Below are 57,671 nucleotides of genomic sequence, written 5' to 3'. Positions count from 1 at the left end.
TTCATTTGGGTTGGGAACCGGTTCCACTTAAGAGTAAAAAAATAAATCCCTCAATAAGTGGAACCGGTTCCGAAATAAACTAAAAAAATAATTGATAAAAGAGAAACCATATTCAAATGTTACCAAGTGAAAAGGTCCTCTTTAATGGAACCGGTTTCGTTATCTTCATTATAGAGGACGTTTCAAAAGATTGTCAACGCTTTCTCGCTCAATAATTTCAAATTTCGAAACGGTAATCTTTTCCACCGTGCGTTCATTGACTAACTCTACAATATGCCGTGCAGCCGTTTCCCCCGCTTCTTTGTAAAAAAACTTCGCTGTCGTTATTCCGGGATGAATAATTCCTGTCACATCATAGCCGCCAAAACCTGTAACGGCTAAATCCCGCGGTATTGTAATCCCCTCTGAATACGAAGCCTTCAAAACACCAAGAGCAATATTATCAGTTGCACATACGAAGATGGCAGGCTTAAATTCATGGATGATCTCCTTTGCACTAGCTTGTGCAGCTGGAATATTAAATAATGTCTCATAAAAACGAACATCACAATCCTCTACTTCTTGTATGGCTCTTTTAAAACCCTGCTTCCTTTTCACACCTACTGAAATATCCCGTTCCGTTACGCCTAGATAAGCAATTTTCCGATATCCTTTTTCTAATACATACTGCCCCATCGCATAACCCGCATCATAATCATCATGTATCAGACTATGAAAGTTCTTATGCTCTTGTCCTATTAGCAGTACAGGAATTTTAACACTTTCAAACGCCTGAATATGCTGATCGGTGATTTCAGTAGCCAGCAAAATAATCCCCGCCATCTTTTGATTGGCGAAGCTGTAAATGCTTTCGATCTCTCGCTCCAGATTTTGACTTGTATTGGAAATAAGCATTTGATAATTCAGCTTCTTTAATTGTTCATCAATACCAATTAACGTTTGTGAAGACGCATATGAATCAAGCCTTGGGACAATCGTGCCAATAATATTCGTTTTCTTCGCTTTCAAACTCTGCGCAAATGGATTCGGAGAATACCCGGTTTCCTGGATTGCCTGTTCAATTTTCTTCTTTGTTGCTTCCCCAACTGAGCCGCCATTTAAATACCGGGAAACCGTGCTTTTCGCCACTCCCGCAAGCTTGGCAATATCTAAAATTGTACTCATTATCTTCAACCTCATAACATAACAAATTCATATACCCTTATAGTAACATAAATAACTTCATACACAATGGAGCAACGATACATGGCTAATAGTTAGGAAAAGATCATCTCCTTTCTTCAAAAACAAAAGACTTCCCCAAAAAAGAGGAAGCCAATAATCATAAAAGTTAATTCTTTTACTTTTGTTGTTTAACCAGTGCTTGACGGTCGACTAATTTGGGAGGTTCTTCCAGCCACGCATGTTTAATCATTATTTTTGCTCCATCTTCTGCATATGAGGCAATTTCAGCCGCAAGGCGTACATATGTAGTATTTAAATCCATTCTTTGGCTAGTCCCAGCGGCAGCGCCGTAATTTCCTATCCCGAGAGCAATCAAACTAGTAGTATGAAACATCATCAACTTATCTGAAAAAGGTGCAACCGTACTTTCCATAACAAGGGCATCCCACCCCATAGGTGCAGGGATATCTTCGTTAATCAATAATGAACTAAATTTTGTTATATGCTTTTTAGCAATTCCTTTCCCTTCCAAAAAGAATTGTTTTACATCCTCATTTTTACACACTTGTGCAAAGGCCATCATCATGGCTTTTCCTAAAGCGTTTGATTGGATACCCATAAAAAGATGGGTGATTTCAATTGCCGTCAGGGGTCGTTTATGACCTAAAAAGTCATTTAAAAAACCTTGTTTTTCTACAAAATCAACCTTATCTGGCATTGGTATTTGTGGTGGTCTAATATATACTCCCTTTGACAGCATAACTTTTCTTGCCTTATCGTGTAATTCTGAAACAGATATGAGTAAATTTCTAAAAAAGTCACTTACATCGGAACGTGCTGAAACTCCAATCGCCATACTCATACTTGCCATTGCGATTACCTCTAATTTTTGTATATACATGAGGATAAACCCGTCAGAAAACAACTTCGGTGCATTCAGATTGACATCTTCTTCTGTAAAACCAACTGGTATAGGGTGATTTTCTTTTGAAAAGATCTCCTTAATGATATGGATGTCATTTTGCGCTATGCTTAAGGAATTTTCGATAAGTGGAAGGATTTCTTTATCTTCGCAAATATTTTTAAAATAACTCATAACACAAGTTGCTAATGTGTCGTTTAAGTATTGTACCCAAAGAAAACCGATTTCTGAAGCTGTTAGAGGGATATTATTATGTTCGGGTACTTTTTTATCTTCATTCATGTACTCCCTTCCTCCTATCATTATTTCGATAATAGACCGGCCAAATTTCTTCAGTTATTCAATCATGAAGTAATATTCCCTCAATTTAAAAAAACTATCTAATATGATGCTGACAAGCTGCAATAAATTTTTAATATACGTCTTGGTCGTGTTCTGAAATGTTTAAAGTGCCAGGCACCCTCCAAAAGCGAAGGATGCCCGGCACTTATTTTCAGCATATATTAACAAAATATTAACAACCGTAAGGGCTTTATTTTCCCTTTGAATTGGAATTATAATTTTCAAATCTTGAAGGCCATTTTTTCTTTTTTAAGTACTTTTCATTCAGTACAACAACTTTAGTGTTCTCTGTGGTGAGGTATTTTCGGTAAACTGAATTATATTTTTTGAACGCAAAATGCCCTAGAGTATAAATCGGTAAGATAATAAGCACGTGAATGACTAATTGTAATTTCAAATCCAATTCATTCCCACTGATATAAATAGTCATTACAGCATATGCCACAAGAGAAACCATTAAGGTAATAACCACATTACATATGTGAAAAGGTAACACATCTTTTTTTTCTCCAAAGATTCGCTCTAGTTCATTCTTGAAAAAAAGGGTAACAAATACGGATATCATAATAACAAAAAGGGTAACAAAATATGTAAGAACCGTGTACATTTTTTCCGCCCCTCGCTCTTATAGTTCATCACATAATCACTTCTTGCCGAAACTCTAATATCTATAAACATAACACATTTTTCCTCATAAATCATAAAAAGGGGTCAGTCCCCCGTTGAATTAAAGCATTAACTCATTGGGGGTCTGACCCTAAAATTATATAATTAAATTTGAGCTGTAACTGGTGCTTTTACCCATTCGTTTTCAATAGGAATTCCTGCGTCTTTTATGGTTCTAAAGACCGGGCAGCGTAAATCAACTGCTGCTTGCATTTCATTGATTCTTTCTTGTGATTCCGATGTTTCAACAACTGCTTTTACGACTACTTTTTCAAAATATGGTTTAACTTCTAAATTACCCATTAAACCGCTACTATCAAGTTCCCCTTCAACGTCAAATGAGATTCCTTGAAGGTCAAAGTCCATTTCCTTCGCAATGATTTGTGCCATTACGTTTTCACAACCGATAAGTGATGCTAAAAATGCTGAAAGCGGGTCAATGGCAGAATCCTTCCCGCCCATTGCAACCGGTTCATCAATGGCAATTTTATGCTTACCTGCCACTGAATCGGTTCTCATTTCACTTCCGATTCCTTCCACCCTCACCTTAATTTGTTGTCCCATACTCCTCATTCCTCCTAGGATTTAACGCTCACCATATCTCTTAATTTCTTTGCAGCTTCAACCATCGCTTTTAATTTCTCATAGGCAATTTCATCACTATTCATTGGACGCTGTGCAAAGGTTCCAAAACCACAATCCGGATTTAAAAAGATTTTATCATCAGGTACGATCGCTCTTATCTCTTCTACTCGTGCAACAATATCCTCAACTGATTCAATTTCAACGGTTCTAGGATTAATGACGCCAAACCCGATGGTTTTTCCCTTAATGCTGCGAATAGCGTCAATCTCTCCCGCTCTAGGTGTCGCGAATTCAAGTGCTAATTGATCAACATTTGCTTTTTCAAGATAAGGAATTAATGGAAAGTAAGGACCCTGCAGCAGAATTTCATCTTGTGTGCTCCAGTTCCCACGGCAAATATGAACGCCAATGGTTGTTCCTCTTCCAAGCATTCCATCTGTAACTTGATTGATCAAATCTAAGGCAAACACTAACTCCTCTTCTGCATCCGCTTTTGCTGTAAGTGCTCCGCACATGAATGTCCGATTCGCATTCTTTTTCGTAAACACAACCTCTGTTAAAACAGGCTCATCAAATTGAACAAATTCAACTCCAGCTGCTATCAGGTCCTCTAATTCTTCACGCAGTACACGAACAATATCAATCGATAAATCCTCTTTTGTTGGGTAAGCATCGCTTGATAGACCCTCTACCCACATCGATCTTGTTAGCAAATAAGGCCCGGGTAAGGTCACTTTAACACCTTTGTCCGTATGTTGTTTTAAAAAGAGAAAGTCATTTAATGCCATCGGTTTTTTACGGCTGATCTTGCCGGTAGCAGCAGGATTAGACATTGAAAAAGCCGGAACATCTAATGTTCCTAGAATCTCTTCAAAGCTTGATTTATCTTCTACATAATCTAGTAATTCAGAAACACTAAGCATGCGAACATTATTTAAATGTTCAGCGACAAAAGAAATATAATTATCCCGGCGCTGTTCACCATCCGAAACAATATCGATGCCTGCTTCCTCCTGCCATTTTAGGCATTGTAAAACCGCCTGATTTGCAACAACCTGGAATTCTTCCTCACTCATTCGCCCCGCCCGCTTTTCACGCAAAGCTCTCTGTACTTCTTTGGAGCGCGGCCAACTGCCGATGACAGTAGTTGGAAATTTCAATAACACCATGTAAACGACCTCCTCAATATACAATCGTAAATTGTATATTGATATTGATTGATGGTTTAAGAGTTTGATAGATTGGAGAACGCTCAAGCGTTTTGTTCCAAAGCTTTTCTAAATCTTCATCTGATTGAGGGGACGAGACATAAAAAGTCCCTGTAACTTCCTTCACTTTTGGACTGCCTGCATCCTCCATTTCCAGATGAAATAAAACATTATCCAATCCAGCCTTTAAGGAAACTTCTAATTGGTCGATTTCTAGATTTCTTCTTGAGGCAAGTGCCTTGAAACCTACCGTTAGATCTGAAGCAAGTGCCCCAAGTAAGTAATCTATTGCGCTAGGGGCAGCAACTTTAGAACTAAAATCAGCGGGTTTTCCGACAACAAAAGTATGGTTTCTGGAATGAACTTTTGCAGATAACGTTCTTTCACCTTGTACACGAACATTCCATTTATAACCTTTTGCAGCTTCAAAGTCTGCCTCTAATTCTTCTTGTCGGGCACCTTTTCTGATAAAGTATCTTGTTGTATGATCCCCTGGTTCCGAACCTAGAAACTCATTATTAACCATCCTGCACCAAGCTGGCAAATCATCAGCAACCGTCCGCTCACGACTGCGAACCTCTAGTAGTTCCCCATCTAATAGGGGATCCATTGCTTTTTTTATGATTAACAATAGACCCGAACCACAATCTAAGTCTCCACCATCACAAATTGCCTTTGGAATCTCCATAAAGTCACCTTTCCTTCAGCAAATACAGTTGCTGTAAAGATTAATAGGTTATAGAAGCAGCGCCTTGAGTTAAGAATTCAACCACTTTTGCTCCACCAACAATCGTAGCGCCTTCAATTAGGTCTTCTTCGTTAAAGTTACGTTTCTTGAAACATGGGCTACATACCCAAACACTTCCACCGGCTTCAATAAATTGATCCATAAGTTGCTTTAATGGAGCAAATCCTTCTTCATGAATATCATCAGCATATCCTTTTGACCCAAGGTAAGCGCCTTCAACGTTTAAAAAGACAACCGTTTCTTGACCTGATGCAACGGCAGCATTTGCAACCACAAAACCTACGGTCGCTTTATCCGGATCATTTTTTGCATTTGTTAAACTAACTAAGAATTTTCCTAACATCCTATTTCCTCCTAATAATTCATTGATATTTAAAAGACTAAATCAGCCTTTTTTAATAAAGTAATGACTAATTTTGCCATTATCATCCCGCTGTAATAGATGATGTTTTTGCAATCGACACCAAGCAGGTATATCCTCTCGTGCCCCAAGATCATATGAGATAACCTCAATAATTTCTCCACTATTCATCTTTTTCATTGTTATAAACAACTTCATAATTAATTCGCCACAGCCGGTTGGACCCGCATCATATGTCAATATTGGTATATATTGCTGTCCCATCTTTTTCGTTCCCTTCCAACTATATTAATCCTATAAACTACTTGCTTTTATAACCTTCTCCATTATTATAGGTAGGTTATTTTTCCAAAATAAACCTTTATTATCGATAAATCAAATCATATTCAATCTATTTTTTAGATACAAGCTACAAAAGGCTGTTACAACAGCAAAAAAGGACTGCTCCCTATTCAGGGGAAGTAGTCCTTAATTGTGAACAATGTTTAACAATTACTGGTTCTCAAAATAAATTTTACTTATCGGCAATATTCACCCTGCTAAGGAAGATAAAATGAAAAGTTGTTTCCAATGGTGGTATACAGGGTATGTATATTTTGTATGCTTTATCAGCAAACAAAAATGGAAATGGAGGCTATAACTATGAGTAAAACGGTTTTAGGAGTTTATAATTCCAGTGATGAAGTAATTCAGGCCATTGAGGTATTCCAAAACGAAGGATACTCCGTAAAAGACTTTTCTATTATTGCTAATACAGCAGATGTCTCTTCCTACATTGAAGATGAAACCAAAGTGGCTTCCCAAGAGGTTAGCGCAACTATTCAGCCTCAAACAGAAGAACGCCAAGGTTTCTTAGCAAGCCTGTTTACCCCGTTTGAGGATCGTATGTACCCAGAAAATGAAGGCAGATCTACCTATTATAGTTATTTGGTCGCTCAGGGTATTAGTGAAGCAGATGCATTAAAATACGAAGAGGATATCAACTCTGGACTTATTCTACTCCTAGCGGAAAAAGGACTAGAGAACGTTAGTGCTGCCGATGGTATCTCTACAGAAGACTTTGATCGTGATCGAATAGGTCTTGCGGATACTTTCGAGACGGATACGCAGCAATCACTAGAGTTGCGCGAAGAACAGTTAGATGTGAATAAACAGCGTGTTCAGACAGGTGAGGTAGAGGTAAAAAAGGATGTAGTGGAAGAACAAAAAACAGTAAATGTTCCAGTAACGCATGAAGAGGTTTATGTAGAGAGACGATCAGTCGACAAAACGGATGCAGACACAACCACACCAATGGGAATGGGCGATGCTGAAGCCATCCACGTTCCAATTGTCGAGGAGAAAGTAGAAGTGACGAAAAAACCCGTCGTTGCTGAAGAACTGGTAATTGGTAAGAAACAAGTTACGGAAACCCAACAGGTAACAGAAAATATTAAGCGTGAGGAAGCAAAAGTGACCAAAGAGGGCGATGCTTCGGTCAATGAAACGACTACTAACAGCAATCGTGTGGATACTGATAGATTCTAATAGACGGTGTCTAAAGGGTATTTCTATTAGAGACTAGTGGGTCAGTCCCCCGCTGCATTAGCATTTTAGCAGACTGGGGGACTGACCCTTATTTTTCAAACAAAAAGTCTTAATTCCTATAATTGGAGGAATTAAGACTTTTATTTCATTATATACATAAGCGATAGTTTCTTAGAAAACTTCTGATAGCTTTTCATTCCCCTGATTAATATGTAAATCTTTGACCTTAACATGTGACGGCAGCAGCGGATGATTGCGTATGATGTTGACAGTTTTTTGTACGCTATCCGTTAAAGTTTTGCCTCCCTGCAGCCATACACTTACCGTACCCTCAGGAAATTCCGGCATGCAATTTTTAAAAAGATAATCCAATGTTTGAATCTTGTCCTGTAATTCTTTGCTCTTATATATTTTATTTAGTACATCCCCAGTATTCTTTTGATAATCATTTGTGGAGACCACAACGATTTCCTCAACATTTTCCTTATACACAGCAATAATGATGTCCCTCATTAAATCGTCGAAGGCGTGTGAAACGACTGGCTGATATGTTTGTAAGATAATCATGTTTTCCAGATTGAAATTGGTTTCTTCTTTAATGTATTGTTCTAATTTCTGCTCCATACCAATCACAAATAGTACTTTTTTCTTTTCTTCTCTAGACATCAAATTCACCCCATAAATGTTTTGAATTTTGTTCCAAATAAGTTTGCTGACTCTTTCTTATATAAAAAATGCGCGAGTCCGAACATATCCTTTTGTTTTTAACATAATTTGCTTTGCAGATCACTGGAGAGCTTAAAGACCATTACTCGTTCTCCAGTTTGTGTACTAATATCGGTGTAAAAACTTACTACTTCTTCCCCTGTTATCGTTAAGATAATTTCTTTTAATTCATCCAGACCGGACTCCACTAAACTGTTGCGATGTACTTTTACTGATAACAATCCTTCTTTATCCTGACATACCGTATATTCAGCAGCAGTTAGTATACCGCGGAGTACTACAATCACCATATCCCGTAAGATGTCCGATTTAACAGATACGGAGCCTCGTCCAAGATAACTTTTCTCCCAATGTGTTAAAGCTTTGCTTATTTCCGCTTCAATTGTTCCTTTTGTTTTTTCCATTCCGATTCCTTTTCCTTTTATCAACGTTACATTCATAGATAGCCAAATATTTCCTATAATATTCAAAAAAGATCTTTTCCGTCCATGTGACGTAAGCTTTGTACCATTGCTGCAAAAGCGCCGGAAAAAAAGCAGCCTTCACACAAGGACATATATATAAACTGGGGAAGATGCTAAGACCAACTCTGCCAGTGTCCTTCCGGATCAATAGACGCAAGCCGAATCCATCCGTTTTTCACTTTTTGATGAAAGGCATGATCGTTCTCCAACACCCGTTTCACATAACCCTTCGGTGCTTGGATCACCACCAGCAAACGCAGTGGCTCGTGATAGGCATCTTCATCTGATTTCATAACAGACTGCCAGGGTAGTCCGGATAATAAGTCACTGGCGTTCCCCTGCATGACCCCGAGACCGGCTGTCACGGTTTGGGTTATTTTATTCCCGCTGCCATAATAATGAGGGGCAACAGTAGATGCATAATATTGCAGGTTAATCCATTGAGTGACCGTTGCCGGCCCTGAAATGATGTTGGCGAGAATAGCACCGTTTTTATCCTTCTTCCAGTTATAATTGTTAAGAAAAACTCTTCCTCCCAGATTGCAGTCTTGGGTCAGCCGGCGTTCCCCAATGATAAACGCAGCGTTACGTGCCAAGCCCCATTCCGGACGGACCTCACTCCAATCTTCTGAAAGGCGCTGCGCTTCTACCTTCGGATTCTTGAGATGGGTTCCGAGATTTGGCAATTGCGAAATTCGCTCGGCACTGGCTTTCTCACTCACCTTTGGCAACTCGGCTTGGATACGTTTAAATGCTTCCTTTGCTTCAACTGATAGTTCCGGAACATAAAGCCAGCGTAATTCATCAAGTGTGGTAATATGCTCGGCAGCTGCAAAAACGGTATCTTTTGGAATGATAATTCCATCTGTTTCGAGGCTCTTCCGTACATCGGGAAGATTACACAAAGCTGCCAGCACCCGTGCATTAAATCCGCTTGATGCTCCTCCGCATGCACCACAGTCAAGTGCGGAACGATATGGATTGTTCGTGCTGTGACTTCCATGTCCGCAAATAACCACTAGTGGTGCAAATTGATCGGTGAGTCCCATCATTTTTAGTGCTTGCCGTACAAAGTGTACTTTTTCTTTCACGGAAAATCCAATTGGCAGATCTGTTTCCGATTTTTGCGTATAGTCAAGTGAGAGTTCCGTGGATGGTTTATGCAGCCATGTTTCGAGCAATTTACTTAATGTCCGTCCTGCACTCCGAGGCATAAAGCTGCGAGCAAGCGTTTGCAGGCTGAGCCAGGGACCACTAATTTCCGGAAGTGCCATACTGGAAACCATATTATTTTTCATTGTTTTAAATGTATAACCGAGTGTATTGACTACCTGATGCCGTTGTTGAAAGGATTCAACATCTGGTGAAAACTCGTTTACTTTGTATTGCGGTTTAAACATTACTGGCAAAGAGTTATGCGTGTGATTACTGCCAAGCTCGCAGGTTTCAATTGGCAAACCGAAAAAGCCTGCTGTTCCAAAGGTCTCAAAATCTCCTGCTTTTTCAAGTTTGCGGCGAAAAGGCTCTGAACGCACATCAATACAAAATACAAATTGAGCGAGTGCCGGCTTTACATTTTCTTCAGCTGAAGCAGACTGTTGAGATGTAATCATCGTCTTTAATTGTTCTTCAAATGTTTTTTCCCATGCTTCGAGCAACAGCCGATTGCGTAGAATCTTATCAAAACGATACGCAAGGGCCAAACGTGCCTTTATTTCTGTTGAGGATAACTGTAACCAACCATTGATTGGCAGGTTCCCCCATTCCGCCCAAGCTGCAATTAATGGTTCTAGATTTACTTTATGATTTCTTTTTTCAGGAAAGGGAAGACAGGGTTGTACTAAAGCCCATTCCATCAAAATTCGTACAGCTAAATAGTCAAATAGGAGTGATGTTTCTTCGGCTGATTGCTGTGAGCGCCAAAGCATCATTCCCCCCCAGCCTGGCAAAGCAAGGAAATGTGCTTCAAAATAGTCCTGGAATTCTGAAAAAGGAATTTCCAGCCTAAGCAAAACTTCCATTAAGGCAGCGTCTGCTTCTGCCGGCAGCTCATTTAATTGTTTACGTACGTTACGGCTAAGTGCCGGGTCATGCTGGACTAGTTTCCGCCATGCATGATAGAAACCTTTCTCCCTATGAGGCATCGACCAGACAGCCTGGGATTTATCCAAAAACAATTTACACCACTTGATCATATGGCGGTTTAACTCGTGTGCTGCATTCACCCTTCCCAGTTGCTCCAAGCGCTGACTATAGGTTTTGACCGAATGTTTTTCTATCATTTGGGATGTAAAACGGTTAAGTTTTCTTGCGATGCTTTTTAACTCAGGTGCTTCCAGAGTATTTGAATATGGTTGATTCTGTAAAAGTGCAGCCCGGCAAAACCCCTCTGCGACCTCACTCGGCAACTCCAAAGACTGTGAGTTTAGCCAATGTTGAATTCCCTTTTCTAAAAAGACTTGATGAATCTCTCCTCGCTCCAGTGCAGACTGAAATAAGGAATCATTGGGATAGATATCTACATCACAAGTATCTTTGAGCCAGCGTACCATTTTTTCAAACGGTTGTCCCTCTAAGCCTGACCAGGGGTTACGTGCTGCAAATGTGTTAATAGGTCCGAGCGGTACAATGACCCTGCTGGCGGATTTCACCAAGTCATTAAGATCGAGGGTATCAGGAAGCTTTTCCCAATGTAATGTTTTTGCTAATGTTGTATTCATCGTAAATGACCTCCTCTAAAGAATGATTGTGTCAAATGCTTAGGATGACTTTCGACCAAATCATTTTGAGGCTCACCCAATCGTACAAGCCAAAGATAAATGCGAGCATAGACAGTTGATGAACGATGACGAGCCAGCCTTACACCTGCAGCACTTACAGCCAATAAGATAATCAGCAGCAAAGTGGCTGCTGGTGCCGGTGGTTGAATTCCTTTCGGGATTGTATCTTGTAACACTCCATAAAAAGCACCATGTACCAAACTGTATACAATTGCCGCTCCTGCAAACAAGGAAAATCCTGCTATGCGCCCGATACGTCCGTATCCAAAAGCCACGAGCTGGGTCCAGGAAAATGAAACGGACCATCCTAAGGTAAGAGCGCTTATCAATTGATAACCCTCTCCAGGAGAAGACATCCAAAGACCAATTGCCACCAGAAGACCTAAAATCCCGCCAGTAATTGTCCATAACAATGATGTTGGCTGGTTGGTTCTGGAGGTTGGCTCCTCTTGGTGGTGAAGCACAGAGCCAGCTTTTAAGAAAAGGGTTGATTTGAATAGACCATGTAGGACAGCATGGATAATGGCTGCCAAATAAGCACCTAATGCACATTGGATTAACATGAACCCCATCTGTGCAATCGTAGACCCGACCAGCTGCCGTTTATAATCAACGTGGACCAGCATAATTCCCGTCCCTATCATGACGGAAACACTGGCCAATAGAAGCAATACAATTTGGGCTATATCTCCGCTAAAAAGCGGAGAAAATCGAGTCAATATAATCCCGCCTGCATTCACTAATCCCGCATGCATTACCGCGGAGACCGGCGTTGGAGCCACCACTGAATCTAACAGCCATCGTTGGAAAGGCCATTGTGCTGCCGGAATCACGACAGCCAAGATTAGCAGCAGATTCATACAAGTCCTTTCCCATGAATCAAGTTGTGCAAGACTGCCTTTGGTAAGGATGAGCGACAGTTGCCAATGCCCCGTGGTTTGGGTAATCCAGATGACAGCTCCCAACAGGAAAAGCCAGCCTAGTGCAAACAGACGGCCGGATTGCGAAGCCGCTTTTCTAGCAACACTCCACTCCTTTTTTAATCTTATAAGCAAAGTGAGTCCTAGGAGTGTAATCCCCCAGCAAACTAGCAACAGGCGAAGATCATTACTTAGCCAGGCACCTGAATCTGCAGTAGTAGTTATCGTCAGCAGAGCAAAATATTTTCGATAGGAACGATCGCCGAGTAAGTAACGAACAGAATAGCGCTGCACGATAAAACCGATGGTAAGGACAAACAAAGCCAGCAGCCATGATAAAGAATCAAGCCGCCAAGGGCCATAAATCATGGTTTCATTGTTCGTAACAAGTGCCAGCAGGGCAGCGATCGGGGGCAGCAATGTGATACCGACGTGGAACCGAACAAAAGACAACGGGATCCTTGGGAATAACAGGAATAGCCCGCTAAGTACCGATAGGGCAAGCAATCCAAAAAATATTTCCGGCAGAGAGATTAACATTTTACCTCCCCCCACCAATGTATGGAAGAAAACATCATTCTGAAAATATGACTTTGACCGATTTCCTTCATTACGCTACATTCCTTTCTGTTTTATTTTTTAAAAACAAAAAAACCGACAATTTTTTAAAGCATAATGGTTAAATCCATTAAACTTTGAAAATTGCCGGTTTACTTTTAACGGGCCCAGTCAGGCCTTTTAATAGTCTACCTAATTATGTAATTACAGTTATCCTCTTTGTTATAGATTTACTTTTTCATATAGTCAATAGAAAGCTATTAACCACATGCTAAAGTAATCTATTTATTAAGAGATCAATTAAACAATTAATTTATGGTGGTAATGATACTATTTATCAAACATTCTGTCAAGTTAAAACTTGGTCCTACCTTACTTATTTATTAAGCAATTTGTTCAGTTGGTTGCTCCGATACAAGCTTGTTATATATTATTAAATCTTTTTCAAATAAATTCAAATAAGTTGCCATTCCCTTATTTTTTGCTTTTTCAAAGCTTTCCCAGTCAACAATACCGTATTTCATATTTAACTTTTCAGCATTCACCCAAGCGGTTTCTTCAAACGCGATATTCATCTCATGCTCTTCGATTATCATTTTGAGAAGATTTTCATCACTGTATTGTTCGAATTTTGTATGGTTTTTTTTCATCTCATAAAATTCAAGCGTTTTTGACAGTGATTCCAGTAAAGCCTGCCGGTCCAACGCATGCCCTAACTCATGTAGAGTGAAAGCTTTAATATACGATTTGAGTGAAACTTGAGCCTGCATTTCCTTTATTGCTTCTTCTATACGTTTAACATCATATCCTATATGATCAAGGATAAAATTATAGCTCATATTCACCCCAGTATGCTCTTGCTTCAGTTCAATTTCTATTCCAACTGCTCTTATAGTAGACTGTATTAATTGCTCAATCCAGTTTATTTCACTCTTATTGTTCAATTTTTCCCCTTGCTTTCTTATTTAATTTATCTATTAAGATTTTACGCTAATTGAATAGTGTGGAAACCTTCTATACACTAATTTTATCAAATGAAGTTCCCTACAACTATATGATTATATATCAAAATAAATTCCTTAGCTAAAAAGTAATACTAACTATTAACCTCTTTATTGTTTGAAAAAAGGGTTCCTAATCTATGATTATAAGAGTACGCACTTATAGGGTGGGGGAAAGGCTTTGATTAAGCAGCCGGGAAAACAAATAGACGGAATAACTCCGCCTATTTGGAATTTATTGATAAAAAAGACTTATTTAGACGGAGAGATTCCGCCTATTGGCTTGAAAAACTCAAAAATGGGGGGTTTTTCTTTGCATAAGTGGAAAACCTCCTCTTATTTCCCCGATACGAGCCCCATGTTGAATTTAACCGGAAAATCTCCGGTTATTCAACATGCCAATACGACTGTCAATTGGGCACATACGTTAAGAATAGCACTCAACGCCAAAAAGGGCGCCCCATAATGTATGGGGCCCCCTTTTTGGATAATATGTCGGATTAGCTATGATGAGAGGTGCTCACGTATTTAATTATTGTCACGTTGTTTGGCACGGGCTTCGCCGCCTTTGCGCCCAATCTCCTCATAAAACTCTCTGTCATGGTTTGCAGCGGTAGCTTCTCCACCTTTGCGCCCGATTCTTTCATAAAATTCCCTATCATGGTTTGAGGAGGTGGCTTCTCCACCTTTCCGTCCCGCTTCTTCGACAGTCATGTTACCATTATTGTCTTCACTGCGATTGTTCTTGGTATTCTTAGCCATAGAAAAATTCCTCCTTAATTTTACTAGAATTCAGTTGCACTCCTTATATTCCCGCCCCCTATTAAATTAAACATCATTTTTTTCATTTGCTATTAGAGCAACCTGATTTTGAAGTAGATTATCCACGTTAGAAAGCCTCCTTAAAAGATGATATATTACTATATCCGCTATAGAGATTTTGAAAATTCGTCCACTGTTCTTTTATTATTCTTCAACCATAGCCTCCTCATCTAAAGAAGATCCTCAATTAAGAGTTCTACCAAAAAGTAATTTTTATTGCCAAAGCCATTTGGGTTATGTAGATTCGCAAACTTTAACAACACAAAAAACCACTCCCTAAATTTTTATAGGAAATGGTTATTGCTATAGATATAAATTATTTACATGACTACTTCTCAGATAGTGGAAAATGCACTTAACCATTTCTCCAAAAAAGTGGGCTAGATTACACTACTTATAAGTCAGCGTTTTATTACCTTAACGTTGTAGACTGTCAATTCCTGACACTATCCCTTTAGGAAAGATCCTATCCTTTTTCATGAATCTCCGTTTCAATCGCTTCTACATGCTCTTCATTAAGCTTTTGTTTTGGATGAGGATGAAACCACTGGATTTCTCCTTCATGAACAAACCCTTTGAACTCGTGTCCTTGCACTTTAAGAGTGACTTGGCGGCGCTCGTGCATTCGGTCTTCAAACGCTTGTGTCATTTCAATGTCATTAATCCTACTAGAAACCCCATGTTCTCCCAACAAATCACGGATTTTGTTTTCAATTTTCGCTTCTTTTTCCTCACCTAGTATTTGTTTTGGATGTGGATGCATCCATGTAATTTCACCCTCTTGAAAATGACCTTTAAACTCATTGTCATCAACCTTAAAAGAGAATTCGTGTCTTTGGTGTACTGGGTGGCCACTAAGTATTTGTTCAACTTCAAAATTCCTAACTTCCGTCATTCGCTTTCCTCCTTAGTAATCTACATGTTAAGAGGATGTCCAAAATCTCAGAAAAAATGACTAACCAACCATTTTGTACCTACCACTAAAATTTGTTCTTTTTACATAAGGTCATATCATCAAATCGAAGAAAAATCATTAGACTGAAATATTTATTTCTACTTTTGTGAAAGTTTAGTTATAGTCATCTACCTTTTCAACCTTAACTGGTTGATTATTAAAATATAGTGTTTTGTCCCAGCCTCACTTGTTTTTGGCAGGATTCGTTTGGTATCAAACCGGGTAAGTATTGATATACCCTTTTGACTAATAAACGAGGAGGATTGGAACATGGAACGAAACAACACAATTATGCAATTTTTTGAGTGGCATCTAGAGCCGGATGGAAGGCACTGGAGACGTCTAAAGGAGATGGCGACAGAATTAAAAGAAAAAGGAATTACCTCTGTCTGGATACCACCAGTAACAAAAGCAACCTCACGTGATGATAATGGGTATGCCCCATATGATTTATACGATCTGGGTCAATTTAATCAAAAAGGTTCCATTCGGACAAAATATGGGACGAAACAAGAACTGATAGAAGCCATAATGGAATGTCAAAAAGCCGGCATAAAAGTGTATGTAGATGTAGTAATGAACCATAAAGCGGGTGCTGATGAGACGGAATTAATTAAAGTGATTGAAGTGGACCAGGAGGACCGGACCAAAGAAATATCAGAACCATTTGAAATTGAAGCTTGGACAAAATTTACATTTCAAGAACGTGAAGGGAAGTATTCTCCATTCGAGTGGAGATATGAACATTTTACCGGAACAGATTATGATGAAAAGACAGGGAAATCAGGAATATTTAAAATCCTTGCTGATGACAAGGATTGGAGTAAACATGTAGATGATGAAAACGGAAATTATGACTACCTAATGCTTGCCGATATTGACTATGAACATCCAGAGGTAAAAAAAGAAATGATAGAATGGGGAAAATGGCTTGCGGATACCCTTGACTGTGATGGTTACAGGCTTGATGCAATCAAGCACATTAACCACTATTTCGTTCGCGAGTTTGTAGAGGAGATGCGTAAACACCGAGGCGATGATTTTTATTTTGTCGGAGAAGTCTGGAAAACTGAGCTTCATGCATGTCAAAAATACCTTGATCATGTCGATTATCAAATAGATTTGTTTGATGTACCCTTGCATTATAAGCTACATAAAGCCTCCAATGAAGGCAGTGATTTTGATTTAACCAGTATTTTTGAGGATACCCTTGTAAATTCCCATCCTCAAAATGCTGTTACCTTCGTTGATAATCATGATACTCAGCCCCAAGAATCCCTTGAATCGTGGGTTCAGGACTGGTTTAAGCCTAGTGCATATGCCCTGATTCTCCTTAGAAGAGATGGTAATCCGTGTCTGTTCTATGGAGATTATTATGGAATCGGAGGACCGGAGCCAGAAGAAGGACACGAAGAAATTCTTGATCGCCTTCTCTTTGCCAGATACGAAAAAGCATACGGGGAACAGCATGATTACTTCGACCATCCAAATACCATTGGCTGGGTCCGGCTGGGTGTGAAAGAACTTAAGTACTCTGGTTGTGCAGTCGTTATTTCTAATGGAGAGGATGGCGAGAAAAGAATGTACGTAGGCGAAAGGAAGGCTGGAGAAACATGGGTGGACCTAACAAACTCAAGGGATGACCAGATAACTATCGAAGATGATGGATATGCCACTTTCCCGGTTAACGGTGGCAGCGTTTCTATTTGGGCTTACCATCCTAGTGAGTAATGCAAACTATATATGGGAAATTCAAGCAATCTTAAATATAGACTCTGTTATAGCTGAATGTTGATATGGAAAATAAGCAGAGAAATTCCGACTAACTTGAGAAATACCCATATTTTCTTAAAAATAAGAGGAGTTTTTCCTTTTATATGATTCAAATCTTTGGATTTTGTCTAATTTTGAGCGGTTAAGCGGAAAATCTCCGCTTATATCAGCCTCTTGAGCTTCCTCTATATACATTACCAGGAAAATCTCCGCCTAAGATTTTTCATGCCTCCACGAAAATCAACAATAAATAATAATAGAGTCTAAATACAAAAACAAATGTCCACTGTACGTGGACATTTTGTTTATTTTGTCTTTTTGTGGTGACAGGCACCTATAAAAGTGATTCCGCTCCATCAATGTAGATCTCACTTCCGGTTATGTGGTTTGATTGTTTGGAGGCAAGGAATAGTACTAGATCGGCGACTTGCTCGGGTTTTCCTGGTTTGTGTTCTAATGGTTGGTTCCCTTCCGGGTATTCAATCAGAATTTCCACCTTTTTTAGGTTTTCGGTTTCCTTCCATGTGTTTTCATTGATATTTGTTTCAATCGCTCCTGGGCAGATCATGTTGACTCTAATACCATAATTGGCAAGCTCAAGCGCCGCCATTTTTCCAAAGCCCATTTGACCAATTTTTGATGTACTATAGGCGGACATGCCAATATTTTTATAGATCCTGTTCCCGTTAATGGAACTAGTAATAATGATACTTCCCCCATTTGTCTTTAAATGCGGGATTGCATATTTTACCGTTAAAAAGGTACTCGTTAAATTATTGGAAATGGTTAAGTCCCATTCTTCCGGCTCCAAGTCTTCTATAGGCGCCACTTCCCCATTAATCCCCGCGTTAGCAAAGACCACATCGATTCTTCCCCACTGATCAATGGTTTTTTTATAGACGTTCTCTACTTCCTTCGGGTGAGACACATTGGCTTCCAAGACAAGCGCTTCACTTCCCATATCTTCGATTTGTTTTTTGACCTCTTCCACATTTTCTTTATGCAAATCTACTAAAGCAATTTTTCCTCCGTTTTGAGCAAGCTTCAAAGCAGAAGCCCTTCCTATCCCTGAGCCAGCCCCTGTAACAACAGCAACCTGATTTTGAAGTAGATTTTCCACGTTAAAAACCCTCCTTAATGGTGATGTATATTACTATATCCACCATAGAGATTTTGAAACATAAAGATTATATTACTAGGTTTCACTTTCCTATAAAAAGGGTACCGAATGGAGAGTGTAGTCTTTCCCTGCTCTTTCTTAATTTTGTGGTTACATATTTTCGTAAGGAGGATTCTATGAATAATAAGAAGGCTGTTCAATTAAGTAGCTTTACCATTAACAATGAAAAAACTGCTCCTTTAACGACTAACCAAGGGCTAAAAGTATCAGAAGATGAGTTTTCATTAAAGGCTGGGTTAAGAGGGCCTACATTGATGGAGGATTTTCATTTTCGAGAAAAAATGACTCATTTTGACCATGAACGGATCCCCGAACGGGTTGTTCATGCCCGTGGTGTAGGGGCACATGGAAACTTTCAACTCTATGAATCTCTAGTCGAATATACAAAAGCTGATTTTCTTACCGACACATCCAAAACCACACCTGTTTTTGTCCGCTTCTCAACGGTACAAGGCTCAAGAGGGTCAAGCGATACGGTTCGTGACGTCCGAGGGTTTGCGACCAAATTTTATACAGATGAAGGTAACTTTGATTTAGTTGGTAATAATATGCCTGTTTTCTTTATTCAAGATGCGATTAAGTTCCCTGACTTTGTACATGCTCTTAAACCCGAACCACATACGGAAATACCACAAGGGGCAAGCGCTCACGATACGTTTTGGGATTTTATAGGCCAAAATCATGAATCCGCCCATATGGTGATGTGGGCCATGAGTGACCGTGCCATTCCGCGCAGCCTGCGGATGATGGAGGGATTTGGTGTGCACACCTTCAGACTGATTAATGCAGATGGAGAAGCACATTTTGTCAAATTCCACTGGAAGCCTCTTCTTGGTGTACATTCACTAGTCTGGGATGAAGCACAGAGGATTGCAGGTAAAAACCCTGACTTCCATCGCCAAGACTTGTATGAAGCGATTGAGAAAGGGGATTTTCCGGAATGGGAGTTAGGCCTGCAAATCATTCCAGAAAAAGATGAATTCAATTTTGACTTTGACATTCTAGATCCTACAAAAATATGGCCAGAAGAAGAAGTACCTGTAAAGATCGTAGGTAAAATGACCTTAAATCGAAATGTTAGCAACTTTTTCGCCGAAACAGAACAAGTCGCTTTTCATCCTGGTCACGTCGTCCCAGGGATTGATTTTTCAAACGATCCTCTCTTACAAGGACGTTTATTTTCCTATACAGATACACAGCTTTCCCGCCTAGGAGGTCCAAATTTCCACCAGATTCCAATTAATCAACCTGTCTGTCCATTTCATAATAATCAGCGGGATGGTATGCATCAGATGGCGATTCATCAAGGACAAACAAGCTATCATCGGAATGGTTTAAATGCCAATCAGCCTGAGCCGGCACCGGTTGAACTAGGGGGCTATGAATCTTATCAGGAAAAAATCGATGGTCGTAAAATTAGAGGCCGTAGTGAGAGTTTTCTAGATTTCTACTCTCAAGCGAAGCTATTCTTCAACAGTTTAGCTCCATTTGAACAAAAGCACTTAAAGGATGCATTCAGCTTTGAGCTTGGGAAATGTAAGTCGGAAATGGTTAAAAATAACGCGGTTGCGCTATTAAATCATATTGACCGTCAAGTGGCGGAAGAAGTCGCAGGCAATATTGGAGCAGAACTTCCTGAGGAAAATCTGGAGGTACAATCTGATAAAAAGTCTCCTGCCCTTAGTATGGCAAACACTGTGAAGCAACCGGCTACTAAATGTACCGCTATTTTGTTAGATGGTGTGCCTGATGATGAAAAATTAACAGATTGGATTCGAACGCTGGCGCAATATAATATCAATTATAGTATTGTGGCAAAAAGGATGTATACGATTAGCCCTGTTTTAAAAGTAACAGATACGTTTGATACAGCAGATTCAAGTCTTTTTGACGCAGCAATATTGATTAGTTCGGGTTCCGAAGCCGATCCGTCTGTATTAGAATTTATTGAAACAACCTATAAACACTTCAAACCTTTGGCAATGGCCGTTGATGATTACACAGCCCTAGATAGATGTCGTGTGGTGTTAAATGCACCTGGTGTTTATGATTTAACCAAGGCTGGTATTACTCCATTCATTGAAGGAATGGCACAGGGACGTTTCTGGGAACGTACATTATGAGCAAAAAAGCCCTGAACAATTTTAATGTTCAGGGCTTTGTGCTAATTTCAACCATATGAAAAGACTACCTCCTTGTTTTTAGGAAATAGTCTATTCTTTAGAAACAAGTTATTTAAGTGGCCAGTTCTTAGTTTGGTTGGAGAATGTACTGAACTACTTCTCAATAGAGAAAGGCTCAGTTACATCATGAAGCCCATTCATTTTAAAAGTTTCACTTATACTTTCGTTCACTTTGTGAATCATCCTTAGTCTTAAATTTTTCCCTTTCATCTTCCATCTCTATTTTCAAATCCTCTAACGGTATTTGATCAACAAATTCCTGACCTTCTAACTTTTCATAGGCTTTTTGTTTATTCTCTTTTGGTGATTTACTACCTCTACTCATATTTTTTCACCTCAGATATATCGTTTTGTATTATATAACCTTTAATAATAAGGATTAAACATTTAATCGTGAAGAATTATTACTAGAAAGCAGGGTTAAATCTTAACATGGCGGGTAAATATTAATATCTTGTTTTCTAGCAAACTAAATTAAATAGCGAGGAGTCGACTAAAATTGAATATCTTATTGACATCAACAGCAAGAAGAATAGACTTTGTAGGATTTTTTCAGGAAGCTTTAAAAGATGCTGGTATCGACGGAAAAGTAATTACTGCTGATCCTGAATATAATGCCCCATCGCTCCAAGCAGGAGACGAAAACTATGTAATTCCACAGCAAACGGATTCAAATTATATTGAAACTATAGTGGAGATATGTAAGAAACATCAGGTGAACTGTCTTGTTCCATTGAATGATTGGGAAGTACCGCAAATAGCTGCACACAAAAATGAATTGGAGAAATTAGGTGTATCCGTATTTGCCCCGGATTTAAATATTGTCAAAAAGGTGCGGGACAAAGCAAAGTACTGGGAGCTGCTCGAACCGTTTGGTGTTAAGACTCCTCTTACCTACCTCAATGTTGAAGATGCGAAGAAGGCATTGGAAAAACAAGAAGTATCCTTTCCATTAATCATCAAGCCCCGAAATGGTTCGGCCTCAATTGGGGTAGAAATTATCGATAATGTAGAGGATATGGAATTTGCCTATCAGCTTGTCGTTCGAAAGATTAAAGAAAGTCCATTGGATGGTGACACATCAAGAGAACCGGAGGACAATGTCATTATTCAGGAAGTGATTGAAGGTGATAAATTTAGTTTGGATATGTTTAACGATTTAAATGGCCGCTTTCTTACTTCATTCGCTCGAAAGCAATTAGGTATGAGGGGCGGAGATATCGATCGGTGCATTACGGTCAATATCCCAGAATTAACAGAAATCGCACAGCGATTAGCTAAAGGCTTTGGCCATGCAGGCTATATGAACACGGATGTCTATTTCAATGGTACCGATTATTACATTATTGACATCAACCCCCGCTTTGGCGGAGGTTATGCTTTTACCCATTCAGCAGGAGCGGATATACCTGCGGCAATCATTGCGCTAACCGCCGGTAAACAGGTAAAAGAGGAATGGCTGCGTCAAAAACCTGATATCGAGCTAGCACGACATGACACGGTTGTTTCGATAAATAAACAAAAAGTGATGGAAGTACTATAAGGGTAACATTGAAAGTAAACAAATTTAAAAAATGGAGGATGGATAAAATGGGCGATCCAATCCCCTTATTACAAGAACTAATAAAAATAAACAGCTCTACAAAAGCAGGTGCGAACGAAGCAATTGCTTATTGTGAACAATGGTTAACAGACCATGGCCTCCCCGTTAAAAAAATAGAGAATAATGGGTTTCACATGCTTGTATGTGAAATTGGCCAAGGTGATCATACGGTTGTATTAAACGGACATATCGATGTCATTGAAGCAGAGGAAAGACAATTCCAACCCTATATCAAAGATGGGAAAATGTATGGCCGCGGTACAGTGGATATGAAAGCAGGAGTGGCTGCTTTCATGCTGGCAGCAGCACAATTGAAAAACTGGCCCTTAACTTCCAGGGTCATGCTTCAAATCGTTCCAGATGAGGAGACCGGCGGCCTTAACGGGACCAAATTTTTAACAAAAAATGGTTATTTAGGAGATTTTATTATTTGCGGTGAACCAACAAATATGGGGATTGCCATCCAATCGAAAGGCGTGCTTCAGCTCGATATTACCGTCCAGGGGAAATCAGCCCATGGGAGTCGTCCATGGGAAGGCACGAATGCAATAACCAAAGCGATTAATCTTTTTGAAGATATTTTAGAGCTTCCTTTTGCACAAGAAAGCTCCCCTATGTTTACTAAGCCATCTATCAATCTGGCAAAGATCCAAGGAGGAACCGTCTATAATAAGGTACCGGATCTATGCGAAATGTCCCTGGATATTAGATATCTGCCAGACCAGTCTCCGGATGATATAGTTCATCAGATCCAGGCAATAACAGACGCTAAAGTAACAACCCATATGTGCAATAATCCGGTCAAAACAACAGCAGACAATCCTTATGTAAAAGCATTAGGCGAATCAATTAAACGGATTACCCAGCTCGAAAAAGTAACCATATTCGGTCAGCATGGTTCCAACGATGGACAGTTTTTCAACGAGTATGGAGGTTCAGCTGTAGAATTTGGCCCCGTTGGCAGCGACTGGCATGGAGAGAACGAAATGGTTTTTATCGAATCGGTGAGAGAATATCAGGATGTGCTGGTGAATTTTATTTTGACCTTGGATGATTATCTAAATAATCACCGATGATTAGGTGATTAGGAACTACCTGGATACCCGATTTATATAAAAAATTAGAGAATCGTATGAGACGCTCATTGTAAACAGCAGAGTTAAATCCTGAACTAACAAAAGAGATAAATAAAGAGGCTTTCCAAAAGTTCAAATAACTCATGGGAAGCCTCTTATTCATACCCCTGATACAAAAAAATGTTAGCCTTTTGTTACCCTAGGTTACTTTCATTGTATCAAAAGAACAAAAATCCCGTTTTTTATAGGATTCTAGGGACATGATTACATCATGCCGCTTATAAGATGAGAGTGTGTAATATCTTTATCGCTGTGTGTAAAAAGCACGGAGTATTTATAAAACCTAACAAAAACAAGTAACACTTGTAATTTATCACCTACTACTAACTCTTCGCCTCGTATCCACCCTTTCCTTCAACCCAGAATGGATGACTATCAGTTTTTTCTATTACTTTATTACCAGTGGAAACCTTGTAGACGGTATCTCTCTTATTTTGGAACAGTTGAGTTACCTCTTTATAAGCTGTTTCACCATTATGTAATTGTGACATTATTATCTTACTCTTGAGTAAACTCTCATCAAAAGATAGTATATAGTTTGGGATATATTTAGGAAGGAGACAACATGGATAAGCGTATTTATTTTTTAATGATCATATCCTTTATTATAGGTCTGGTTGAACTGATCATTAGCGGAATCTTAGATTTGATTGCAGAGGATTTACATGTAAGCATCGGCCAAGCCGGTTTGCTGATCACTGTTTTTGCTGTCATTTTTGCAGTTGCAGCGCCAATTTTACTTGTCATGACAGCTAAAATTGAAAGAAAACGGCTAACATTAGTTTGCTTGTACATCTTTTTAATTGGTTGTATCGTAACAGTATTTGCACCTACATTTACTATTTTGTTTATAGGAAGAATTATTTTAGCGTTAAGTGGAGCGCTATTAATCATATTGTGTTTAGTTATGGCTCCTAGCTTAGTAGGAGAACAGTATAAAGGCAGGGCCATTGGGATCGTCTCTGTGGGAGTAAGTGCTTCGTTAGTTTTAGGGGTACCGCTCGGACTTATCATCGGAGATAGTTTTGGCTGGAGAGCACCATTCGTACTTATAACTATTTTAACAGCATTATCAATTATTGGCGTTCATGTATTAATGGGGAGTATACAACCAAAACCTCAAATTCCATTGAGGCAGCAGCTTGCAGCATTTAAAAATCACAAAATCACATTAGGGCTGACAACGACATTCCTCTATATGACAGGTCATACGATGATGTATGCCTATTTTAAGCCTTATTTAGAAGCGACCACTGGTTTTAATGCTACTTGGATTAGTGTCATCTATTTCATTTTTGGTTTTTCTGCTGTAGTCGGTGGAGGTCTTGGCGGTGTAATGGCAGATTTATTGGGATCAAGAAAAACAATGGTTATTGCCCTAGTCGTTTTTAGTGCTATATTCTTTATATTGCCATATTCAACAGATTTCTCTCCAGTATTTCTCATCATCATTATTATTTGGGGGATTCTCAGTTGGGCGATTTCACCGGCCATGCAATCTTATTTGATTGAAATAGCTCCTGAATCATCGGAAATTCAGCAAAGCTTAAATAATTCAGCTCTTCATTTAGGTGTCGCTGTTGGTTCAGTGATTGGAGCTGGAATTGTAGATACATTTTCAGTCGAAGTAAATCCATTTGCAGGTGGAATATTCATCATCTTATCATTCATAACTGTCGTCATTTCTATTAGCAGTAAGAAAAAGGCTTCTTATAAAACAAAAAGCGCAATTTGAGTAATTTCAAGTTGCGCTCTTTTAATGTATATTTCTTTTCCTACAAGGTAATTTAAAAAATTTATGACTATGAAGATTTAACACCGCATAGTCTTAGGCACACTCATACATCACTTCTTGCCGAGACCAGTGTATCACTCGAACAAATCATGGTTCGTCTCGTTCATACCGATGACTAGATAACTGGGTCGATTGGCCAATCCCATTCTGAAAGCTCAAAGTGTTCATTTTTGATTGGGCTATCAAAGGAACCTGCTAACTCAGCTGCATCTTCCCTAGAGAGCACTAGCTAAAAACTGATGATGAGAAGCCTGGTAGGCAGCCTCTAGCACGGGATATTATTAGGATTAATGATGATCGTAGCCTGTTTAACAACGAGCAAAGGACTTGTTACAGCTTGTTCTTCATACTTCCATAAACTATTTCCAAAGGTATCTTACAAAACATTTGCTATTAGTTTGTCTATTTTTAGTGCAATAGTTGCTAATATTGGTCTAACACAGTTAATTGCTATTTCTGTACCTGTATTAAAAGCTATTTACCCATTAGCTATTGTTTTAATTTTCCTAACATTTTTTCATTCTTTATTTAAAGGTAAACCTGAAGTTTATCAAGGAAGCTTACTATTAACATTTATTGTTAGTTTCTTTGATGGATTAAATGGAGCTGGTATACACTTTTCATCTATTAATCATTTCTTTAATGCAATTCTTCCTATGTACGAGGTCGGACTAGGTGGATGATTCCAGCTATTGTTGGAGGATTCATAGGGTACGGCAGCAGCCGATTACGAGTGAAATTCATTCCTAATCATCCAAAACTAGATTGATTAATAAATAAATATTTTAAAAAGAGATCTAGGAATAATGCCTAGATCTCTTTTTTATGAATATGGAGATAGTTGTTCTAGCGTATTAAACGATTTTTATTAAACAAAAAAGACCCCAGCCAAAATTGGTTGAAGGCCTGTCGAATTTTCTTAAGAGATGCCTTTGAAATTAGGAGCATGACTAGAGTCTATAATTAAGAACCTTATTTACGGAATATGGAGAAAATCCACCCCCATTTATCTTTAGGTCTTTGAATGGCTTTTTCTAAGCGTTTATTAAAGTCATTTTGTGAAAGCCATTCTTTTTTCATTTCTTCTCGGAGATTTTGTAATTCACTTTGTAAATATTCGTTCTTTAGTTTTTCCTGTTCCAGCAATGTTTCATAATGAATGTTTTCCTGTTCAGATAATTTCTCAATCCTAGCTTGGGTTTTTTGAGCTGAATTTGAAATGTTCGAACTTAAGTGATGATGATCCTGCTTTAGCCCGGTAACCGTAGATTTAAGTTCGGTTATATCGTTTATTACTTGGACATTCATTTCACGTGTAGCAGCGAGCTCACTGGCTAAATACGCTAACATCTCTTTTAAATGACTGGGATCTTGTGGGAAATTGGCATATGAATCAGATATTGCAATCTCTGTTTGATTTGATCCTTCTAATTTTTCTTTTTGTTGATATGCAAGATCTTTAGCCGTACTGTCTAGAGGCTTGTCCGTATCGCGTAACGCTATAAGTGCTTCAATATCGGTTTGAACAAAGATACGCCGATCGCCCTCTTTTAAAAACTCATAGCCATTTCGCTCTAAAATTTGGCCATATTTCCGAACAGTAGGTGTTGCAATCCCAGCTTCTTCAGCTACTTCCTTGGAGGTGAAAGAGCGCTCAAACGGTTGAATATCATTTCGCATAACTGACCACCTTTTTTATAAATAAATATGAAGGGTTATTGATGAATTTTCAAGAGCCATATCACCTAGCGATATAAATAAAAAGAAACGATTATACCCGTTCCCTGCGAAGTAATGTCTTGAAGCTTGGCCGTATCGGGGATCGATATGTCTCTTTAATTGTCCGATTCAAAAATCATATCGCCCAGTGATACGATAGAAAAAAGACTATTGAACACTGATGTAAAAGACGAATTGGCAATTAAAATAGAAAATATTACTTCAAGCCTTGAAAACAGTAATAAAGAAATTGCTGAATTGAGAGCATCTAATGAAGAAAAATCAATCAGTGATTGAGGCGTTAAGAAGTCTAGTAGCTGAGCAAGAAATGCAGCTAAAAGAATAGGGGTAGACAGGTCATTTATAACTAAGATTCGAAAAAAATTAGATATTTGATGATTGATTAAAGAGGCTTTTAAAGCCCTTTTTATATTTTTTCTTAAACTAAAAATGAGGGATGATGGATGGAGTCATATCACCTAGCGATATAAATAAAAAAAGAGAAGATTATCCCCTTTCCTTACCAATTAATAACCTGAGGTTTGGCCGTATCGGGTGGCGATATAACTCTTTAATATCATATTTATAAGACGTATCGCCCAGCGATACGATAAACAAAAAGAACTATTTAGCTTCTTCCGAAGAAGTTCCGATTAAAACGGTTCTTCTTTTTTGTTTAAATTCTCAACCGCAGAAAAACGACATGGTCTTTTAACAGTTTCATCCTGAGGATTAGTTATATAACGTGACGCTATAGTATCATTCATCTTGAACCAATATATTTTTTCGGTGAATAATTCAGCAAAAACTACATATTATTTCCCCGAAAATACAAAATTCGACTAGTTTTCTGATTTTTCCACTAAAAAATGGCCTCCTAAAATGAAGGCCCCCTAACACCTAGTTGTATAACAAATACTTCTCACGAAAAATATTAGCTTGGATAAGATTGTATTCACAAAACCTCCATAAAAGTTCTCACTATTTACATTGTGCAAAACTTCACAATGAAGTAATATATGAGTTTACATTGTGAACGCATTCACAAAAATAAGATTCTATTTTGAAAGAGGTTGTGATTTATATGACAAAATTCTGTAAGATTTGTAACGCTCCTCTAGGAGATGAAAATACAGTCGTGATTGATCATTCTTATACTTTTTCTCATAGACATTGTTTCCAGTTTACAATGGAAAACTATTGCACAATCTTAGAAATTGGTACTTTTAAAAATATAAAAAAAAGTACTTGTCTAACTCATTAAAAAGAACGGTAAACAAACCAAAAAGTTTTGTGAAAAATTCAATTCATAAATTTACTTTTAAAATATCTTCCTAATGTGCAAAAAAGGTCTGATGAAAAATTTCACCAGACCTCCACTTACTATATTAATAAATAAAAATTGCAGTGTTTAATACCACCGATTAATGGCTCCTTGGCACCTTAAAAAAATTCCATTGCTCTAGTTTCCAACTGGTCTCTGGATGTTTATTCTCCTCCAGTAACACCTAGTGCTTCGCCAGTGATTGCTGCTGCACCGTCTGAAGCTAAGAATAAAGCTGTTGCTGCAATTTCTGAAGGTTCAAGTAAACGTCCTAACCATTGGCCACCAAGGATATGTGTTTTCAATGCTTCTTCTACTGTAGTTCCATCTTTTTCAGCAAGTACTGGTAATTGTTTTTCAATTAGGCTTGTACGAGTTGGTCCAGGTAAAATTGAATTCGCTGTAATACCGTATTCAGCATTTTCCATTGCAACTACATTTGTAAACCCAATTTGTCCGTATTTTGCTGCAACATATGCAGATTTATATTTATCAGGTCTTCTACCGTGTCCTGAAGAAATTGTTATGATACGACCATATTTTTGCTTCTTCATTGCAGGAAGTACATGTTTCGTTGCTAAGAATGTCCCTTTTAGAATAACATCCACCACTAGATCCCATTTTTCTTCTGGAAATTCATCAGTAGGTGAAATAAACTGAAGACCAGCATTGTTTACTAGTACGTCTACTGTTCCACGGTCTGCAATAACCTGTTCAACTGCTGATTTCACACTTTCTTCATTTGCTACGTTTGCTTTGTATCCTTTTGCCTTTCCTAATTTTTCTGCCGCCGCATTTGCTGCCTCTTCATTTAAATCAAAGATTGCAACAAAGTCCCCATTTTTCACAAATTCCTCTGCGATCGCATAGCCGATTCCTTGAGCTGCACCGGTTACGATTACTGTACGTTCTTTTTGAGTTGTCATTGTTAGTTCCTCCTGCATTTCGAATTTATTATTATCAAACATATGATTAACTACTTACTTGTGTGGAACCTTCTCGATTGATCCACCTCCTCAATGGAAGCTTTTCAGAAATCAATAAATAATAATGGCTGTAATTAATACTGCAATTAGTGCAAGTAAATTAGCACCCGTTACGGCGATAAATTGATACTTAAAGCCATTTTTGTGAGTAAGTCCTGTTAACGCTAAGAAAGTTAATACTGCACCATTATGCGGCATAAGTGTAAACACTGATGATGCAACCGCTGATACTCTATGGATTACTTCAGGGTTAAGCCCCATATCTAAGTAGCTTTGACCGAATGCTTGCATAACAATTCCTAATGCTCCTGATGCAGAACCTGTTATCCCGCCAAAAAGAGCAGAAGCAACAGATAAACTGATAAGCGGATTACCCGGAATGTTTAAAATAAAGTCAGAAATATACTTAAATCCAGGAGAAAAGGTGATAATCACACCAAAAGCTACGGCTGATGAAGTGAAGAAAACCGGCATAATCGAACCGCTTGCGCCTTCATTAATCACTGCTTTTTGACTTGGGATATATTTTTTAAATAAAATTGCTGAAACAATAACAGCAGCAGCTAATCCGATCACAATAATATTTGGTACTTTTAAAACACTGCCAACGATGATAATAGCAATCAAAAGTAAAATTGGAACGATACTTAAGAAAAAGGAGGGGATTTCCTTTTTTAATGCTTCATCCGATTCTTTCACATTAAAATAAGCAAATGTCTCTCCGTTTGCTATACTTTTATTTAACGTAAATTTCATATACCATAAACCAAAGGCCGCTGCTACAACCGCTCCAATAATTCCTAAAAGTGGTGCTGCCGTAAGGGTTGTACCAAGATAGGCCGTAGGGACCACATTTTGAATAGATGGTGTAGCAGGTAACATGGTCATGGTGAACGTACCTAAACCGACCTGAATAGGTATTACTACTAAGTTCCATGCAATATTCAATTGTTTAAATAATGGTTTTGCCAGTGGAATAAGTACAAATATAACAACGAATAAACTAACTCCACCATACGTTAAAATAGCCGTAATGATGAGTAGTGCTACTAATACAGAAAAGGGATTTTTTGTTCCTGTTTTTTCAAGAATTTTTTGTGCAATCGATTGAGCAGCTCCACTTTTATCGATATATTTAGCTAAAATTGCTCCTAAAAGAAAGACTGCAAAGAAATTTATTACAAAGTCAGTTAAACCCGTCATATAGGAATTTTCTTTCCCAATTAAGGAAGCGAAAAAGTCCAGCTGGTTTGTTATGATCACGATAATTGCTGCAATAGGAGCAACAATCAAAATACTAAAGCCTTTCATTGCTCCATAAATAACTACTATGATTCCAAGTAATATACCAATAACTTGAATGATATCCATGATGTTCTTCCCCTCATATTTTTATGTTAGTATTTCCTAAAATCTTTTCCTTCTTTTATCTTTAATTCACATATCTCGAAGTCAAGATATGTATCTAAAAAAATTAATTAAAATTCCCTATTACTGTGTTTCCTGTACTATATTAAATCCCTTAAATATTCGGTGAAATGTTATTTCCTATCAGTTCTACTACAGTATGTCACAAATTGTTCACATTTAGAAATACTAATACGGTTATGGTATGTATACCTAATAAGTTATAAATTGATAAAAACATTGCCTTCATGTTTATTTGTTATAATAATATTTTGAAGCTAAATAACATATCACTATCTTATTAAAAATAGTAAATATGACAAATAGTAAAAGGGGGCTATAGAAAGATGAAAGATCTTTCCGGAAAATATTTAAAGTCAATTGCTGAATACGGGAATTTCTCACATGCTGCCAAGGCTTTATATATATCACAGCCATACCTTAGCAAATTTATTAAGAATCTGGAGGATGAACTAGGAATTGAACTAGTTAACCGGAGAGTAAATCCTTTAACGTTAACATATGCAGGCGAGCGATATTTATATTATATGAATGAAATAGAACAGACATATATAAAATTGCATCATGAAATTGAGTCAATCTCTAATATGGAAAAAGGGCAATTAAAACTTGGTATAAACCCAATATTAGGTTCTCACACCCTCTATAATATTCTTCCTGAATTCATACTCAATTACCCTGGAATTGAAATTGAACTGATTGAGGAATCTGCGGTTGATATGGAATCTCTACTATTAGAAGGGAAAATTGATATATGTTTAAACATGCTTCCTATATTTAATCAGGAGATTGTCTATGACATCCTTTATGAAGAAAAACTATATCTTGTTATTCCCCCTACCCATAAGCATTATAATCCTGATAAGAAACCAATTGCTCATATTCCATTTAACCCCCATCTTCTAGACGGAGAAAAATTCATTTTACTTAAAAAAGGGCTTGGTTTAAGAAGACTCACAGATGAAATATTCAAAGAATACTCCATTAATCCTAATATCGTCATTGAAACGCAGAATATCGAAAGTGCATTCCGGTTAGCAAATAGAGGTGTGGGTTTAACCATTATTCCTGAGAGTGTGGTTACCCGGGATAATATCATTACTGATTCTATTTTCTACACTTTAGGAAACCCCGTTTTTAAGAATCATGTAGTGGTCAGTTATAAAAAAGGGGAATCCTTGTCTACCCCAGCCCTTACATTCCTGAATATTGCAAAAGAAAAGTATAAGCAATTTTAATTTATGGCCCTTTGGTTCTTAAGGGCCTTCCATAAAAGACAGAAAAAGCCTCCAAACAGTTCAGCAAACTGATGAAAGGCCTTTTCTAGTTATTGATTATTTCTTTTATTGATTTACGGAAAAAGCATTTAAGTTAACGAATCGACACCTTGATATAACAGGGTTTTAATCCCTAATTACATCATGCCGCCCCTAAGGTGAGAGTGTGTAATATCTTTTACGGTGTGTGCAGAAAGTGCGGTTTATCAGTGTTTTTCCAAATTTCACCTGTAACATCTTTCACCTGATATTACCGTTTTTCACTGGATTGCGTTAGCAGGATGTTAGCATTTTATATTAGTCTTATTTATTTACTAAGGTAATTGAATTCTAGGTTTTATTTTTGTTAGAAAACTTTTCACGAGTTAATTTGGGAACAAATAACGATAAAAAGAAGGAACGAGATAAACTAAATAAGACAAACGCTATCCATAATCCATGATTTTGATATTGGGGTACAAGCACCCAAATCGAAATTAAAAAGACAATCAATGCTAAAGCAATTGAATCCCGGATAGATTTTGCCTCAGTAGCACCAGAAAAAATTCCTTCTAGCTGCAAACCCCAGAATCCAAAGATTGGAAACAAAATCATCCACACTAGGTAATCCTTTGACATAGCTTTTACGTCTGTAATTGTCGTGAATAAGGAGACGATATTTTCACCAAAAGTAAATATACTTAAACTTAAAAGAATTGCCGAGGCTAACCCCCACTGAGCTGAAAGAATAAACGCACGCTTATAAAGGAACTGATTTGCTCCACCTATAGCTCTGCCAACCATGATACTAGAAGCATTCGCGAAACCACCAAATAAATAAGCAATTATATAGTGAATTTGTAGCAGGATGACATTGGCCGCTAACGTCACTTCACCCATACTTGCACCTTTAGAAGTAAAAATCACGGTCATCGTAAGCAAACAGACAGTCCTCAGGAATAAATCCCGGTTCACTATCATCATCTTTTTAATGGGTTTTGTTTCTATTAACATCGATAACTTTATACCGCCTAGTCTCTCTTTATTCGTCAAATATAGAAGCCATGCCCCTAATACAACAGCACTAACCTCAGCTATAAGAGTGGCGTAAGCAACACCCTTAACTCCCATTCCTAATCCTAAAACAAACACAAGGTCTAATATAATGTTTAAGACATTCATCCATATTTGAGTAGTCAAAGCTAAGCGAACCTTTCCCATTCCAATAAGCCAACCAATCGTGACATAGCTTAGTAGAATAAACGGTGCTCCCCAGATTCGAATAGAAAAATAAGTAGAAGCAAAGGATAATACAGCTTCACTTCCGCCAATGAATGTTAAGGCAATTGCTAGAATGGGATCTTGCAAAAGGATAAAAATTATTCCAAACAATAAAGCTAATATCATTGGCCTAAGAAAATATAGAATAATTTCACTTTGATTATTTGCTCCTTGCGCCTGAGAAGTAAATCCACTTGTACTCACTCGAAGAAATCCTAGCAGCCAGTACATCGTATTAAAAATAACGGCACCAACAGCTACTCCACCAATTAAAGCCGGATTAGAAATTCTCCCAACGACTGCTGTATCAACAGCCCCTAAAATTGGAGTTGAAATGCCTGATACAATGAGTGGAATGGCCAACACTAAATACTCTTTATGGCTATAAAATGTAGTGTTATTTGAGACCATTGAATCTGTTGCCAATTTCATAAATTCCTCCTATGTAGAAAAAGACAGGTTCCCCTGTCCTTGCGTATACATCATATTATTTAAATATCCATTTTTGCTAACCCAGTTTCACCTTCGTTGTAAGTGTACGAAAACGTGGGTGTTCAGCAAGGATGGAGTCTCTTAATCGTTTAACTATAGGGTGTTTGGAGGAAAAAAATTGGTCTTTTGAATCGTAAAGCTCTATCAATTCTCCTTTTTCAAGGACACCAATTTGATCAGATATCGAAAAAGCTGCTTTAATATCATGTGTGATGAAAAGATAGGATAAACCGAAATCATCCTTTAATTCACTTAATAATTTTAAGATTAAGCTTTGTGTAACCATATCTAAACTACTTACTGATTCGTCAAGAACGATTAACTTCGGTTTAAGAGCAATTGCTCTAGCAATATTTATCCTTTGCAATTGTCCACCACTAAATTGATGAGGGTATTTTTTTAAATCCCTTTCACTTAAGCCTACTCTTTCTAATAGCTCTATAACCCTTCTTCTTTTTTCTCCTACAGATAGCCTTTCAAAGTTCTCTAATGGCTCGCTAATAATTCGTTCGGCTGTCATTCGGGGATTAACAGCGGAATATGAGTCCTGAAATACCACCTGGAGATCACGGCGTATTTTTTGTTGGGTAGCTTTATTTAAATTGTAAATGTCATGTCCTTGAAACAAAACCTGACCTTGCTGTGGGCGTTGAATCCCGAGAATTACTTTTCCTAAGGTACTTTTACCAGCTCCGCTGGTACCAATTAACCCCAAACATGTTCCTTCTTCAATAGAAAAGGAAATCTCATTAAGAATATTCGTTGTTTGATCATTCCCTTTAAAAAGCCTTTTAGAATTATAGCTAAAGTTTACTTGTTTTACCTGTAATAAGCTCAATGGCTTCACCCCTTGGGAATTTCGTTTTGCCCGTTACAACATATAGCTATAGGGTTGTTTTTGAGAATATAAGGTCGGTCTTGTCCTTAACAGCTTCTTCGTGTACTCATGTTGTGGATTATCAAATAATTCTAAAACGTTTGCTGTTTCTACTATTCTCCCATGTCGCATTACGATTACATCATCAGCCAATTCAGAAATAACCCCAAGGTCATGAGAAATGAGTAGAATAGATGTTCCATACTCTGAACGAATCTTATCTAATAGACGCAGTACCAATGATTGACTATGAAGATCAAGGGCTGTAGTGGGCTCATCGGCAATAATAACAGCTGGCTTCAGGCAGGCAGCTATGGCAATCATCACCCGTTGCAGCATACCACCACTTAATTGGAAAGGATAGTTTTTCAGCAATTTAGCTGGATCCGGCAGGTTAACACTTTCCATCACACCAATCGCAAGCTCCTTTGCTTGCTTTTTGTTTAGTCCTGTATGAGATTGAATGGTTTCAATAAATTGATGACCGATCGTAAACACGGGAGTAAAAGCATTCATTGGATTCTGCATGATAAAAGCAATATCCTTACCGCGAATTTTCCGCATTTCTTTGTTTGCCAGACCATTCAATTCCCTGCCTTGCAGTGTAATACTCCCTCTAATATCCACATTTTTCTTATCATGGAGCTGGAGGATCGACATACTTGTAACCGTTTTCCCACAGCCGCTTTCCCCGACGAGACCTAAGATCTTGCCCTTTTTTATTCCAAATGAAATAGCCTGAACGAGTGAGGCAGAACCATCATTGGTTCTAACTTGCACATGTAAATCTTTTACCTTTAAAATGTCTTCCATTTTCAACAGTCCTTTTTTATTAGCGGCGTTTAACCCCAAAACGTTCTGATAGTGATTCACCTAATAAATTAAAGGTAACAACAACTAGCATAATCATGAAACCCGGATAGATCATTAAGGCTGGGTGTGTTCGGATATAGGACTTTCCCTCATGAATCATCGCTCCCCACTCTGGTGTAGGAGGCTGTACACCCAAGCCTAAAAAGGACATGGAGGATAAGTTCATAATCGCCCAACCCATTTCTAACGTTCCCATTACAGCAAGTGATGGAAGAACGTTAGGAATAATATGTTTTTTCATGATGGTCCATGTAGATGAGCCACTGATTTTAGCAGCCGTAATATAGTTCTGTTCTTTCAAGCTTAGAACCATTCCTCGAATGACCCTGGCGTAATAAACCCATTGTACGAGTATTAATCCTAATATCACCTGCTTCAGGCCGGCTCCCCAAATGCCCACAAAACCAAGAACAAACAAAAGACTTGGGATTGCCATTAGTCCATCACCCAGTCTCATTAACAATTGATCAACCCAGCCGCCCGTATACCCAGCAACGATCCCGATAATCAAACCAATACTTAGCGCCGAAACAAAGATGAGCATAGCAAACCCTAGCGAAATTCGTGCCCCAAAAAGGATACGCGAAAACGTACAGCGACCTAGATGATCTGTTCCTAACGGATAGTCCCATGAAGGCTGCTGCAGCTTATGCGCTAAATTGACAGCAATCGGATCATTCGGTGCAATCCACGGGGCAAAAAGGGTAATTAGGAATAAAACCCCCAATATGCTTGAACAAATGACAATCACTTTTTGACTTTTTAATCGATCACGAAGCTTTGCTTTCATCGGTATTGCCTTCCTCTTCTAGAAATACGTGGGTCAATATACATTTGAATCAGGTCGACTAGTAAATTGCTAGTAAGAAATATTCCTGCAGCCAATAGCACGTAGCCTTGAATAACGGGAACATCACGGTTAAAAACAGCCTCAATAAAAAAACGCCCAAACCCTGGCCATGAAAAGACTGCCTCTACAATGATCGCTCCTGTCATTAAGTTCCCAAGATTCATTCCAAGCCCGGTAATCATCGGGGAAATGGCAATTCTTAATACATGCTTCCCCATGATGATTTTTTCATGAACACCTCTCGTCCGCGCAAAAAGCACATAAGACTCTTGTAAATTCTCAAGAACACTTGCCCGTAATAGTCGGGTATAGAGTGCGATTAACGGGAAAGCCAGTGTAACGGAAGGTAAAACCAAATGCTTCCACGTTCCAATCCCTTCTACTGGGAGAAGGTCTAGTTTTACAGAAAAGAAAAATATCAATAAGTACCCAAGCCAAAAGGATGGGATGGATGCCCCTATAAAAGAGAGGAATCGACTTAAATGGTCCATTCCACTGTTCTTCTTTATACCTGCTAAAAAACCAATCGGAACACTTACTAGGATAGCAATCAAGAGACTGCCGATCGTCAACTGAATAGTAGCTGGTAAACGAGCGGAAATCTCCTGCCATACGGGTTTATTGGTAACATACGATATGCCAAAATCAAATTGCCCTACTTTTATTAGGGAATTTACATATTGAATAAAGAGAGGCTGATCTAAGCCAAACTCATGTCTTTTTTGTTCCAACATTTCATCTGTCGCTTGGATATGTGCAGCAGCAAAATATGCCTCAGCTGGGTCCACTGGCGATAGGTTGATCATGCCAAATGTTAGTAAAGTGGCCAAAAGAAAGATTGGAACAATGGTGATGATTCGTTTCAAGACATAAGTACCCATGTAAAACTCCCCTGTCGCTTACTTCTTCTTACTTATTCCTGTAAATGGATGTTCATCCCGGTTAGCAGGGAATGTAAAATTAGAAACATCCTTTTGATAGATAGCTATTTTCTTAATATACGAAATTGGTACAATTGCACCTTGTTCTTGTAGTGAACCTAAAATCTCCGTATAAAGTTGTTGACGCTCGTTTTCATCCGTTGTTTGTTGAACCTCAGCTATTTGGTTCTGTAACTCTTCTTTGTTAGGATAAGATGAAATTGCTTCTCTAAATCCAAATCCTTCTGTGACCATCATGTTTACGAAAGTATGCGGATCATACGGAGCACCAAAGTTACTATAGAAATTCATATCGAACTCATTCGCTTTGAATCTTTCGACTTGAGTGGTAAGCTCAACTCCGGTAATATTTAATTTTACACCTAAGCCCGCCCATTCAGACTGTAATGTTTCAGCCATTGTTTTTTGGATTACTTCAGCAGAGTTATACATTAACTCAATTTCTAGTGGTTTTCCATTTTTTTCGCGAATATCTTTCCCCTTTGGCAGCTTCCAGCCAGCTTCGTCCAATAATTGTTTCCCTTTTTCAACATTATACTCGATTGTATCTGCTTTCACATTGGAAGTATAAGGGAGGTTGGTTGGTAAGATATAGTCAGCCTTCTCTTCTAAACCAGATGTCACACCCTCAACCATCGCTGATTTATTAAAGCCGTAATGTAGGGCTTGACGAACACGTACATCTGAAAGCTGTTCTTTGTTCGTATTCATTACCAGCTGTCTAGTAGCGACTGGTTCAGAAATGCTAGTCACAAATGAACCTGTTGATTCTAGTTGTTTAAAAGAATCGATACTAATTACACCCTCCCCATAAATAAGGTCTAATTCCCCCTTTTCGAAAGCAAGGATGCGCGTTTCAGCATCAGGAATGATTTTCACTTTAATTTTCTCTATATTTGGAACTTCTCCCCAATAATCATCGTTTCTTTTAAAAACCGCATATTCATCTACTTTATATTCATCTAATACCCATGGACCTGTCCCAACTGGCTTTACTACACCTTTAGAGGTGTCACCATCTTCAGGGAAACCTGCCTCCCCAAGGAATCGTACTGGACGGACGACTGCTAATTCCTGAATAGTAGGGTAATAAGGTTCTTTTAAGGTTAATTTAAAGGTATACTCATCGACAGCCTCAGTTTGGTCGATCTTTGAAATAAAACCTAACCAACTGTGTGTTGCTGCATTTTTTAAAATCGCATCAAAATTCTTTTTCACAATCTCTGCATTAAAAACTGTACCATCTGTAAATTTGACACCTTGACGTATGTTGAACAAATATTCCTTCCCATCTTCGGAAATCTCCCATGACTCTGCCAAATGTGGTTTTAACTCTCCACCCTCTTGGTAGCTGACTAAAGGTTCATACACCATAGATTGGGCAAATAATTGAGATGGGTTATAGATATGAGGATTCATTTCGCCTATATCTCTTGGCCAAGCAAAGGTAACCATACTTTCTGTTTCTTTATTGCTAGATTTAGAGTTTTCTTTTTCTACTGAACCGCTTGAACAGCCAAGTAAAGCCATCGATACTATCAGAACCCATACAGCCATAAGCAAAAGTCGTTTCTTGTTTTTAGGGTTAAACATCGTAAGTTGATCCTCCTGAGTGATAATGATAACTATTATCAATAGTAGATTCCCAAACGCTAATTGTCAATGAAGATTCTGATATTTCACAAAGTATTCAAGTTATTAATGGTATTTTAAGATGTGATATAAGCTCTACTCCTGCAAAGTTATACACCATAAGAAAGACTCCTATTTTCAATAGTTGCATTAACTACTGTGAATAATTAAAGGACCACACATATTAGACATAACTAAAATGTATGGTCCTTTATATTCCAAAAAATATTGACTTGAATTTATTTTTCACGCCTCAAGAAAGAGGTATATTAAAGCGTTGTGTAAGGACTACCCTCTAGAGAAACAATACTTAAAGACTGACTCGACCGTTCAGATGAATAGATAGCCAAAAATGTCTATCTGGGCACGTACGCAAGAAATGAAAAAAGAAGCCTCTCAAAAGTTCGCTGAACTCATGAGAAGTCTCTTTTATTTTTCAATGTATTAGCATTTTGTTATCAAATCACTCAAAACCCTATATATATCAAGGGCTGGAGGGCTTGATTACATTATACCGCCCTTTAATGCGCCTTCGTCCGAATCCATGTGAGAAAAGCCTATCAATACCTTCTTTGAAGCTTGCTACTAGTTTTACTTGATTCCAATTCCGACAATGTTCTTCCTACTAGCAAGGTTTAATCACTGTTTTGACAGTATTTAAAGGCCTTCTAATCAATCGTTTAGTTAGAACCAATTCAACTAATTAAACGTTTAATTAAATACCGCCTAAGCCCTTTTAACAAACGAATTTTTGGCTGTTTTAAGTAAAATAATTGTCTAATAAAGAGTTTCAAATTTATTAGTGGAAATACAGGCGGTAACACATCTAAATCCAATAAGGTCATTCCTTCCCCCCTCGAGAACAAAAAAAGCGCAAACTCTACAAACACATTTGTAAAGTATTGCACTTTTAATAAAAAAATATCTGCGGTACCAGGATCTATGACAAAAACTCCAGCAATTCTTTTGTAAATTTTTCCACAGCTTCGATATTGGACAAGTGAGCCCCCTCGAGCTCAACGTAGTGCGCACCTTGAATCTGTTCTGCCAGGTATTGTCCATCGCGTGGAGGCGTTGCTAAATCACCGCTTCCGGAAATCACTAATGTTGGCACCTTGATATGCTTGACTGTATCCCTCTGATCCATATCACGAACAGCCATACAGGCTGCGGTATATCCTTCCGGTGACATCTCCAATAGTACTTTTTTCACCTTATCCAACTCTGCTGAACCTTGCTCAATAAAAGGTTCCTGGAACCAGCGTACCAATACCCCTTCCGCGATGGCTTCCATTCCTCCATTACGTACATTGGCAATTCTTGTATCCCAGATTTCACGAGGCCCAATGTAAGCCGCTGTATTGCAAAGCGCCAAATTCGCAAGACGCTCAGGAGTATTTAATGCCAGCCACATACCTGTCATGCCGCCCATCGAAACACCAGCAAAGTGGGCACGTTCAATCCCCAAACCGTCCAACAAGCCGACTACATCTTTGCCAAGCTGCTCAATTGTGTAGGGACCTTGGGGCACATCGGAAGCACCATGTCCTCGAGTGTCATATCGTAACACGCAAAAATCTTGTGTCAGTGCCTCTATCTGAGGATCCCACATCGAAAGGTCGGTCCCAAGAGAATTAGAGAGTACTAGTACAGGAAGCCCCTCCTTGCCGTCGAAACGGTAATGTAGCCGGGTACCATTAACTTCTATAAAATTCATCCCAAACACCTCTTTTTATTTTTCAATTGATAAATAATCACTGCCTTCAAACCATGCAGGAATGCCAGCTGTCAGCAGAGCAACAAGCGATACATCAGCAATTTCCGCCTCTGTTGCTCCACACTTTTTCGCACCTTGAATATGGAGTTCAATCCCTCTTTGGTACATTTCCGCAACATTGATTCCAACTAAGACAAGTTCCTTTAATTTACGTGAAACCACATTGTCTCTAAGAACAGACCTTCTTAAATCTGTATACCTTTCTGTAACAGAAGGGTTGAATTGGTTCAAGACTTTAACCCAATTTGGAATTTCCCCGCCGGCTTCTTTTTCATAATAACGGTTATAATCAGCAAGGGAAGCGAAGAAGGCCTCTTCATCTAAAGCAGGAGAAGCATTCACCTCTTCTTTTCCTACATATGAAACAGCATATTCGATGGCTTTTACACCCGTAAACCAAGCTGGAATCCCTCTAGAAATGATACAAGTAGCCAATACATCGGCAATCTCCTCGATTGTTGCACCTGAATCGATGGCTCCCTTTGTATGATAGATCATGCTTCGTTCATATCGGCGCGCCGCATTGATTCCAACAAGGATTAATTCTTTCTCCTTTTTAGAAAGAGCCCCATCAACTAAAATCTCGCCTCTTAATTTTGTGTAATACTCAAGTGCCTTTGGTGCAAAATGATGCATTTTAGCTACCCAATCCGGAACCTGACCGTAAACACGTTCGAAAAATTCTAACCCATTAAAAGTTGTTGTCATTTTATCATCCCCTAAAAGTTTTTCGTTGACTTTAATTCCGAGTATTTTGAAGATAAATCCGCTGAGTCCACCATTTATTCCACGAAGTTCACAATGTAGTTTCCAAAGCCTTTCAAACTATAAAAAGGAAGCTTCTATTCCTCAACCGACCGGAATAATGTGGCAATCCCTTGTCCGCCAGCGATACATAAGGTACCGAGTCCCCATTTTGCATTCCGCTTCTTCATTTCATGGATCAGTGTAACGCTGATCCTCGCACCGCTGTTTCCGATTGGATGACCAAGCGCTATGGCTCCACCGTTGACATTAATTTTCTCCAATGGTAAATTCAGCTCTTTAATACAAGCTAACGCTTGTGCCGCAAAGGCCTCATTTAATTCTACCAAATCGAGATCCTCTAGGCTGATATTAGCCATTTCCACTGCTCTTTTGCTTGCCTCAACGGGACCAATGCCCATCCGGTCCGGCTGTACGCCGGAAACACCAAGTGCAACAATCTCAACCAAAGGCTGAAGCTGATATTTCTCTATTACTTCACCGGAAACCACCAATAGCATTGAAGCGCCATCATTTAATCCAGATGCATTTCCTGCGGTAACCGTCCCACCTTTTTTAAAAGCAGGCTGCAATGTTGCTAGCTTATCCAAGCTCGTTTTTCTTGGATGTTCATCAACAGAGAATAGAATAGGCTCTCCTTTTTTTTGTGGAATTGAAACAGGAACAATTTCATTCTCAAATCGGCCATTTGCGATTGCGTTAAATGCTTTTACCTGGCTTTCAAAGGCAAATAAATCCTGCTCTTCACGAGAAATGGCATAGTCATCAGCTAAATTCTCAGCTGTCATTCCCATCACAAGCCGGCCGTATTTTTCCTCAGGCTGTGAGCCAGGCTGGCTTTCCTTGTTCGGATCCAAGATTTCGCCGTTCCCTGAAAGCAATCCATATCGTCCATTTCGGATATAATAAGGAGCGCAGCTCATGCTTTCCACCCCACCGACAATATAAGCATGCCCTACTCCAGAACGAATCGCCATAAAGGCATTATGAATTGCCTGCATACCGGAACCACATTGACGATGAACCGTATATCCTGGAAGAGATTCCGGTAAATCAGTTTTCAACAAAGCCTTGCGGGCGATATTCGACTGGTCCTGACTTTGTTTTGCCTGACCAATAATAACTTCATCAATCACACCATCAGGAACTAGATTGCTAGATTTCAAATCTTCAAATAACGGAACCAAGAGATCATCCGGCTGAACATTTTTCAATGATCCGCCAATTTTCCCCACTGCAGTCCTCTTTGCACTCACAACAAATACGCGATTATCCAAGTTACCAACTCCTTAGCATAAGATTGTAATTGAATCACTAATTTCAAAGTTTGCCTCTGTTTTATCCTTGACTTCAGCCAAACTTACACCAGGCATTAACTCTTTTAAAACCATGTGTCCGCCACTAAACTCAAATACAGCCAGTTCGGTGATGATTAAATCGACCTTTCGGAGTGAAGTAATTGGATAGGTACACTTTTTAACAATTTTGGACTCACCCTTTTTAGACGTATGATTCGTCGTGACAATGACTTTTTGTGCTCCGCTTAAAAGGTCCATCGCTCCACCGACGCCCATAATATTTTGCCCCGGTATTGCCCAGTTGGCAATTAACCCCTGTTCATCGACCTGCAGCGCACCAAGAATGGCTACATTCACATGACCACCGCGAATCATCGCAAAGGACTCTCCACTGTTAAAATAAGAGGCACCGATACCTTCCGAAATTGGCAGCTTCCCGGCATTAACCAAGCTAGGATCAAAGTCATCCTCACTTGTTAGCTCTGATACCCCAATCATTCCATTTTCCGTATGGAAATAAACGGAACTGGAATCTACATATTTAGCCACAAGGGTTGGAATTCCGATTCCCAGGTTTACAATCGAGTTTGGCTGTAATTCTGCTGCAGCACGTTTGGAAATTAGCTCTTGACTTTCCTTACTCATTTGGAAACCACTCCTTCCTTTTTCAATATCAATTTGCTCTCCACGATCGCATCAACGAATAAGTGAGGCGTTACAATCTCTTCTGGAGATAATTCTCCGACTTCGACAATTTCGTCTACTTCTGCAATCACATAATCTGCGGCTGTCACCATTAATGGATTAAAATTGCGCGCTGTTTTGTAATACACTAAATTTCCAAGCTTATCTGCCTTAGCCGCTTTTACCAAGGCAACGTTTGCTTTTAACGGCTTCTCTAAAACATAAAGCTCCCCATCAATCTCGCGCACTTCTTTCCCTTTTGCGAGTTCCGTACCTGCACTGGTTTTTGTATAATAGCCGCCTATTCCTGCACCACCTGCACGAATCGACTCGGACATCGTACCTTGGGGCATTAATTGAATGTCCAATTTCCCTTGGTTATAAAAATCTCCAACTTCACGATTGCTAGTAAAATAAGAACCTATTGCTTTTTTAATTTTTCCCTGGCGCAATAAAATTCCAAGCCCTTTACCGGCTTCCCCCAGATTATTACTAATGATCGTTAACTGATTGACATCGAGTCTGGTTAGTTCATCTATCAACGTTAAAGGCGCCCCTACAAGCCCAAATCCTCCCACCATAAGGATGTCGCCTGATTGGATTGTATTTATGACCTCTTCTACTAGCTTAACCTTTTGCATCCTAATCACCTCTCAATTTTTGCCAAACAAAAAGCCCAGTCCTCCAAAAGAAAACGCGTAGGCGCTCATCTTTTGGAAAGGCTGGGCTATCTCAATTAAATGAAAACGGGTTGAGCGTTCTCACCATGAAGATTTCAACTTTCCATCATCATAATCAGGAACCTGATTAGATTTTTCATATTTCTTCTATTATATCATATTTATTTTTCAAAGTTGACTTAAATAATCAGAATTTTAGCCCAAAAATCCCCAAAGAAGAACCGCAGCAGAGTAAACAATTCCAATCCAGAACATCATGACAACGGTATAACCCATGACATCTTTTAACTTCAAACCGGATAAAGCTAAAGCCGGTAAGATCCAGAATGGCTGAACCAAATCATTCCATGCATTCCCGAGCATAACAGACATTGATGTCTGGCTGATAGATGCACCCAATTCTTTGGCAGCATCAATCATAAATGGCCCCTGAACGACCCAGTGTCCCCCAGCAGATGGTGCAAAGAAGTTAATAAAGAATGAGCTAATTAACCCCCAGAAAGGCAGGGTTTCTGCTGTTGAAAATTGGACAAACCAGTGAGCAATCGTATCAACTAATCCAGAACCAGCCATTATCGCCATAATACCAGCATAGAAAGGATATTGAAGTATAATACCAGAAATCGTTTTAATTCCCTCATTTAAATTTGCAACATACTTTGCCGGAGTACCTAAAAGAATTATCCCTAGGAAAAGAATGATGAAGTTGATCATATTCAGATCAAGCTTTCCACCTTGATTAAAAAAGGAAATAACATAAACAATACCGATTAAGCCAATGGCAAGAGAAAGCAGGCGGCTATTGTTTAGTTTGTTTGCAAGAGTTGGTTCTTCAAATGTTGCTGCCGCTGATGCCGCTATTTGTTCCTGCGCCTCAACAGCGGGATTTATTTCGATAATGCTGTCTTTATTTTTCGGATGAAGCCATGCATTTAATAGTGGAAGTGTAATGATTACGACAAGGCTAGTAAGCAGCATTGGCAATGAAAAAATTGTTTCCGCTAGTGTAACGACTCCCATTGCAGCTTCCATCGGGTGGCCTGCAGTCGAGATTAAAACAGGAATACTGGCCGAAAATCCTAGACCATATAGGGTAAAACCGCTATAACCAGCCGCGATAATAAGTGGATAATGAACCCCTTTAACCTTTAATGCTAGTTTTTTAGCAATGATTCCCCCGATTACTAATCCAAATCCCCAATTAAGATAACTGCCAATTCCCCCAACAAGCGTGGCAACAATAATCGCCGTTTTAGGAGTGTTAACGAGCGCTACAATCTTGTTTAAAAAACGATCGGTTATCGGAGCGGTTGCAAGTACATAACCCATCGCCAGAATAACGGCCATTTGTGTTGTAAACGATAACAAATTCCAAAAGCCTGAACCCCAGCTAGTTGTAGCCTCAACAAACCCCTGTCCTTGTATGATCATCGCCAAGATCATTGTAAGAATCGTTAATCCGATGGCAAATACAAATGGATCCGGTAAGTACTTTCTCATTAGATTCGTAAAAAAATTTGTGACTTTCTCCATCACTGCGCCCCCTTAAACATATTTTTTATGATGCTTCCCTTATAGTTAAAGCTTATATTTTCTTTAAATGAACCAAATAATCAATCCCCAGGTTAACGCTTACATTTGTTAACAAAAAGAACCTCGATAATTCTTCGCTGCCTATGTCTGCTAATACAGGAATCACCTCCAAATTTCGACAATTTTTAAAACAAAAATACCTAGCCCCCAAAAGGAATAAGAAAACAGAAAGGTTTCTTATTGTCTCTTGGAAAAGCTAGGTATCCTTAATTAAAATTGGAATGGGTGTATTCCATCATTAAGAAGATGCTTTTCTTAGATAATTATTTATCTAAAATATAAAACACTTCAGATTAATTGTCAAATTATTTTTTATCTTCAAACTGATTAATTTTTTCAAGATACCTTTTATTTGCCGCTTTCAATGCAACAATCACGGAATTGGTTGATGGAGCGAAATAATGAGCTTCAATCCTCGCTATAAGCTCATCCACCCCATTAGTTAAATTATATCCGACAATTAGCCGTTTAAAAAAGTCCTTGGCTAAATCCGTAATAAACGTAAACTCAGCATTCAAAATTGTATGATCGCTAGGATCAATCTCCAAAACAATCCCTGCATGTTTATAAACCTCAAACATCGCACTCCCAGTCGGAGCCTTCGCATAAGCAGTAACAAGAACCGTACTCATTTCATGTTGTGTACCCACAGCAGATCCCCCTACCTTTTTCCACCATTTTACTAAAGTTTAAAATCCCTTTCAATGCTGTTAGGTAAATGTCATATTCAGTAGCTAAATAATCTGTGATGTTAGCTCAAGCATTCGGTTAATAACTTTAGTTAATATCATTAGTCCTAAACATTATAACTAGTAACTTAGCATTAATTTTATCTCCAATAATTATTCCTAAAAAAATAGAGAGATACAATCATTATGACTGTACCTCTCTCGTCATTTATAGCATAATTTTCACTTAATTATGTTTTGGCTGTAGCTGAATCAATGAATCCAAAGGTTATCTTCCCACTATGTTCAATCTTATTTCTACCTTATGAAGAAAAGGCCTCCCAGCAGTTTAGCAAACTGATGAAAGACCTTCTCTTATAATCGGCATTTCCATTGTCATGATTGTCGCTCTTTGCATCGAGGACAAGGAAATCCTATTTTAGTTCAAACCATTGATATAATTGGGGGTTTAAACCCTCATTACATCATGCCGCCCATTCCACCCATGCCGCTCATGTCAGGCATGCCAGCGCCAGCTGGTTCTGGCTTGTCAGCAACAACTGCTTCAGTTGTTAAGAACATAGCCGCTACAGAAGCAGCATTTTGAAGTGCAGAACGTGTAACCTTAGTTGGGTCCACGATACCAGCTTCGATCATGTTTACCCACTCACCGCTAGCAGCGTTGAAGCCTGTTCCAACTGCTTCGCGCTTTAAGCGGTCAACGATAACTGAACCTTCAAGACCAGCGTTGTGAGCGATTGTACGAACTGGCTCTTCGATCGCACGTAATACGATGTTTACACCAGTTTGGATATCGCCTTCCGCTTGAATTTCAGCTACTTTGTTGTATACGTTAAGTAGGGCAACACCACCACCAGATACGATACCTTCTTCAACCGCAGCACGAGTTGCGTTTAAAGCGTCTTCGATACGGAGTTTGCGCTCTTTTAATTCAGTTTCAGTTGCAGCACCAACTTTGATTACTGCTACACCGCCAGCTAATTTCGCTAAGCGCTCTTGTAATTTTTCACGGTCAAATTCAGAAGTCGTTTCTTCTAATTGAACACGGATTTGGTTAACTCGAGATTGGATCTCTTCAGTTGCACCAGCACCCTCAACGATTGTTGTGTTTTCTTTCGTTACAACAACCTTAGAAGCGCGGCCTAAAGATGTGATAGTAGTAGTTTTTAATTCACGGCCAAGCTCTTCAGTGATTACTTCACCGCCAGTTAATGCAGCGATATCTTCAAGCATTGCCTTACGACGGTCACCAAAGCCAGGAGCTTTAACAGCAACTGCATTGAATGTTCCGCGAAGTTTGTTCAATACTAAAGTAGAAAGTGCTTCACCTTCGATATCTTCAGCAATTAACAATAATGGTTTGCCTTGTTGTACTACTTGCTCAAGGACAGGAAGGATTTCCTGGATACTTGAGATTTTTTTGTCTGTGATTAAGATATATGGATTTTCTAAAACAGCTTCCATTTTATCTGTGTTTGTTACCATGTAAGCAGAAGTATATCCGCGGTCAAATTGCATACCTTCAACCACATCTAACTCAGTTGTGAAGCCTTTTGATTCTTCAATTGTGATAACGCCGTCGTTACCAACGCGCTCCATCGCTTCAGCAATTAGTTGACCTACTTCTCTATCATCAGAAGAAATAGCAGCAACTTGTGCAATAGATTCTTTGCCTTCAATTGGCTTAGAAATAGCTTTTAAGCCTTCGACTGCTACAGTAACTGCCTTCTCAATCCCTTTACGGATACCCATTGGGTTAGCACCCGCAGTTACGTTTTTCAAACCTTCACGGATCATAGCTTGAGCAAGAACCGTTGCAGTAGTTGTTCCGTCACCAGCTACATCGTTTGTTTTGCTAGCTACTTCAGCAACAAGCTTAGCTCCCATGTTTTCAAATGCATCTTCTAATTCGATTTCTTTCGCGATTGTTACACCATCATTTGTGATAAGTGGTGAACCAAATTTCTTTTCAAGAACCACGTTACGTCCTTTAGGTCCAAGAGTAACTTTTACTGCATCTGCTAACGCATCAACACCACGAAGCATTGAGCGGCGTGCTTCTTCACTAAATTTAATTTCTTTAGCCATGTTCAAAAAACCTCCTCGTATTTTTTAAACTCAATATTGTTTTAAAAAAATCCTTATTGTCCAACTACAGCAAGGATATCGTTTTCGCGTAAAATTAAATATTCGTTTCCTTCAAACTTCACTTCTGTACCAGAGTATTTTGAGAAGATAATACGATCGCCTACAGCAACTTCAAGAGCAACACGTTCGCCACTTTCAAGCACTCGGCCTGAACCTACGGCAACAACTTTTCCTTCTTGAGGCTTTTCCTTAGCTGAGTCTGGTAACACGATACCGCTTGCAGTTTTTTCTTCTGATTCGACAAGCTCAATGACAATACGATCACCTAGTGGTCTTAACAAATCAAACAACCTCCTCAAATAGATATGTAATTCTGACTTATTAGCACTCTCTTAACATGAGTGCTAACACAATTCTTATAATAATAAATGGAAAAAAATTTTGCAAGTATGAAGCAGTAATTTTTTATTATTTTTTGCAACCTTACAAGTATGTGATTTACAAGCAGGAATATACATAGTTTTTAAAGAGAATCTTTAAAATTGAAACAACCCTGCCATTATTAGTAGAATGAAGAATAGGGTAAAATATTTTCATTAGCTGCCTAAAGGAGATTTATTAATTTGAAAAGGGAATATTGGATTATTTTAATTGTCTATATAGCAATGCAGTTATCAAGTGCAGTAGGAATTCCTGGACTAATGTTCCTATTTGGCTATTTAGGGATCAATCAAGGGCTCGTTGTTCCTTATTGGTTAATTTTCAGCTTCACCCTAGCCTTGATTATTATTTTGTTCATTTTAAGAAAAGAAATGAAGAAAGCTCGATTAGATGAAAGAAGAGGCACCTCCTTTGGCTTCTCCGCCGTCTGGGCTGTAGCAGGGGTGTTTTTAGCCTTATTCGCCCAATCTTTAGCTGCGAATATTGAACGGCTTATCGGGGTAGAAATGGGTTCAGAAAACACACAGCAAATCCTTACCATTATTGAGTCCTTTCCGCTTGCTATCCTAGTTAGTTCAGTAATTGGCCCAATATTAGAGGAAATTGTTTTTCGAAAAATCATTTTCGGTTCTCTTCATAAACGACTTAACTTTTTCTTTTCAGCGTTAATCAGCTCTGTTATTTTTGCCTTAGCTCATATGGAGCCTGAGCATATCCTGCTTTATTCAGCAATGGGCTTCACTTTTGCATTTCTCTATGTAAAAACAAAACATATCCTTGTACCGATTTTTGCCCATGTTGCGATGAATACATTAGTTGTCGTTATTCAGTCAGTTTATAAAGATGAAATTAATGAAATCATTCGTGAGGCAGAAGCTATTCAAAACTTTATCGGAGGCTTTCTATGAGACGTTCACCCTTGTTTTCCGGGATTATTTATATCGTGCTCGGCTGTTTATTTACTTATTTTGCAATTGAAGATGTCACCCTAAACGGATGGGGGTTCTTCAGTTATCTGCTCGTTATTCTTGCGACTTTCGATTTCGGATCTGGTTTAAGAATGATTTTCTTTTACAATCGGTATAAAGACAAAATAAAAAAATAATCATTTAAAAAGCCTTTTCACTTTTTCATGTGAAAAGGCTTTTCCTTTATTCTTCTATTTCCTCTGTTGGGTAGTGTTTCAGGAAGTAGATAAGTGATTGTAATTCGACGGCCAAATCGATATGATGGACCCTTATGGACGAAGGAACATTTAATCGTGCAGGGGTAAAATTTAATATCGCTTTAATATTGGATTTTACAAGTCGATCTGTAATCACCTGAGCGACTGGAGCAGGTACCGTCAGGATTGCAACATGAATATCGTCATTGCTTAATACCTTCTCAAGCTCATCCATATGGTACACGGGGACATCCCGGATTGTCGTTCCCATTTTGTCCGGATCCACATCAAACGCACATTCAATCTTTGTATTATTATTTTTTAAAAAGTTATAATTTAGAAAGGCAGTTCCAAGATTACCTACCCCAATTAACGCTACTTTTGTTAATTCATCTTGATCCAGTGTTTTTCGAAAGAAGGTCAATAGGTAGTTGACATTATAGCCATATCCCTTTTTCCCTAAGGCACCAAAATAAGAAAAATCCCGGCGAATCGTTGCTGAATCCACCTTCACTGCCTCACTTAATTCTGCAGAAGAAACCCTCTGTTTACCTGAAGAGTGAAGATTCTTTAAAAATCGATAATATAAGGGCAGCCGTTTCGCTGTCGCTTGTGGTATTTTCATTGTTTCGTTACTCATATTCTCCCACCCCTCATAAAAAGTTGTTCATTTATCTAACTTGTTCCGTTCGGTGGAAATCCCCATTTTTCCCACCAGTTTTTTCAACCAAATAGGTTTTCCCAATAACCATACCTTTATCTACTGCTTTACACATATCATAAACAGTAAGTGCGCATGTGGAAGCGGCTGTTAACGCTTCCATTTCAACACCTGTATTTCCTTTTGTTTTGACAGCAGCTGAAATATTCAATGTATAAGCGGCATCGTGTTCCTTTTCCCATGAGAATGATATATTAACTCCCGTCAAAGGTATAGGATGGCACATCGGGATTAGATCCCACGTTTTCTTTGCCCCCATTACCGCAGCAACTTGTGCTACTGCAAGAACATCGCCTTTTTTCATTTCATTATTTGTTATTTTATCATATATTTCTTTACTAACCGTAATGCTGGAATGAGCAAGTGCCGTACGAGCCGTTTCTGGCTTATCGCTAACGTCCACCATTTTCGCTCTTCCTTCTTCGTTAAAATGAGTAAATTCAGACATAAACAGTATCCTCCCACAAAATCATACTATATTTTTAACATTTTGTCTGTGAAACTTTGAGCGAATGATGACGAATTTACATTTTTTTCTTTAAGTATTCTTTCTTATTTTCTCCATGACATCCCACTTTATTGCCGACATTGGTGGAATAAGGTACACTTGTTTTAGTAATAGAGGTGAAAAAAATGATATTATTACAAGTTAATCAACTAGCAAAATACTATGGTGCAGACCTTATTTTATCGAATATAAAATTAGAATTACAAACTCGGGACCGTGTTGCACTTGTCGGGCGTAACGGTGCAGGGAAATCGACATTATTAAAAATTATTGCTGGGCATTTGTCACATGATGGCGGCGAAATTATTAAGCCAAAAGGGATAAGCATTGGCTATTTGGCCCAGAATACTGGACTAGAATCAAATTTATCAATTTGGGATGAAATGCTGACCGTATTCGAATCACTAAGAGCTATGGAAGCGTCACTTCGACAACTCGAGGTTCAAATGTCGGATCCTGCTGCAATAGCGGACACGAGAAAATACGAGAGAATCCTAAATGAATACGATCAACTACAAGTGAAATTTAAAGAACAAGGCGGTTATCAGTATGAAGCAGATATTCGTTCTATCCTGCACGGATTAAATTTTCACGATAATACTGTAATGATCTCTTCTTTAAGCGGCGGGCAGAAAACGCGCCTTGCCTTAGGGAAACTCCTTTTAACCAAGCCAGATATTTTAATCCTGGACGAGCCTACCAACCATCTTGATATTGATACTCTTTCCTGGCTCGAACAGTATTTACAAGGCTATGACGGGGCGATATTGATCGTTTCCCACGACCGCTATTTTCTTGATAAAGTTGTGACACAGGTTTATGAAGTCTCACGGAAGCAAATTCAAAAATTTATCGGTAACTACAGCGCCTATCTTGATCAAAAAGCGGCGAATTATGAACGCGATTTGAAGCTATATGAGAAGCAGCAGCAGGAGGTCGCTAATCTTCAAGACTTTATCCAGCGTAACCTTGCCCGCGCGTCTACGACGAAACGAGCTCAAAGCCGGCGTAAAAAACTCGAGAAAATGGATTTGATGGACCGTCCTTTAGGGGATGAGAAGTCTGCTACCTTCTCCTTTGAAATTGAGAAACAAACCGGAAATGATGTTCTTAGTGTGGACTCCTTAGCTGTTGGTTATGATGGACTAAAAGTATCTGAGAATATTTCATTGCGGGCCTATCGTGGTGAGAGTATTGCCTTAGTTGGTCCAAACGGTATCGGGAAGTCTACGCTTTTAAAAACCATCATCAAAAAACTGCCTGCACTTGCTGGTACCATTCAATATGGTGCAAATCTAGCAATAGGATACTATGACCAGGAACAGGCAGAATTGACCTCTAATAAGCGAGTTCTGAATGAACTTTGGGATGAATGGCCGTTAAAAAATGAAAAAGAAATACGGACAGTCTTAGGTAACTTCCTGTTTTCAGGTGACGATGTATCAAAAATAGTGTCAACATTAAGCGGCGGTGAAAAAGCAAGATTGGCACTAGCCAAATTAATGCTTGAGAAGGCAAACGTTTTAATATTGGACGAGCCTACGAACCATCTGGACCTAGACAGTAAAGAGGTACTTGAAAATGCACTAGTCGACTACCCTGGTACCATTATTTTCGTATCACACGATCGATATTTTATCAATAGAATAGCCACAAAGGTCCTGGAGCTTAGTAAGGATGGCAGCACAGAGTATCTAGGTGACTATGACTATTATTTGGAGAAAAAGCTGGAGGAGGAGGAGCTCAAGGCTTTAGAGAGCGCAAGCGTCGTAAAAAAACAGACCGCTTCCGAAGTTCCAGATAAAAATTCGTATCATCAAGATAAAGAAAGTAAAAAGCTGGAGCGTCAGCGTAAGAGAAAATTAGAAGAAATAGAATTACGTATAGAAGAGTTGGAGGCACTTATTCAGGATAACGATGATGAGTTATGCGAGCCTGAAATATTTCAGGACCACGAGAAAGTGCTAGAAATCAATTTAAAAAATGAAAAGGCGAAGTCAGAGCTTGAACAGTTAATGGACGAATGGGCTGAACTGGCTGAATAGCCAAATAAGGGCTTGGATAAAGATATCCAGCCCTTATTTTATTGGAATCGTTAAAATGTCTGTTTTTGCTCCATCTTTTGCTGAATATACAAATAGCTCAATTGAAACTTTTTCTTTTATCAAATACTCCTTATCAATAGTAATGTCAAAGTTCCCCCATGCAGGTGCACCCTCTGTTTGATAATTATTTTCAAGCAATATCTCCGTGCCAGAGACAACAGCATATTGGAAAACACCTTCAAACACTCTTGCCTTACCCCTTAGGACTATACTGCCATCCTCCAAGGTTGAAACACTTACCTCTTTAAATACATCATTTCCAAACTGCTTATTCTCTTCCTCGTCTTGTGTATCCTCTTCATCTGTAACATCTGAGTCTTTCTCCTCATCCTCTGTTACATCAGGTTCTTTTTCACCTTGATCTGTTTTACCCGAATCAGTTCTATTTGGTTCCTTACCATTTTGTGTTTTAGAATCTTGGCTGCAGGCAGTTAAACTAAGAAATAAAACCATTAATAATAGCATTAATTTTGCCTTCATTTTATGCTCCTTTTAAATACATTATTGTTTATTAATTATATTCACCTATTTTAACGTTTTGCATAGCAAAAAATTATCTTACATTTTCACTAACTAATCGACAAATTCCGCGAAAAACCCCCAATTTTCTCCTCATGATACCTTTTCCACAACTTTATTAACAATAAAAAACTTAGTATTTAGGGTTTATTCACACTTTTCCACATTATCCACAGAAAAAGCTCCACTTATCCACATTGTCCACAAAATATCGGTGGTTTATCCACATAATTCAGTTAATGCACAAATTTCTTGTAAAAGGTTATCCACAAAAATGTAGGTTCTTAACCCCAAAAATTGTGGATTAACCGACAGGCACCTTTATTTCGACTGATTTTTCATCGACATTGCTTTTGTTCACAATCCCGCCTTGATTGTTGCCCAATTTTCCTCGTCTCTATTTTATCGACACAATCCGATCTTAATAGTAACCAATTCTCCAATAAAAAAAGCCCTTCTTATCCAGAAGGACTCTAAACTAATTGTATAATTCAATGTCTAAACCTGGGTTTGCATTTAGTGAGAGGTCAGCGCGAACCCCTTTATCAAACATAATGCTTCCTGCGGCAGCAATCATGGCTGCATTATCTGTACACAAATTTAATGGTGGTATGACCAAATCAATATCGGCTTTTGTTGAAAAAGTTTTTTCAAGCTCTCTCCTAAGACCTTTATTAGCTGCAACACCACCAGCTAATAGCACTTGTTTAACCTTATATTCTTCGGTTGCTTTGACTGTCTTTTTCACCAATACTTCAATAACACTTTCCTGAAAACTTGCGGCAAGGTCCTCTGGTGCGATTGTTTCACCACGCTGCTCAGCATTGTGGACAGTGTTAATAACCGCTGATTTTAATCCGCTAAAGCTGAAATCATATGAACCTTCCTCCAGCCAAGCCCTTGGCAAATTGAGCGTATCGCTGCCCTCTTGAGCCAGCCGGTCAATATGTGGTCCACCCGGATAAGGAAGTTTTAAAGTCCTTGCAACTTTATCATAAGCCTCTCCTGCAGCGTCATCTCTCGTTTCACCAATAACTTCAAAATGCCCCTGCTCCTTCATATAGACTAGCTCCGTGTGACCTCCAGATACCACTAAGGATAGAAGAGGGAAGGTAAGTTCTTTAACTAATCTATTTGCATAAATATGTCCTGCTATATGATGCACAGGAACAAGTGGAATGTTATGGGCAAATGCTAGGGCCTTAGCTGCATTAACACCAATTAATAACGCTCCGACTAAACCTGGTCCTTCTGTTACGGCAATGGCATCCAACTCAGAGAGTGTTATGTCTGCCTCTTTTAAAGCCTCTTCAATGACAATCGTCATTTGTTCAACATGATGACGGGAGGCAATTTCAGGTACGACTCCGCCAAAACGCTTATGACTTTCAATTTGGGAGGCAACCACATTTGCAGCGATCTCTCTGCCATTCTTAATAATGGCTACAGCTGTTTCATCACAGCTCGTTTCAATTCCCATAATCCACTGATCTTTTATCATATATTCACCCACATCACTAATGCATCCTCTTGATTATCTGTATAATAATTTTTCCGGATGCCGCCATTTTGGAATCCTAACTTACGGTAAAGAGATTGTGCAACATTGTTTGTTACCCGTACTTCAAGCGTCATGCTTCTTGTTCCCATATCCTTCGCCACAGTCATCATTTTGCGAAGCAATGCTTCACCAAGCTTTTTGCCTCTATAAGAAGGCAGAATTGCAACATTCGTTATATGTGCTTCATCAATTACTACCCATGCACCAACATAACCAATAATCTTTTGGTCTTCTTCCAAAACGATATAAACTGCAAATTTGTTATTATAAATTTCATTATAAAAAGCTTCTCTGCTCCATGGAGTAGCGAAAGAGGCATGTTCTACCTCTAAAATTTGATCGATATCCTCTTCCTTCATATATCGAAAAACAAAAGAATCTACCATATTACTTTAATCCTATCCTTTTAAAATTTTCCCATTTGCCTCTAACCACTTCGCCTCTGCCTCTGCTAAACGGATATAGTTAGGAACAAAGGAATGAATGTCTTCCCCTTGTTTATCTTTACCTAATAAAGCCAGCTCCGAAGGACGTGGATTATGCTCCGTAATCGCCGCAAACACTGCCTGGGTGCTTAGTGTTTCTTCTATCGCAGCTTGATGAAGCGGCAGGTCGTTCCCAACAAACAGAATCGGTTTGTTTACTTCCTTTAATGTAGCTGCCCAATCAACGGACAAAACTAAGCGGTCTTCTTTAACCGTCGTAAGCTTCCCACTTTGGTATTCATAGAGCCCTGTATAGACTTGTCCTCTTCTCGCATCAATAAGGGGTGATATATACCCATCAAAGTATCTTCCTGCCCCAGCTGCCATAATTTCAATACTAGACACGCCAACCAATGGAATCTTTAAAGACCAAGCCAATGTTTTGGCAATGGTAACGCCAATACGAACGCCAGTATACGACCCTGGACCTTTCGCCACCACTATTTTTGATAGCTGTGCTGGTACTCTTTCACAATCCTTCATAAGTGTCTGAATCGCTGGCATAATTCGAACCGAGTGATTCTTCTTTAAGTTAGTAATATATTCACCAAGAACTTGATTTTCTTCTATAAGCGCAACTCCTAATGGATAATTAGAAGTATCAATCGCTAGTATGGTCATTTAGAAAAATCTCCTTACATAATTGCTCATATCTTTTTCCTTTTGGAACAAACACTATTTTTCTTTTTTCAGGGCCCTCGTGATATAAATTAACTGTTAATAACTCTTTTGGCAGCTGTTCCTCAATTAAATGAGCCCATTCTACAACCGTAACCCCATCACCCTCAAAATATTCATCAAAGCCTAAATCCTCGTAGGAATCGGCAACCCGGTATACATCCATATGATACAAAGGCAATCTGCCCCTATACTCTTTTATTATGGTAAAGGTAGGACTGTTAACGGTTTTCTTTATATCTAGTCCCTTTGCTAACCCCTTTGTAAAGGTGGTTTTCCCTGCACCAAGATCTCCTTCAAGACAAATGACATCGCCTGAATGGAGCAACCTTGCAAGTTTAGAAGCCAGCTGGAATGTTTCACTGGGGTCTTTTGTATATTTTTCATACTGATTCATATAATCACCTTTTATTCTAACATAGCTTATCTCTATCTACATTCTACCTTAATTTTGTAAAAAAAAACCTTAGGATAGCTCCTAAGGATGTCCATTTACTATGTATTTTACCTAACTTTCGCTATTTAAGCAAAAAGGCATAAAAAAAACGAAACAACGTTTCGCATTTTAAAAGATATAGTGGCGGTCTGGACGGGACTCGAACCCGCGACCTCCTGCGTGACAGGCAGGCATTCTAACCAACTGAACTACCAGACCAAAGTTTTTTCAAGTGTTTTCTTGAAAAAACTAATTGCGGGGACAGGATTTGAACCTGCGACCTTCGGGTTATGAGCCCGACGAGCTACCAGACTGCTCCACCCCGCGACAATAATATTAGTGACCTATATATTATATGCTTTAACAAATAATATATGTACACATTTTTAAAAGTAATACA

The 57,671-nt window shown here is 38.7% G+C and carries 55 protein-coding genes, 2 tRNA genes and 2 pseudogenes; 14 read left to right on the top strand and 45 right to left on the bottom strand.

The features are described from left to right. Nucleotides 1-168 precede the first annotated feature (168 nt). The 8 genes from BANA01_RS12605 to BANA01_RS12570 all read right to left on the bottom strand — a co-directional run bounded on the left by BANA01_RS12605 (nt 169) and on the right by BANA01_RS12570 (nt 6,236). Nucleotides 169-1,167: a LacI family DNA-binding transcriptional regulator gene (locus BANA01_RS12605; RefSeq protein WP_157411782.1), complete on the bottom strand. Its 999-nt coding sequence runs from the start codon at nt 1,165-1,167 to the stop codon at nt 169-171. 172 nt (nt 1,168-1,339) lie between these two features. Next, nucleotides 1,340-2,368, bottom strand: coding sequence for a DUF3231 family protein (locus BANA01_RS12600; protein WP_034675314.1), 1,029 nt, complete (start codon nt 2,366-2,368; stop codon nt 1,340-1,342). 250 nt (nt 2,369-2,618) lie between these two features. Further along, nucleotides 2,619-3,035 carry a hypothetical protein gene (locus BANA01_RS12595; RefSeq protein ID WP_034675311.1) on the bottom strand — a complete coding sequence of 139 codons (417 nt, stop codon included), beginning with the start codon at nt 3,033-3,035 and terminating at the stop codon, nt 2,619-2,621. Between the two features lie 164 nt (nt 3,036-3,199). Further along, entirely contained in the window at nt 3,200-3,658 is a 459-nt protein-coding gene (locus tag BANA01_RS12590; protein WP_034675307.1) for an OsmC family protein, read from the bottom strand. Between the two features lie 14 nt (nt 3,659-3,672). Next, entirely contained in the window at nt 3,673-4,848 is a 1,176-nt protein-coding gene (locus tag BANA01_RS12585; RefSeq protein ID WP_034675304.1) for a cobalamin-independent methionine synthase II family protein, read from the bottom strand. Nucleotides 4,849-4,861: 13 nt separating this feature from the next. Continuing rightward, nucleotides 4,862-5,575, bottom strand: a complete 714-nt coding sequence (locus BANA01_RS12580; protein WP_034675301.1) for a sulfurtransferase TusA family protein — start codon at nt 5,573-5,575, stop codon at nt 4,862-4,864. 40 nt (nt 5,576-5,615) lie between these two features. Beyond that, nucleotides 5,616-5,978: a DsrE family protein gene (locus tag BANA01_RS12575; protein ID WP_034675298.1), complete on the bottom strand. Its 363-nt coding sequence runs from the start codon at nt 5,976-5,978 to the stop codon at nt 5,616-5,618. 42 nt (nt 5,979-6,020) lie between these two features. Further along, nucleotides 6,021-6,236, bottom strand: a complete 216-nt coding sequence (locus BANA01_RS12570) for a sulfurtransferase TusA family protein (protein ID WP_235847133.1) — start codon at nt 6,234-6,236, stop codon at nt 6,021-6,023. Between the two features lie 402 nt (nt 6,237-6,638). Between BANA01_RS12570 and BANA01_RS12565 the strand changes: the two genes are divergently transcribed. After that, the gene (locus BANA01_RS12565; RefSeq protein WP_052106375.1) at nt 6,639-7,523 is read left to right on the top strand and encodes a YsnF/AvaK domain-containing protein; all 885 of its coding nucleotides are present in this window, start codon (nt 6,639-6,641) and stop codon (nt 7,521-7,523) included. 171 nt (nt 7,524-7,694) lie between these two features. On the opposite strand, the gene BANA01_RS12560 is transcribed toward BANA01_RS12565, so the two are convergent. The 5 genes from BANA01_RS12560 to BANA01_RS12540 form a co-directional block, all read right to left on the bottom strand. Further along, on the bottom strand, nt 7,695-8,189 hold the full coding sequence (locus BANA01_RS12560; RefSeq protein WP_034675290.1) for a carbonic anhydrase: 495 nt from the start codon (nt 8,187-8,189) through the stop codon (nt 7,695-7,697). A 98-nt stretch (nt 8,190-8,287) separates the two neighbouring features. Further along, complete coding sequence (locus tag BANA01_RS12555) at nt 8,288-8,653, bottom strand: Na-translocating system protein MpsC family protein (RefSeq protein WP_034675425.1); 366 nt, start codon at nt 8,651-8,653, stop codon at nt 8,288-8,290. Between the two features lie 173 nt (nt 8,654-8,826). Further along, nucleotides 8,827-11,433, bottom strand: coding sequence for a DUF2309 domain-containing protein (locus BANA01_RS12550; RefSeq protein ID WP_034675287.1), 2,607 nt, complete (start codon nt 11,431-11,433; stop codon nt 8,827-8,829). Continuing rightward, on the bottom strand, nt 11,430-12,953 hold the full coding sequence (locus tag BANA01_RS12545; RefSeq protein WP_034675284.1) for an NADH dehydrogenase subunit 5: 1,524 nt from the start codon (nt 12,951-12,953) through the stop codon (nt 11,430-11,432). Before BANA01_RS12545 ends, BANA01_RS12550 begins: the two co-directional genes overlap by 4 nt. A gap of 401 nt (nt 12,954-13,354) precedes the next feature. Then, nucleotides 13,355-13,915 carry an integrase gene (locus BANA01_RS12540; RefSeq protein ID WP_235847132.1) on the bottom strand — a complete coding sequence of 187 codons (561 nt, stop codon included), beginning with the start codon at nt 13,913-13,915 and terminating at the stop codon, nt 13,355-13,357. Between the two features lie 238 nt (nt 13,916-14,153). Between BANA01_RS12540 and BANA01_RS12535 the strand changes: the two genes are divergently transcribed. Continuing rightward, a complete protein-coding gene (locus BANA01_RS12535) occupies nt 14,154-14,438 on the top strand; it encodes a hypothetical protein (RefSeq protein WP_034675281.1) in 285 nt (94 codons plus the stop codon). Nucleotides 14,439-14,500: 62 nt separating this feature from the next. Here BANA01_RS12535 and BANA01_RS12530 read toward each other — a convergent pair whose 3' ends face one another. Together BANA01_RS12530 and BANA01_RS12525 are read right to left on the bottom strand one after the other, a co-directional pair. Then, on the bottom strand, nt 14,501-14,734 hold the full coding sequence (locus BANA01_RS12530) for a KGG domain-containing protein (RefSeq protein ID WP_034675278.1): 234 nt from the start codon (nt 14,732-14,734) through the stop codon (nt 14,501-14,503). Nucleotides 14,735-15,260: 526 nt separating this feature from the next. Next, entirely contained in the window at nt 15,261-15,689 is a 429-nt protein-coding gene (locus BANA01_RS12525) for a hypothetical protein (RefSeq protein ID WP_034675276.1), read from the bottom strand. A gap of 330 nt (nt 15,690-16,019) precedes the next feature. Between BANA01_RS12525 and BANA01_RS12520 the strand changes: the two genes are divergently transcribed. Continuing rightward, nucleotides 16,020-17,480 (top strand): alpha-amylase, encoded by a 1,461-nt coding sequence (locus tag BANA01_RS12520; RefSeq protein WP_034675273.1) that lies wholly within the window; start codon nt 16,020-16,022, stop codon nt 17,478-17,480. 376 nt (nt 17,481-17,856) lie between these two features. On the opposite strand, the gene BANA01_RS12515 is transcribed toward BANA01_RS12520, so the two are convergent. Then, on the bottom strand, nt 17,857-18,642 hold the full coding sequence (locus tag BANA01_RS12515; protein WP_063253385.1) for an SDR family oxidoreductase: 786 nt from the start codon (nt 18,640-18,642) through the stop codon (nt 17,857-17,859). A gap of 176 nt (nt 18,643-18,818) precedes the next feature. Here BANA01_RS12515 and BANA01_RS12510 point away from each other — a divergent pair, with 176 nt between their 5' ends. Beyond that, nucleotides 18,819-20,825 (top strand): catalase, encoded by a 2,007-nt coding sequence (locus tag BANA01_RS12510; protein WP_063253384.1) that lies wholly within the window; start codon nt 18,819-18,821, stop codon nt 20,823-20,825. Nucleotides 20,826-21,036: 211 nt separating this feature from the next. On the opposite strand, the gene BANA01_RS29535 is transcribed toward BANA01_RS12510, so the two are convergent. Then, nucleotides 21,037-21,210 (bottom strand): hypothetical protein, encoded by a 174-nt coding sequence (locus tag BANA01_RS29535; protein WP_157411778.1) that lies wholly within the window; start codon nt 21,208-21,210, stop codon nt 21,037-21,039. Between the two features lie 174 nt (nt 21,211-21,384). Here BANA01_RS29535 and BANA01_RS12505 point away from each other — a divergent pair, with 174 nt between their 5' ends. Both BANA01_RS12505 and BANA01_RS12500 read left to right on the top strand, forming a co-directional pair. Next, nucleotides 21,385-22,428, top strand: coding sequence for an ATP-grasp domain-containing protein (locus BANA01_RS12505; RefSeq protein WP_063253383.1), 1,044 nt, complete (start codon nt 21,385-21,387; stop codon nt 22,426-22,428). A gap of 47 nt (nt 22,429-22,475) precedes the next feature. Further along, complete coding sequence (locus tag BANA01_RS12500) at nt 22,476-23,564, top strand: M20 family metallopeptidase (protein ID WP_063253382.1); 1,089 nt, start codon at nt 22,476-22,478, stop codon at nt 23,562-23,564. A gap of 383 nt (nt 23,565-23,947) precedes the next feature. Here the strand turns inward: BANA01_RS12500 and BANA01_RS29530 are convergent, their stop codons facing one another. Then, the gene (locus tag BANA01_RS29530; protein WP_157411777.1) at nt 23,948-24,115 is read right to left on the bottom strand and encodes a hypothetical protein; all 168 of its coding nucleotides are present in this window, start codon (nt 24,113-24,115) and stop codon (nt 23,948-23,950) included. Nucleotides 24,116-24,189: 74 nt separating this feature from the next. Between BANA01_RS29530 and BANA01_RS12495 the strand changes: the two genes are divergently transcribed. From BANA01_RS12495 to BANA01_RS12490, 3 genes and pseudogenes are all read left to right on the top strand, one after another. Continuing rightward, the gene (locus tag BANA01_RS12495) at nt 24,190-25,359 is read left to right on the top strand and encodes an MFS transporter (protein WP_063253381.1); all 1,170 of its coding nucleotides are present in this window, start codon (nt 24,190-24,192) and stop codon (nt 25,357-25,359) included. A gap of 77 nt (nt 25,360-25,436) precedes the next feature. Continuing rightward, nucleotides 25,437-25,535: pseudogene (locus tag BANA01_RS30360) on the top strand (site-specific integrase); the annotation flags it as partial. Between the two features lie 156 nt (nt 25,536-25,691). Beyond that, nucleotides 25,692-26,188: pseudogene (locus tag BANA01_RS12490) on the top strand (branched-chain amino acid transport system II carrier protein); the annotation flags it as partial. Between the two features lie 203 nt (nt 26,189-26,391). On the opposite strand, the gene BANA01_RS12485 reads toward BANA01_RS12490, so the two are convergent. Next, nucleotides 26,392-27,099, bottom strand: a complete 708-nt coding sequence (locus BANA01_RS12485) for an SH3 domain-containing protein (RefSeq protein WP_063253380.1) — start codon at nt 27,097-27,099, stop codon at nt 26,392-26,394. A gap of 210 nt (nt 27,100-27,309) precedes the next feature. Here BANA01_RS12485 and BANA01_RS30590 point away from each other — a divergent pair, with 210 nt between their 5' ends. Beyond that, nucleotides 27,310-27,435: a hypothetical protein gene (locus tag BANA01_RS30590; RefSeq protein WP_268875079.1), complete on the top strand. Its 126-nt coding sequence runs from the start codon at nt 27,310-27,312 to the stop codon at nt 27,433-27,435. A 1,191-nt stretch (nt 27,436-28,626) separates the two neighbouring features. Here the strand turns inward: BANA01_RS30590 and BANA01_RS12480 are convergent. Together BANA01_RS12480 and BANA01_RS12475 are read right to left on the bottom strand one after the other, a co-directional pair. Then, nucleotides 28,627-29,388 (bottom strand): 3-hydroxybutyrate dehydrogenase, encoded by a 762-nt coding sequence (locus BANA01_RS12480; protein ID WP_063253379.1) that lies wholly within the window; start codon nt 29,386-29,388, stop codon nt 28,627-28,629. A gap of 111 nt (nt 29,389-29,499) precedes the next feature. Continuing rightward, nucleotides 29,500-30,819: a GntP family permease gene (locus BANA01_RS12475; protein ID WP_063253378.1), complete on the bottom strand. Its 1,320-nt coding sequence runs from the start codon at nt 30,817-30,819 to the stop codon at nt 29,500-29,502. A 383-nt stretch (nt 30,820-31,202) separates the two neighbouring features. Here BANA01_RS12475 and BANA01_RS12470 point away from each other — a divergent pair, with 383 nt between their 5' ends. Further along, on the top strand, nt 31,203-32,114 hold the full coding sequence (locus BANA01_RS12470; protein ID WP_063253377.1) for a LysR family transcriptional regulator: 912 nt from the start codon (nt 31,203-31,205) through the stop codon (nt 32,112-32,114). 369 nt (nt 32,115-32,483) lie between these two features. Here BANA01_RS12470 and BANA01_RS12465 read toward each other — a convergent pair whose 3' ends face one another. The 15 genes from BANA01_RS12465 to groES form a co-directional block, all read right to left on the bottom strand. Next, nucleotides 32,484-33,845 (bottom strand): MATE family efflux transporter, encoded by a 1,362-nt coding sequence (locus tag BANA01_RS12465; protein WP_082799503.1) that lies wholly within the window; start codon nt 33,843-33,845, stop codon nt 32,484-32,486. A gap of 76 nt (nt 33,846-33,921) precedes the next feature. Beyond that, entirely contained in the window at nt 33,922-34,743 is an 822-nt protein-coding gene (gene nikE, locus BANA01_RS12460; protein ID WP_063253376.1) for a nickel import ATP-binding protein NikE, read from the bottom strand. A 33-nt stretch (nt 34,744-34,776) separates the two neighbouring features. Then, nucleotides 34,777-35,595 (bottom strand): nickel import ATP-binding protein NikD, encoded by an 819-nt coding sequence (gene nikD, locus BANA01_RS12455; RefSeq protein ID WP_063253375.1) that lies wholly within the window; start codon nt 35,593-35,595, stop codon nt 34,777-34,779. A 19-nt stretch (nt 35,596-35,614) separates the two neighbouring features. After that, entirely contained in the window at nt 35,615-36,445 is an 831-nt protein-coding gene (gene nikC, locus BANA01_RS12450) for a nickel ABC transporter permease subunit NikC (protein ID WP_063253374.1), read from the bottom strand. Beyond that, the gene (nikB, locus tag BANA01_RS12445; protein WP_063253373.1) at nt 36,442-37,386 is read right to left on the bottom strand and encodes a nickel ABC transporter permease subunit NikB; all 945 of its coding nucleotides are present in this window, start codon (nt 37,384-37,386) and stop codon (nt 36,442-36,444) included. The genes nikC and nikB overlap by 4 nt, the downstream gene beginning before the upstream one ends. Before the next feature lie 18 nt (nt 37,387-37,404). Continuing rightward, nucleotides 37,405-39,039, bottom strand: coding sequence for a nickel ABC transporter substrate-binding protein (gene nikA / locus BANA01_RS12440; protein WP_063253372.1), 1,635 nt, complete (start codon nt 39,037-39,039; stop codon nt 37,405-37,407). Nucleotides 39,040-40,018: 979 nt separating this feature from the next. Beyond that, nucleotides 40,019-40,795, bottom strand: coding sequence for a 3-oxoadipate enol-lactonase (gene pcaD, locus BANA01_RS12435; RefSeq protein WP_063253371.1), 777 nt, complete (start codon nt 40,793-40,795; stop codon nt 40,019-40,021). 15 nt (nt 40,796-40,810) lie between these two features. Continuing rightward, nucleotides 40,811-41,563 (bottom strand): carboxymuconolactone decarboxylase family protein, encoded by a 753-nt coding sequence (locus BANA01_RS12430; RefSeq protein WP_063253370.1) that lies wholly within the window; start codon nt 41,561-41,563, stop codon nt 40,811-40,813. A gap of 134 nt (nt 41,564-41,697) precedes the next feature. Continuing rightward, the gene (locus BANA01_RS12425) at nt 41,698-42,897 is read right to left on the bottom strand and encodes a thiolase family protein (RefSeq protein ID WP_063253369.1); all 1,200 of its coding nucleotides are present in this window, start codon (nt 42,895-42,897) and stop codon (nt 41,698-41,700) included. Between the two features lie 12 nt (nt 42,898-42,909). Further along, nucleotides 42,910-43,563 carry a 3-oxoacid CoA-transferase subunit B gene (locus tag BANA01_RS12420; protein ID WP_063253368.1) on the bottom strand — a complete coding sequence of 218 codons (654 nt, stop codon included), beginning with the start codon at nt 43,561-43,563 and terminating at the stop codon, nt 42,910-42,912. Beyond that, a complete protein-coding gene (locus tag BANA01_RS12415) occupies nt 43,560-44,243 on the bottom strand; it encodes a CoA transferase subunit A (RefSeq protein WP_063253367.1) in 684 nt (227 codons plus the stop codon). Before BANA01_RS12415 ends, BANA01_RS12420 begins: the two co-directional genes overlap by 4 nt. Nucleotides 44,244-44,477: 234 nt before the next feature. After that, nucleotides 44,478-45,815, bottom strand: coding sequence for a short-chain fatty acid transporter (locus tag BANA01_RS12410; protein ID WP_063253366.1), 1,338 nt, complete (start codon nt 45,813-45,815; stop codon nt 44,478-44,480). Between the two features lie 365 nt (nt 45,816-46,180). Next, nucleotides 46,181-46,525, bottom strand: a complete 345-nt coding sequence (locus BANA01_RS12405) for a DUF3870 domain-containing protein (RefSeq protein WP_235847131.1) — start codon at nt 46,523-46,525, stop codon at nt 46,181-46,183. A gap of 498 nt (nt 46,526-47,023) precedes the next feature. Continuing rightward, complete coding sequence (gene groL / locus BANA01_RS12400) at nt 47,024-48,652, bottom strand: chaperonin GroEL (RefSeq protein WP_063253365.1); 1,629 nt, start codon at nt 48,650-48,652, stop codon at nt 47,024-47,026. 53 nt (nt 48,653-48,705) lie between these two features. Further along, nucleotides 48,706-48,993, bottom strand: a complete 288-nt coding sequence (gene groES, locus BANA01_RS12395; RefSeq protein WP_063253364.1) for a co-chaperone GroES — start codon at nt 48,991-48,993, stop codon at nt 48,706-48,708. 282 nt (nt 48,994-49,275) lie between these two features. On the opposite strand from groES, the gene BANA01_RS12390 reads away from it, so the two are divergent. Together BANA01_RS12390 and BANA01_RS12385 are read left to right on the top strand one after the other, a co-directional pair. Then, nucleotides 49,276-50,001, top strand: coding sequence for a CPBP family intramembrane glutamic endopeptidase (locus tag BANA01_RS12390; RefSeq protein ID WP_063253363.1), 726 nt, complete (start codon nt 49,276-49,278; stop codon nt 49,999-50,001). Continuing rightward, nucleotides 49,998-50,198: a YdiK family protein gene (locus tag BANA01_RS12385; protein ID WP_063253362.1), complete on the top strand. Its 201-nt coding sequence runs from the start codon at nt 49,998-50,000 to the stop codon at nt 50,196-50,198. The genes BANA01_RS12390 and BANA01_RS12385 overlap by 4 nt, the downstream gene beginning before the upstream one ends. 46 nt (nt 50,199-50,244) lie before the next feature. Here BANA01_RS12385 and BANA01_RS12380 read toward each other — a convergent pair whose 3' ends face one another. Further along, complete coding sequence (locus BANA01_RS12380) at nt 50,245-50,898, bottom strand: redox-sensing transcriptional repressor Rex (RefSeq protein WP_063253361.1); 654 nt, start codon at nt 50,896-50,898, stop codon at nt 50,245-50,247. 31 nt (nt 50,899-50,929) lie between these two features. Then, nucleotides 50,930-51,427, bottom strand: coding sequence for a cyclic pyranopterin monophosphate synthase MoaC (gene moaC / locus BANA01_RS12375; protein ID WP_063253360.1), 498 nt, complete (start codon nt 51,425-51,427; stop codon nt 50,930-50,932). A 185-nt stretch (nt 51,428-51,612) separates the two neighbouring features. Here moaC and BANA01_RS12370 point away from each other — a divergent pair, with 185 nt between their 5' ends. Beyond that, nucleotides 51,613-53,532: an ABC-F family ATP-binding cassette domain-containing protein gene (locus BANA01_RS12370; RefSeq protein WP_063253359.1), complete on the top strand. Its 1,920-nt coding sequence runs from the start codon at nt 51,613-51,615 to the stop codon at nt 53,530-53,532. Nucleotides 53,533-53,565: 33 nt separating this feature from the next. Here the strand turns inward: BANA01_RS12370 and BANA01_RS12365 are convergent, their stop codons facing one another. The 7 genes from BANA01_RS12365 to BANA01_RS12335 all read right to left on the bottom strand — a co-directional run bounded on the left by BANA01_RS12365 (nt 53,566) and on the right by BANA01_RS12335 (nt 57,598). Then, a complete protein-coding gene (locus BANA01_RS12365) occupies nt 53,566-54,072 on the bottom strand; it encodes a Gmad2 immunoglobulin-like domain-containing protein (RefSeq protein ID WP_063253358.1) in 507 nt (168 codons plus the stop codon). Between the two features lie 517 nt (nt 54,073-54,589). Continuing rightward, nucleotides 54,590-55,612: a tRNA (adenosine(37)-N6)-threonylcarbamoyltransferase complex transferase subunit TsaD gene (tsaD, locus tag BANA01_RS12360; protein ID WP_063253389.1), complete on the bottom strand. Its 1,023-nt coding sequence runs from the start codon at nt 55,610-55,612 to the stop codon at nt 54,590-54,592. Then, complete coding sequence (gene rimI / locus BANA01_RS12355; RefSeq protein WP_063253357.1) at nt 55,609-56,058, bottom strand: ribosomal protein S18-alanine N-acetyltransferase; 450 nt, start codon at nt 56,056-56,058, stop codon at nt 55,609-55,611. Before rimI ends, tsaD begins: the two co-directional genes overlap by 4 nt. Nucleotides 56,059-56,070: 12 nt before the next feature. Further along, complete coding sequence (gene tsaB, locus BANA01_RS12350; RefSeq protein ID WP_063253356.1) at nt 56,071-56,778, bottom strand: tRNA (adenosine(37)-N6)-threonylcarbamoyltransferase complex dimerization subunit type 1 TsaB; 708 nt, start codon at nt 56,776-56,778, stop codon at nt 56,071-56,073. Further along, on the bottom strand, nt 56,759-57,232 hold the full coding sequence (tsaE, locus tag BANA01_RS12345) for a tRNA (adenosine(37)-N6)-threonylcarbamoyltransferase complex ATPase subunit type 1 TsaE (protein WP_063253355.1): 474 nt from the start codon (nt 57,230-57,232) through the stop codon (nt 56,759-56,761). Before tsaE ends, tsaB begins: the two co-directional genes overlap by 20 nt. Nucleotides 57,233-57,413: 181 nt before the next feature. Continuing rightward, a tRNA-Asp gene (locus BANA01_RS12340) sits at nt 57,414-57,490 on the bottom strand. A gap of 34 nt (nt 57,491-57,524) precedes the next feature. Continuing rightward, nucleotides 57,525-57,598: transfer RNA gene (locus BANA01_RS12335), tRNA-Met, on the bottom strand. Nucleotides 57,599-57,671: the final 73 nt, after the last annotated feature.

Origin of the sequence: Neobacillus niacini NBRC 15566 (assembly GCF_001591505.1) — a bacterium.
GTDB classification, from domain to species: domain Bacteria; phylum Bacillota; class Bacilli; order Bacillales; family Cytobacillaceae; genus Neobacillus; species Neobacillus niacini.
Note: the sequence above shows the minus strand (reverse complement) of the source record. Positions and strands in the feature narration are given on the sequence as shown.

Excerpts from the sequence above, each read along its gene's own strand:
- tsaD (WP_063253389.1), bottom strand. The coding sequence starts at position 55,612 with ATGATAAAAGATCAGTGGATTATGGGAATTGAAACGAGCTGTGATGAA.
- BANA01_RS12590 (WP_034675307.1), bottom strand. The coding sequence starts at position 3,658 with ATGGGACAACAAATTAAGGTGAGGGTGGAAGGAATCGGAAGTGAAATG.
- BANA01_RS12475 (WP_063253378.1), bottom strand. The coding sequence starts at position 30,819 with ATGGATATCATTCAAGTTATTGGTATATTACTTGGAATCATAGTAGTT.
- rimI (WP_063253357.1), bottom strand. The coding sequence starts at position 56,058 with ATGGTAGATTCTTTTGTTTTTCGATATATGAAGGAAGAGGATATCGAT.
- nikB (WP_063253373.1), bottom strand. The coding sequence starts at position 37,386 with ATGGGTACTTATGTCTTGAAACGAATCATCACCATTGTTCCAATCTTT.
- BANA01_RS12500 (WP_063253382.1), top strand. The coding sequence starts at position 22,476 with ATGGGCGATCCAATCCCCTTATTACAAGAACTAATAAAAATAAACAGC.
- BANA01_RS29530 (WP_157411777.1), bottom strand. The coding sequence starts at position 24,115 with ATGTCACAATTACATAATGGTGAAACAGCTTATAAAGAGGTAACTCAA.
- tsaB (WP_063253356.1), bottom strand. The coding sequence starts at position 56,778 with ATGACCATACTAGCGATTGATACTTCTAATTATCCATTAGGAGTTGCG.
- pcaD (WP_063253371.1), bottom strand. The coding sequence starts at position 40,795 with ATGAATTTTATAGAAGTTAATGGTACCCGGCTACATTACCGTTTCGAC.
- BANA01_RS12430 (WP_063253370.1), bottom strand. The coding sequence starts at position 41,563 with ATGACAACAACTTTTAATGGGTTAGAATTTTTCGAACGTGTTTACGGT.
- BANA01_RS12420 (WP_063253368.1), bottom strand. The coding sequence starts at position 43,563 with ATGAGTAAGGAAAGTCAAGAGCTAATTTCCAAACGTGCTGCAGCAGAA.
- BANA01_RS12465 (WP_082799503.1), bottom strand. The coding sequence starts at position 33,845 with ATGAAATTGGCAACAGATTCAATGGTCTCAAATAACACTACATTTTAT.
- BANA01_RS12410 (WP_063253366.1), bottom strand. The coding sequence starts at position 45,815 with ATGGAGAAAGTCACAAATTTTTTTACGAATCTAATGAGAAAGTACTTA.
- moaC (WP_063253360.1), bottom strand. The coding sequence starts at position 51,427 with ATGTCTGAATTTACTCATTTTAACGAAGAAGGAAGAGCGAAAATGGTG.
- BANA01_RS12370 (WP_063253359.1), top strand. The coding sequence starts at position 51,613 with ATGATATTATTACAAGTTAATCAACTAGCAAAATACTATGGTGCAGAC.
- BANA01_RS12385 (WP_063253362.1), top strand. The coding sequence starts at position 49,998 with ATGAGACGTTCACCCTTGTTTTCCGGGATTATTTATATCGTGCTCGGC.
- BANA01_RS12560 (WP_034675290.1), bottom strand. The coding sequence starts at position 8,189 with ATGTCTAGAGAAGAAAAGAAAAAAGTACTATTTGTGATTGGTATGGAG.
- BANA01_RS12480 (WP_063253379.1), bottom strand. The coding sequence starts at position 29,388 with ATGACAACTCAAAAAGAACGTACAGTAATCGTAACCGGTGCAGCTCAA.
- BANA01_RS12550 (WP_034675287.1), bottom strand. The coding sequence starts at position 11,433 with ATGAATACAACATTAGCAAAAACATTACATTGGGAAAAGCTTCCTGAT.
- tsaE (WP_063253355.1), bottom strand. The coding sequence starts at position 57,232 with ATGAATCAGTATGAAAAATATACAAAAGACCCCAGTGAAACATTCCAG.
- BANA01_RS12575 (WP_034675298.1), bottom strand. The coding sequence starts at position 5,978 with ATGTTAGGAAAATTCTTAGTTAGTTTAACAAATGCAAAAAATGATCCG.
- BANA01_RS12565 (WP_052106375.1), top strand. The coding sequence starts at position 6,639 with ATGAGTAAAACGGTTTTAGGAGTTTATAATTCCAGTGATGAAGTAATT.
- BANA01_RS12525 (WP_034675276.1), bottom strand. The coding sequence starts at position 15,689 with ATGACGGAAGTTAGGAATTTTGAAGTTGAACAAATACTTAGTGGCCAC.
- BANA01_RS12380 (WP_063253361.1), bottom strand. The coding sequence starts at position 50,898 with ATGAGTAACGAAACAATGAAAATACCACAAGCGACAGCGAAACGGCTG.
- BANA01_RS12595 (WP_034675311.1), bottom strand. The coding sequence starts at position 3,035 with ATGTACACGGTTCTTACATATTTTGTTACCCTTTTTGTTATTATGATA.
- BANA01_RS12485 (WP_063253380.1), bottom strand. The coding sequence starts at position 27,099 with ATGCGAAATGATATTCAACCGTTTGAGCGCTCTTTCACCTCCAAGGAA.
- BANA01_RS12585 (WP_034675304.1), bottom strand. The coding sequence starts at position 4,848 with ATGGTGTTATTGAAATTTCCAACTACTGTCATCGGCAGTTGGCCGCGC.
- BANA01_RS12600 (WP_034675314.1), bottom strand. The coding sequence starts at position 2,368 with ATGAATGAAGATAAAAAAGTACCCGAACATAATAATATCCCTCTAACA.
- nikC (WP_063253374.1), bottom strand. The coding sequence starts at position 36,445 with ATGAAAGCAAAGCTTCGTGATCGATTAAAAAGTCAAAAAGTGATTGTC.
- nikD (WP_063253375.1), bottom strand. The coding sequence starts at position 35,595 with ATGGAAGACATTTTAAAGGTAAAAGATTTACATGTGCAAGTTAGAACC.
- BANA01_RS12415 (WP_063253367.1), bottom strand. The coding sequence starts at position 44,243 with ATGCAAAAGGTTAAGCTAGTAGAAGAGGTCATAAATACAATCCAATCA.
- BANA01_RS12530 (WP_034675278.1), bottom strand. The coding sequence starts at position 14,734 with ATGGCTAAGAATACCAAGAACAATCGCAGTGAAGACAATAATGGTAAC.
- BANA01_RS12510 (WP_063253384.1), top strand. The coding sequence starts at position 18,819 with ATGAATAATAAGAAGGCTGTTCAATTAAGTAGCTTTACCATTAACAAT.
- BANA01_RS12520 (WP_034675273.1), top strand. The coding sequence starts at position 16,020 with ATGGAACGAAACAACACAATTATGCAATTTTTTGAGTGGCATCTAGAG.
- groL (WP_063253365.1), bottom strand. The coding sequence starts at position 48,652 with ATGGCTAAAGAAATTAAATTTAGTGAAGAAGCACGCCGCTCAATGCTT.
- BANA01_RS12495 (WP_063253381.1), top strand. The coding sequence starts at position 24,190 with ATGGATAAGCGTATTTATTTTTTAATGATCATATCCTTTATTATAGGT.
- BANA01_RS29535 (WP_157411778.1), bottom strand. The coding sequence starts at position 21,210 with ATGAGTAGAGGTAGTAAATCACCAAAAGAGAATAAACAAAAAGCCTAT.
- BANA01_RS12545 (WP_034675284.1), bottom strand. The coding sequence starts at position 12,953 with ATGTTAATCTCTCTGCCGGAAATATTTTTTGGATTGCTTGCCCTATCG.
- nikA (WP_063253372.1), bottom strand. The coding sequence starts at position 39,039 with ATGTTTAACCCTAAAAACAAGAAACGACTTTTGCTTATGGCTGTATGG.
- BANA01_RS12470 (WP_063253377.1), top strand. The coding sequence starts at position 31,203 with ATGAAAGATCTTTCCGGAAAATATTTAAAGTCAATTGCTGAATACGGG.
- BANA01_RS12555 (WP_034675425.1), bottom strand. The coding sequence starts at position 8,653 with ATGGAAAAAACAAAAGGAACAATTGAAGCGGAAATAAGCAAAGCTTTA.
- BANA01_RS12580 (WP_034675301.1), bottom strand. The coding sequence starts at position 5,575 with ATGGAGATTCCAAAGGCAATTTGTGATGGTGGAGACTTAGATTGTGGT.
- BANA01_RS12365 (WP_063253358.1), bottom strand. The coding sequence starts at position 54,072 with ATGAAGGCAAAATTAATGCTATTATTAATGGTTTTATTTCTTAGTTTA.